Raw genomic sequence first — 48805 nt, forward strand, 5'->3', positions numbered from 1 at the left:
CATTTCCTTTAAGGCTTTTTAAGTAGTAGCAACGCATCCAAGTTTAGAATCCGTACTCATTCCAATTGGTGACGGAATGACGGTTTCTAAACTGAAGAAATAATTATTATCTTACAAAAGTGTAATGTTCATGTCATGTTTTTGAATTTCTTCTTTAAAGCTTAGGCTTTAAGATAACAATATAAGAAAAACACATGAGGTGAAGGAAATGAAAAGATATATTGCACTTTTTAGTATTTTAGTTGTATTTGCAAGCCTATTAGTGGGCTGTGATTTAAACCGTATGGGTAAAGATGAGTATTACGTTCAAATTACAGTAGATGGAAAAGAGTATAATGGTAAGTCGGATAATGGTCAGCCTTACAAAGATTACCAATATAAACTAACTGGTTTTGATAAAGACGGAAAAGAAAAAGAGTTAGAATTTACTGCACAAAAAAACTTACGTAAAGATGCATTCTTACGTGTATATCACTCAGATAAAAAAGGTGTATCAGCTTGGGAAGAAGTAAAGAAAGATGAGCTTCCTGCGAAAGTGAAAGAAAAACTAGGTGCAAAATAAGAAAGAAAAAAGGAATTGACGAACAGTGTCAATTCCTTTTTATATTCTCAAAATCCTCTTCTGAAATGACTTTCAATCCATGTCTTTTGAATAAAGCAGTTGTTACCCCGTAACCAGTTTGTTTATTCCCGTTAAATTCTCCAGTGTAAATCGTAGAACTACCACAAGATGGACTGCGTTCTTTTAAAATAATATATTCTGGATGTAAGTCTTTAATTTGTTCTAGAGCTTTATAAGCACCGCTCACGAAAGCTTCTGTGACATCTTCCCCGTCTTTTGTCATTACTTTTGCTTTTCCATCCAAAACGTCATCGCCATTCCCGCCAATAATTTCAGCTGATGGACGAGGCGTTGGCAATCCTCCTAATACTTCAGGACAAATGAGGACTGTATCTTCTTGTTGCAGTAGCTCCTCTATTTTTGAAACGAGATTGTCATTTCCATCATACCGGCAAGCGATACCACCTAAACAAGCACTTACTACGATCATATTGTCACCTCCAAAAAAAATTAAAATATCACGCCAATTTTGCTTCCTGACTCTTACCTATAAATGAGGTGATAAAAATGGGAAGCTTATATAATTTAATGAAACCACACAGTGAATTTCGAAGTAAAGAAGAGTTTAATACATATCAAAAGCAAGTTTTGAAGTACTATCGATTCCAATTAAATAAGACGGATACTACCATTGGCGAGTAAAGAGTGTTGTGAGAGCGTATAAATACGGGGAAATCCGTAAAAATGTTAAGGCGCTTTTATATAGTACAGTGCGGGATCTATTTTTAGAGGTTGGACTAGAATGGGGAGCAGCTGTGAGAAGAAGTAAGGGGATACCGTTATTTGATCCGTTTAAAAAAGAGCCATGCGTATAACACATGACTCCAAGTCGTTAATCAAACTTTCTTACAACTGGAACACGAATCGCTACAAATAGTACGAAGACGATAACGGCGATTGCACCGCTTTTCATAACGGTTACGATTGGAATTCCTATTGCAAGTGCGATTGATGTGAATGCATAAGAAAGCGGGATAAAGCCCATTGATGATAGCATAAGTAAACTCATTACGCGTCCCATCATTTCTTCTTTTACTGTCGATTGAATCATCGCCATAAGCGGAACGATAGCCATTGCGATTGTAATACCGTAAAACATACCAGCTAATAATGCTTGCCAAAGTACGGTGCTAAAGTTGATGGATAAGAAGAAGACACCAGACAGTAGCATCATGATAATGCAAAATATACCGCGTCTGCGATTAATATTTTTTAAACCGACAATGACAGCACCTATTGCCATTCCGCCACCTACAGATGCTTCTAAGTAACTAAACTGAAGCGAATCACCGTGCAGAACATTTTTAACGAAAAGCGGGAAACCGACTTGCATCGGACCAATTAAAAATAAGTTTAAAAAGGCGCTACAAAGAAGGAAAGTTGAAAGGAATGGTGATGCCTTTACATATAAGATTCCTTCTTTAATAGAAGTGAACATGCCTTTGTCTGTATTTTGCTGCTCTGGCATCGTAAATTGTATTTTTTGAACGAGTATGGCTGCGACGATCAGTAATAAAATCGTGATCGAAAAAATCGTTTCATAGTTCGTAAATTTGATAAGAATGCCGCCAAGTACAGGACCTAAGATGACCGATGCTTGGTTTGTCATTTGTGTAAGTGAGTTTGCTTGTGTTAAACGGCTTTTTTCTACAAGTTCAGGCAAGATAGATCCATCAGCTGACCAGAAAAAAGCATCAGCAAGCCCAAAGAATAAAGCGAATAAAGCAAATGTATATAGTGTTACATCACCTACGATGAACCATGTAAGGATGGTCGCGACAAGAATAGCACGAATAATATTAGAATAAAACATAATGTTTTTTTTCGGGAATTTATCAGCTACAGCGCCGCCGATAATCATAAAGATAAGCCTTGGAACACTAAGAGCTACGAAAACAACACCAAGTGAAGCCTCAAGGTTTAATGTTTTTGCTATGTACCACGTTTGTGAAAAAGTAAAAAAGGCTAAAGCAAAACTTGAAAAGAGTGTAGCTGCCCAAAGAAAAAGGAAATTCGTATTTTTTAATAACGGTTTTCCGCTTCCTTCTAAAGCAGATTTATTTTGTTGTAGTTCCTCCATATTGCTTCCTTTCTATGTGACAAATTTAAACTAAAAAACTTGTTAACAATCAATTTATCCCGCGTTAACGGGCAGTAAAACTCCCAGCTCAAAATTTGGCTCGAGCAAAGAAGTTAGGTGGGAGACCAACTGCCCGTAAACGTCCGATTGGTTCAACTAATACTCAGTAGTGGGGGGATGCCCCCCCACTACTGAGTATAGTTTCACTTTATACAGTTTCTAATATTTCTATACTGCACTTTCTCATTGTAGACAATAATGTGGAATTTGCACAGTGGCTATTTAACGACAAAAAAGAAGATACCAAATGGTATCTTCTTTTTTGTCGTTTAGGCTAATGCAATATAAATATCTAATTGTACGTTGGTTGGATCTAACGCTCTTTCATCATAAAGCTCAAAGTCTGTTGTAAAAGCACGTTTGTTTTCTTTTGACCATTTCCAAATATATTCCCAAGCCTCGCAAACGACTTCAGCAACTGGTCCTTTTCTCGTTGTAAATACCGCATATGTAGCGGCAGGTATTATTAAAGTTGTCATATTTTCAGGAACGTCTTCTAATGAAGAAACGGGCATGCCGATCGTAAATTGATATGTACCAGTTTCATCGGATTCGTAATTTGAGTAAAAAGCGAATGTTTCTTTCGTTTGTTGATTTGGGATGTGAGACATGATTTGTTCTTGGAAGTATTGGTTCCAAAGCCCGGGAATTTTTCCTTCAGTAGATGCCTCTATTTCATTTGTCGTTGTAATTGAAACGCCGATTGCTTGGAAAGCTTCTTTTCTTACGATAATAGGTTCTTTCATCTTAAAATATCCCCCTTATTAAATAGAACGTTTGTTCTTGTTTATTGTAACATATTTTGGAAGGATACGGTAGCACAATAAGAAAAGAACTCCTTCACGTAAAAGGAGTTCTTTTCATTTCTATATTAAAACATACTAGAGCTGTGCATTGGTTGAAGTTTTGCGTTTGGATCGAAGTAAGCTTTTGCATTATTTACTGCTGTTGGTGCTTCACCGAAGCCGCAAGCAATGAGTTTTACTTTTCCTTCATATGTACAAATGTCACCAGCGGCGTAAATGCCAGGAATATTTGTTTCCATTTTTGAGTTCACGAGAATGCTGTTTTTTTGTATATCTAAGCCCCAGTTTTTAATTGGGCCAAGAGAGGAAACGAAGCCGTAGTTTACGATTACATCATCAACATCGATGATAATTTTTTCTTCCGTTTTTACGTGTTGAAGAACGACTTGTTCAATTTTGTCATCACCAATGAGCTCAACTGGAACATACGGTGTGCTTACTTCTGCGCGAGAATTCATTAAACTTTCTACGCTATGTTCATGCGCACGGAATTTATCACGGCGATGAACGATTGTAACTTTGTCAGCGATTGGCTCTAACATCATTGTCCAATCAACAGCTGAGTCGCCGCCGCCAAATACTACGACGCGCTTACCAGCAAATTTATTCATATCATCAACAAAATAATGTAAGTTTTTCTTTTCGTACTTTGCTGTCCCTTCTAATTCTAAGCGGCGTGGTTGAAAAGCACCATTGCCAGCAGTAATAATAACTGATTTAGAATAGTGAGTTTGCTTATTCGTAACAAGTTTAAATATACCGTCAGCTTGTTTCTCAAGCGTATCAACAGCTTCTTCTAAACAAACAGTTGGGTCAAATTTCTTCATTTGCTCTTTTAAGTTATCAACTAATTCTTGTGCGCGCACTTTCGGGAATCCAGCTACATCATAAATGTATTTTTCAGGGTAGAGTGCGGATAATTGTCCTCCAAGTTGAGGTAAGCTTTCAATGATTTTTACACTTGCTTGTCTCATACCGCCATAAAATGCTGTGAATAGTCCTGTTGGACCACCACCAATGATTGTTATGTCGTAAACTTTTTGATTTTCTGCCACTTTCATTCCCCCTATAGATGGAATTTTGATATTGATTTCATATATTGTTCATATGTACACGAAAATCCTGCAAATGATGCCACTTTCAAATAAATGATAGCATATTTGAGTTCATAATACTTCTGAAAACGACTGAATTGTGTGTAAGTTTTCGCATAGATGCTTTTTAAATTGTATAAAATATGGTGAAAGGAAAATACATGAAAAAAAGGCTGAAAAACCCTTGAAAACGCTATGTTATTTTAAAATATTGATAATTCGCCAGACGCTTGAATTCTGGAATAAAACCGACTAATATAGGGAAGTATTATGTTAAATTTCTATGACAAAATTCGTACGATTTTTTGACTGCGTTTTGTTATGATATAGAATGTGATAAATTCCACATTCTTGACAAATAGAGTTTTTAGTACTTGGTATTATTTTTCATTACTATTATATAAAGAAAAGGGTTGTGATTTGGTGAAGACTCCAAAAATCGTAGTTTTAGGTGCAGGTTATGGCGGGATGATTACGACTGTTCGTCTGCAAAAAGCATTATCTGTAAATGAAGCTGAAATTACGTTAGTAAACAACAACAGCTATCACTACCAAGCGACTTGGTTACACGAGAGCGCAGCTGGTACATTACAAGATGAAAAAATCTGTCTAGATATTCAAGACGTTATTGATACAAATAAAGTGAACTTTGTACAAGACACAGTAGTAGAAATTAAAGCTGCTGAAAAACGCATTATCTTAAAAGACGGCGAGTTAGAGTATGACTACTTAGTAATCGGTCTTGGTTTCGAATCAGAAACATTCGGAATTACAGGATTAAAAGAGCATGCATTCTCAATCGCTAACATTAATGCAACTCGTGAAATTCGTGAGCATATGGAAGCTAGTTTCGCTAAATATGCAACTGAACAACGCGATGAGCTAGTAACAATCGTTGTTGGTGGTGCTGGATTTACTGGTATCGAATACGTAGGTGAGCTTGCGAACCGTGTTCCTGAACTTTGCAAAGAGTACAATGTACCACGTGAAAAAGCACGTATTATCTGTGTAGAAGCTGCTCCAACAGCACTTCCAGGTTTCGATCCAGCATTAGTAGAATACGCTGTAAAACAACTTGAGAAAAAAGGCGTAGAATTCCGCATCGGTACAGCAATTAAAGAAGCAACTGAAGAAGGTATTATCGTTGCAAATGGCGATGATACTGAATTAATTAAGTCTGAAACAGTAGTTTGGGCTGCAGGTGTTCGTGGTAATGGTATTGTAGAAGAGTCTGGCTTTGAAGCAATGCGCGGACGTGTAAAAGTTGATGAGTACATGCACGCTCCAGGATACGAAGAGGTATTCATGGTTGGTGACGCAGCGTTAATCATTAACGAAGAAATTAACCGCCCATACCCACCAACAGCACAAATCGCAATTCAACAAGGTTACAACATTGCACACAACTTAACTGTATTAGTTCGTGGCAAGGGCGAAATGAAGAAATTCGCATTTGATAATAAAGGATCTGTATGTTCTTTAGGTCATGACGATGCAATGGGCGTTGTTATGGGCAAAAAGTTAACAGGTTGGAAAGCTTCTTTCATGAAGAAAGTAATCGATAACCGTTACCTATTCTTATTAGGTGGACCTTTATTAGTTCTTAAAAAAGGTAAATTAAAGTTCTTTTAATATATAGTAGAAAAAGCAGAAACGGCTAAGAGCTGTTTCTGCTTTTTTCATTTTAAAAATATAGTATAATATATAAAAAAAGAAAGAATATTCTGTCCGTTCTGGTAGAGGAGGGTATTACATCATGGAGAAACGAGGGAAAGTGTGGTTAGCTGTCGGTGGCCTAGTAGCTACAAAAGATGGCAGGTGGCTCTTCGTTAAGAAGAAGTACAGTGGATTAAAGGGGAAATGGTCTTTGCCGGCTGGTTTTGTAAATGAAGGTGAGACGGTTGATGAAGCTGTGAAACGTGAAGTGTTAGAAGAGACAGGCATTGTCGCTCATGTGAAGGGAATCATTGGTGTTCGATCGGGCGTGATTCGAAATGAGATTAGTGATAATATGATTATTTTCCTTTTGGAGCCTGAAGGAGAAAACATTATTGTACAGGAGAAAGAATTGTCTGAAGTAGCATTTCTACATCCAGATACGATTGCGGACGATCCGAATACGTCTGTACTTATTAAATATTTGTTAGAAAGAAAATCAGAACTACATCTTGAAATGGACAAAACATTAAATCCAGGGGAGCAATTTGGTTATACCGCCTATCACGTATTTACGGCGCATACGAAGGAGAGGGAGAAAGAGTGAGTATACCGGTACTACTTATTTCAATGATGTTATTTTTTATTTTGTTTTTTGGAATTGGATTTTTACTCAACATGATTTTGCGAGCTACATGGGTAATGGTTATTGTGTATCCAATTGTTTGTATGCTTATTATTAATAAGGCGAGTGTGTGGGATTATTTTTCAAAGCCAAAAGAAACATTTTCTTCATTTGGGAAAAGTGTATCGCATTTAGGACAAGCAGATATGTTTATTTTATCTACTGGATTAGTAGGTGCTGTATTAGCAGGAATCGTAATTAAGAAACTCCGGAAAAGTGGATATCAAATGTTTTAATCTCCAATTCATTTGGAGATTATTTTTTTTGCATATTCCTTCATTGTATAGGGAATGATTAACGATGAAGGAGTGTGGAATATAAAAATGTTAAAACGATATTGTATTCGCATTATGATGACTTGTTTACTTGTATCCGCATTATGCGTAACATGGAATGCTTTCACAGGAGTTTCTTTATTAGAGATTGTAAAGAAGTATGAGGGAACGAGTGCAAAAGAAGTACATGCAGCAGAAATTAAGAGAAATGTTGCTCCGAGTAAAGAAGTGATAAATGCTTTAGAGCAGGCGAAAGACTGGTCTAAATATCGTTCAATTGAAATGACTGCAACAGGTTATACGTCAGGAATTGAGTCAACTGGTAAGAGGCCGGGACATCCGGAGTATGGTATTACATATTCAGGTGTTAAGGTGAAAAGGGATTTATATTCCACAATCGCAGCGGACTTACGCGTATTCCCAATTGGAACGATTTTATTCGTACCAGGTTATGGGTATGGTGTAGTAGCTGATAAGGGCGGTGCTATAAAAGGAAACCGTCTTGATTTGTACTATGATACGGTGAAAGATGTTTATAGCCAATGGGGTAAGAAAAAAGTAAATGTGTATGTAGTGAAAGTTGGAGATGGTAAGTTTTCAGAGGAAGAGTTAACGATGTTAAATCAAGACGAAACGATGCAAGTGTTTCGCGGTCAATATTTAAAACAAAGATAGTCTAGTGGTAATTGCGCTAGACTTTTTTTATTTCATAATAGAGGTAATAGTAGAAGTTAGAATTGTCGCATTTTATCGAAAATAAAGTTATAATAAAGGTAGAGTAGAGAAATTTAGGGGGTCTGAACATGTTTCAAGTACAAAAAGAATTAGCAAGCCATGAAGCGGTAATTGTTGCCTTATTTGAAGAAGAGAAAACGAATAGTTTTGTACAAGAACTGGACAAAGCGTTTGAAGGACAATTACAAGTTTTATTAGAAGAGAAAGAACTTTCTACGAAGAAGAAAGCTATTTCGAAAGTACATAGTTTAGGGAAAACAAATGTGAAACGTTATTATTTCGTTGGTTTAGGAAAGAAAGAATCGTATACGACAGAAACGTTACGTGCGGCTCTTGGTAAGGCGTTTAAAACGCTACAAGCAGCAAAAGTACAAGATGCAGCAATCTTGCTTGATTCTTTCGTAACAGAGAAATTAGATGCGATTGATGTAGCTCACATTACAGCAGAAGTACAAGGTCTTGGTACATATGAGTTACAAACGTATAAATCAGATCAAAAGGAACGTGTGGAGTTAGAGAAGTTCACGGCTATTACAGCAGAAGATGCACACGAAATTGAAGCTGCATTAACAGTTGGCTACGTACATGGACATGCAACAAATTCAGCTCGTACACTTGTAAATATGCCGCCAAACGTATTAACAGCAACAAAGCTTGCTGAGTATGCTGTTGAGTTAGCGGAAAAGTATGATATGGATTATAAAGTTCTTGAGAAAGAAGAGATGGAAGACCTTGGTATGGGTGCGTTACTTGCAGTAAACCAAGGATCTACTGAACCACCAAAAATGATCGCTCTTATTTATAAAGGAAAAGAAGAGTGGACAGATGTTATTGGATTCGTTGGAAAAGGAATCACATACGATACAGGTGGTTATTCATTAAAACCACGTGAAGGCATGGTCGGTATGAAAGGTGATATGGGCGGTGGCGCTGCTGTATTAGGTGCGATGGAAATTATCGGTGAACTTCGCCCGGAGCAAAATGTGATCGCTGTTATTCCATCAACTGATAACGTTGTAAGTGGTACAGCATTTAAGCCAGACGATGTAATCACGTCTATGAGCGGAAAAACAATTGAAGTATTAAATACAGATGCAGAAGGTCGTCTAGCGTTAGCTGATGGTATTACGTATGCGAAAAAACTAGGTGCAAACTATCTAATTGATGTTGCGACATTAACAGGTGGTGTAATTGTTGCGCTTGGAAATCATACGACGGGCGCAATGACAAACAATGAAGAGTTGTTTGAGCAAGTACTAGAGGCATCTATGGAAACAGATGAATCAATTTGGCAATTACCGATTTTTGATCGTGATAAAGAACGCGTGAGAAACAGTAAGTTTGCTGATTTAAATAACTCACCAGGACGTGAAGGACATGCGGTTATGGCAGGGACATTCCTAGGTGAATTTGCTGAAGATACACCATGGGTACACTTAGACATCGCTGGAACATCTGAAACATCAGGAGCGCATGATTTAGGGCCAGCTGGAGCAACAGGTGCAATGGTACGTACACTTGCAACGTTTGTTGAAAGGTTTAGTGGTGGAGAATAAGCAAAAAGATAAAGGTGAATGGTTGTTACAACTTATAAGCAATCATAAATGAAATAATAGCAAAGAAGATAATTGCATTGTTATTACTATGAGAAGTAAGTTTTTGATAACTGAATATTTTTATGAAGATTTTCCATATAAATTATTATTTTGTTTTAAACATTTATCCTGTAGTTTGATCCAAAGAAAATGACCTCCAAATGAATCGTAGATTCGTTCGAAGGTCATTTTTTAATAGTTTATTGATTATATCCGACAATTTTATTTGTATCGATATCGACGTACACTTCAACGTTTTTGGGATAGGACGTATCAGATGGGAAATGCACGAGGTAGACACTTCTCCCTTCATATTCTTCATTAAATTGACGGCTATTATGTTTATGCAATATTGTTTTGATCATTGTTGCATTTTCCCAATCACCGATAATATATTGCTTTTCTTGATTGGATAGTTGATTCCAAACTGCCTTTTTTATGCCTTTTTCTGTTTCTTGATTTTGATAGGAAATGTCTTTCGAATTATTTGTATCGATGCAACCTGTAAAAGTGAAGCATACGAAGAGTATTGTAATAAATTGCTGTAATATGTTCTTCATGGCTAGCATATCGCCTCCCTGTTCCCATACACTTCAATTAGCAGAAAGAAAATTCCTGCTATGCGAGGAAATATAAGTGTATTATATGTTTCATAATGAAAATGTATATAAGGTTCCATCTAAGGCAAATGACGTTATACCAGTTTCCTCAGATACAACAAAAATAAGTGCATCACTGACTTCAGAGAGTCCAATTGCTGCGCGGTGACGTGTTCCTAACTTTCGATTGGATGTCAAAGCTTGTTGCGATAAGGGTAGTATATTTGCTGCTGATATAATATGGTTATTATTTACAAGAACAGCACCGTCATGAAGTGAGTTTCCAGGGTAAAAAATAGATTCTAGTAATGGAACTGTTAAATGAGCCTGAATTTCTATACCAGATTGGATATATGCTTCTAATGATTTTTCTCTTTCTATAATAATAAGAGCTCCATGGCGTTTTTGAGATAATTGTCTGATTGCAGTTAATAGTTGGATATAGCAATCTGTATATGGTGATAAATATGTTTTGAGATAGTAAGAAGCGGTTGTTGATTGAATTTGTAATAGTAATTTGTGTATATCTTCGACTTTACATAAAAGGCATTTATCATTGTTCTCTAATGTGTTTTGCATATCTTGAAGTGCAAGGGAAATATCTTTGATAATCTCTTGGATATGTTGTTGTATTTCTGGTTTAAGCGCCCATTCTTGCATTGTACCTCACCTTATTCGAGAATATATTTATTTATGTATAGCTTTTCAATTTATACAAAAAGTATTCATAAGGGGTGCTGTTTTATACATTTAATGTAAAAGTTTTTGTGAGTATTAAATATAGTATTGAGGAAAATATCATTTTCACCATATAATTAAATTGTGTTTGATTGAGAGGAGAGAATTTAAAATGGAATGGAAAAAAGAATATGAACGCTGGAATACATTTGCTAGTTTGGATATAGAGTTAAAACAAGAGTTAGAGAAAATGAAACAAGATGTAAAGAAAATTGAAGACAGTTTCTACAAAAATTTAGAATTTGGTACAGGCGGTATGCGTGGTGAACTTGGTGCTGGAACAAACCGTTTGAACGTATATACAGTACGTAAGGCGACAGAAGGTTTAGCTCAATTTATTGAGAAACAAGGAGAGGAAGCAAAAGCACGTGGTGTTGTTGTTGCGTATGATTCTCGTCATAAATCTCCAGAGTTTGCAATGGAAGTAGCTGCAACACTTGGTGCACATGGTATTAAAACATACGTGTTTGAAAGCTTACGCCCAACACCGGAGCTTTCATTTGCAGTGCGTTATTTACATACATATAGTGGAATCGTTCTTACTGCGAGTCATAACCCGCCAGAATATAATGGATATAAAGTATATGGAGAAGATGGAGGACAATTACCGCCAAAAGAAGCAGATGAATTAATTTCTTATGTGGATGGTGTAAGTGATGAATTATTAGTAGAAGTTGCTAATGTTGAACAGCTGAAGCAAAATGGTTTGTTACAAATTATTGGACAAGATGTAGATGATGCATACTTGGAACAATTAAAAACAATTATTATTAATAAAGGCTTGGTAGAAAGCCAAGGGGAAGAATTAAAGATTGTTTTCACACCACTTCATGGTACTGCAAATCTCCCTGTTCGTCGTGGATTAGAAGCAGTAGGTTTTAAAAATGTAACGATTGTAAAAGAACAAGAACAACCAGATCCTAATTTTTCTACAGTAAAATCACCAAACCCAGAAGAACATGCAGCTTTTGAGTTAGCAATTCGTTATGGTACAGAGATTAAAGCAGATGTTCTAATTGCAACAGATCCAGACGCTGATCGTCTTGGTGTGGCTGTTTGTAATCATGATGGAGAATATCAAGTGTTAACAGGAAATCAAACAGGTGCTTTAATGCTAGATTACATGTTATCTCAAAAGAAAGAAAAAGGAATCTTGCCAGAGAATGGAGTTGTCTTAAAGACTATCGTTACCTCAGAATTAGGACGTACGGTGGCAAATTCTTATGGACTTGATACGATTGATACATTAACTGGATTTAAATTTATTGGAGAAAAAATTAAGCAATATGAAGAAAGTGGACAGTATAATTTCCAATTTGGTTATGAGGAAAGTTATGGTTATTTAATTAAGCCATTCTGTCGTGATAAAGATGCTGTTCAATCTGTTTTATTCGCATGTGAGGTTGCTGCATATTATAAGGCGCAAGGAAAGACATTGTATGATGGATTGCTTGAAGTGTTTGAAAAACATGGTTATTTCCGTGAGGGGCTTGTGTCATTGACCTTAAAAGGAAAAGATGGCGCAGAACAAATTCAAAACTTGATGACAACATTCCGTGAAAATTGTCCTGTAGAAGTAGCTGGTTTAAAAGTTACAATTGCTGAAGATTATAAAGCAAGCTTGAGAACGAAAATTATAGGGGATGGAACAGAGGAAATACATTTGCCACAATCAAATGTGTTAAAGTATTACCTTGAGGATGGTTCTTGGTTCTGCTTACGTCCGTCTGGGACAGAACCTAAAATTAAATTTTATTTTGGGGTGCAGGGAAGTACACTACAACATAGTGAAGAAAAGCTTGAAAGTATAAAGAATGATATTATGAATCGAGTTCAATAATATATAAAAAGCATGAGCATTAGGTGCTCATGCTTTTTTTGGGGAAACTTGGAATAAATGTTTCTTGATCGAATTTTTATCAAAATTTGTTTTTTTCGTTGTCACAAATTGGACACAAACGGTAAATGCATTTAATTAAGTTCAGAATGAAATTTTGGATCAATTATGTTAAAATTTGTTTCGTGTGTATATAAATTTAAAATGGCAATTTGTGAAAAAGTGATGATATAACTATTAATTTAAAAAAAAGAGAGTTGAGTGTATGAAAGCAACAATGAAGCATTATATATTTTTACATGTTGCCTTTTTTTTATACTCTATCATAATGGTGTATATGAAATGGGCGGCAAACTTTTCAGTTGGATCAATTTCTTTTTTTATTGCCTACATGATTCTTGTAATTCTTTTATTTGGATACGCAATAATTTGGCAGCAAGTTATTAAACCATTTGAAATATCTAAAGCGTACTCGCATCGGGGAGTCATTATTTTATGGGGACTATTATGGTCAGTTGTTTTCTTCGGTGACACAATAAAATGGAATAACTTGGTAGGTGCAGTCATTATTATTATAGGGATTGTCGTGGTGGTAAAAGATGAATAAATTTGTGTTGCTTTACATTTTTGGAGTTGTTTTAGCAAACTATTCGCAAATTTTATTAAAGAAGGCAACATTATCGAATTATGATACAAAGTGGAAAGAATATGTAAATCGCTACGTAATTGTAGGATATTCTTTATTTGTAATTAACGCCGGATTAAACGTAATTGCCTTGAAAGGTGTTCCATTAAAACAAGCGCCTGTTATTGAATCACTTAGTTATATTTTTATTTTAATATTCAGTTGGTATTTCCTTGGAGAGAAAATTACCAAAAGAAAAGTAATAGGGAATGCTATAATTATTGTAGGGATTACAATTTTTTGCATTCAATAAATATAGGGAGTTTTAAAGATGTCCATGAAAAAAGGAACAAAATGGTTAATTAGCTTTTTAATCATATTTGCAGTATTGTTATTGTATGCTAGTTCTAAATCTAGCCTCTTGAGGTCTGAAGGTGGCAATTTCAAAAATACTAAAGAAGGATTCCAGCTAAAGCAACAAGATAAGATTACACAACAGTTATCTAATAGTCATAAAAATATAGCAGCTATATCGTTACATTTTAATTCTGAAGTAAAGCAAGCTCATTTCTCTGGAGAATTGAAGTTAATTACTAAAGGTGAAACTGAGAACATTAATCTTACTTCAGATATGTTTAAAGAAGATGGGGAACTATATATACCGCTTTCGAAAAACATTCAAAAAAAATCAACAGATTTAAAAATAGTAATAGAAAACATTAAATTTGATGAAAATAAAGGGATTTATATTACTACAGCTTTTCCTATAGAAGATAAAATGATAGATGTCAATGGTGAGATGAAAGAAAATAAAGTAGTTGCTGTTGATTATCATTTATCATCTTTACCTTATTGGAAGTTGGGAGTGCTCTTAGTATTATCAGGACTAGTGGCACTATTATTAGTTTGGGCAGGGAAAAAAATTGTTGTTGAGTATGTTTTAATTGCAACGATTTTTGGAAGCTTTTTTGCTGTCTATACACCTATTCATCAAACTTCGGATGAGTGGGTTCACTTCTTAAAAAGCCAAGATGTTGCCCAAGGGAACTTTATTACACCAAAGCATGAGGGAAATGTAGGATATTTTGTTTCACAAAAAATCTTAGATACTTATTTACATCCTGTGCCAAGAAATGAAAAAATAAATCCGGATGTAGTTGATTATGTAAAACAATTTAGTATTCGACCTGACATGAAAAATCAACAATTATTTGAATCCCAAGCTACGACCGCGGTATATACAGTCATTCCGTACATACCACAAGCGATAGGAATTAAACTTGCCATGATAGCTGATACAAATATTTGGACGGCAAATATATTGGGACGTTTAGTAAATCTATTAGCATTTGTTATGATGTCTGCATATGCGCTTTATAAAATGCCTATAATGAGACGGACATTTATGTTCTTTATGTTAGCACCAATTATTATGTTCCATGCAGCAAGTTTATCTGCTGATGCAGTATTAATGGGTTCTAGCTTTATATTCATTGCATTGGTAATGCGTTTGTGGTTCAATGAAGATTTTAAAAAGTCAGAGTTTGTTGCAATGGCAGTATCGGGGATTGTAATGACGCTTTGTAAATTTACGTATTGGCCACTTTTATTACTAATGTTGTGTACAAGGGTATCAAAATACGGAATGAAAAAGAACTATTGGTTATTTAATATTGGTATAACAGGGGCCGCAGGATTACTTGTTGCGGGCTGGAACATATTTGTGATGAAATATGTAGGCGATGGTTTAAACAGTGGAAATGTATCCGCGACAGGTCAAATTTCTTATATGTTGAATCATCCTCTTGAAGCACTTAAAGTATTTATTCGTTCTTTTGATCATGGATTAGATGAGTGGTTTGAGATGTATAATACTTTTGGTTTCTTATCTACACCACTAAAAGGTATTCTATATTTATATCCGATTGTATTTGTTCTAATTGCAATAATGGATCAAAAAGAAGGAATCCCTAAGTTAGATTGGATGAAGAAATGGGGATTAAGATTTTGCAGTATTAGTGTAATTCTACTTGTTATGTTAAGTATATATATGACGTGGACAACAGTAGGTTTTCCATATGTTGTTGGAATTCAAGGGCGATACTTTATTCCGATTATTCCACTTATATTATTATTAATTCAGCAGCATTTTAAAATTAAGGTTGAGAAACCAAATATAGATATATTTGCAAGTAAGGCGGCAACCTTATTTTTGACATATGCGTTTGTATTTTGGTTTGTGAAGATATTTTAATTCAAAACACAAGGAGAGGAATTTCATTTGTCTAAAAAAAAGCTCATCATTATTCCTGCTTACAATGAATCAACAAATTTAATACATGTTGTAGAGGATATAGAAAAAAATGCTCCGGATTTTGACTATGTTATCATTAATGACTGTTCAAAAGATGATACAGAGCAAATATGTAAAGATAATAATTTTAATTATGTAAGCTTACCAATCAACTTAGGAATTGGCGGAGGAATGCAAACTGGTTATAAATATGCTCAGCGTCAGGGATATGATGTTGCGGTGCAATTTGATGGTGATGGACAACATGACGCGGCATACTTAGGTGCTCTTCTTCAGGAAATGGAGGAGACAGGAGCGGATATGGTTATTGGTTCACGTTTCATTAACAAAGAAGGATTCCAATCTTCATTTACAAGAAGACTTGGAATTCGTTTCTTTGAAAAATTAATAAGAATTGTATCGGGAAAAAGAATTACTGATGCAACTTCTGGATTTAGGATGGTAAATAACAAAATTATTAATGAGTTTTGTGAGTACTACCCGAAAGATTATCCAGAACCTGAAAGTATTGTGGCTGTACTCAGAAATAATTATCAAGTAAAAGAAGTGCCTGTGCTTATGCGAGAAAGAATGGGTGGCACATCATCTATTGTAAATTATAAAGCAATTTATTACATGATTAAGGTAACACTTGCGATTTCGATTGATCGATTGAAACCTAAAAGAAAGGAGAATGTTTCGTGACAATTCGCCTTCAAATATTAATTATATTAGGTGTGATAGTGGGGTTGGTTATTTTTACGAACTTGGTTCGTAAAGAAAAACTAGAGTTGAAATATGTGTTAACATGGTATGGCGTATTGATTGGTATTTTGATTATCGGTATTTTCCCTAAGGCCATTGATGGTATTTCAAGTGCTTTAGGTGTTGCTACACCAATTAACGCATTGTTCTTCGTAGGATTTATATTTGTTACATGTGTATTATTCTTTTTGACTGTAGTTGTATCAAGGTCTTCTATTCGGATTAAAGAATTGACACAAATTGTTGCAATTTACCAGCATGAAAATGAAAATATGAAAAAAAAGCTTGAAACAATGAACTATAAAAAACAAAAAGTAACTATTGAATAATAAATAAATAAATGAAAAAAGCCGTTAGTATGATAAATATCAATGGCTTTTTTTATTAATAGTGGAAGTTAGTTTTATAATTGTTTGTCAAATGGTGACTAATAATAACAGGTATAAAGTATCAAATGTAAAATAGATGTTATGAAGTAGCCTTGACGAATAAAGAGACAATCATGTAGAATTTGTACGGAGTGTTTTTTACAACTAAGGGGAAATTAACATGTAAAAGTCTTAGTGTAAAAAAGAGATTAATAGACATATATATTGCGGAAAACTTTTTATATAAGATAAGGGTAAAATAAATGTAGCCAATAAATATGGTTTAGCAGGGAAAAATAACAAAATAAGTCCTGTTTAAATGAATGCAAATATAAGCCAAGAAAGAGGTTATAAGCATGAAAAAAGTAAGAAAAGCTATTATTCCAGCAGCTGGTCTTGGAACACGTTTTTTACCAGCTACAAAGGCACAGCCTAAAGAAATGTTACCAATTGTTGATAAACCAACAATCCAATATATCGTTGAAGAAGCTGTAGCGGCTGGTATTGAAGATATCATTATCGTTACAGGAAAAGGAAAACGTGCGATTGAAGATCATTTCGATAATGCATTTGAATTAGAGCAAAACTTACTAGAGAAGAAAAAATATGAGTTACTTGAAAAAGTACAAGCATCTTCGAAAATGGTAGATATTCACTATATTCGTCAAAAAGAACCACAAGGTTTAGGACATGCAGTATGGTGTGCTCGTAAGTTCATTGGCGATGAGCCATTTGCTGTTCTTCTTGGTGATGATATTGTACAAGCTGAAAAACCTTGTTTAAAACAGCTTATCGATGAGTATGAGCATACACTTTCATCTGTAATTGGTGTGCAAACTGTTCAAGAAAATGAAACGCATCGCTATGGTATTATTGACCCATTAGAAAAAGAGGGACGCCGTTATCAAGTGAAGCAATTTGTTGAAAAACCAGCTCCAGGTGAAGCACCTTCAAACTTAGCAATTATGGGACGCTATGTGTTAACACCAGAAATATTCCGCTTCTTAGAAGAACAGCATATTGGTGCTGGCGGCGAAATTCAATTAACAGATGCAATCCAAAAGCTAAACGAAATTCAGCGTGTGTTTGCATACGATTTTGAAGGAAAGCGTTATGATGTTGGAGAGAAGCTAGGCTTTATTCAAACAACAATCGAAATGGCTTTACAACATGAAGAGTTAAAAGATGATTTATTAGCGATCATGGAAGAAATTGTAAATGAACAAAAAAATACTGTGAAAAATTAACTTATTTATAAATATGTGAGGTTAGACATAGTGAATTGGAGAAAGAGGTATTCTAAGATAAACATCCAGTTTACTATGTCTAATCTGTGCTTATAAGATGTTCTTTATGAGCAGGCTTGAAAAAGAAAGGAGCGCCTTTTTTGAAGACTATTACTATATTGGTACCGGCGTATAATGAAGAAGAGGTATTAGATCAATTATATAGTCGTTTAACGGGGGTATTTCAAGGCATTCCAAATTATAACTTTGAAATTTTGTTTGTTAACGACGGAAGTAAAGATCGTACATTAGATATTATTAAGGAATTTAGAGCGAATGATAAGCGAATTTCGTATGTAGACTTATCGCGAAATTTTGGCAAAGAAACAGCCATGATTGCAGGTCTTGATCATGCAATTGGAGATGCAGTAATTATCATTGATGCCGATTTACAAGATCCACCAGAATTAATCCCTGAAATGATTAAGTACTGGGAACAAGGGTATGATGATATTTATGCAAAACGACGCTCTCGTTCTGGTGAATCATGGGCGAAGAAATGGACGGCTGGTAAATTTTACAGCTTGCTAAAGAAAACAACAAGAATTCCGATCCAAGAAAATACAGGTGATTTTCGTTTACTAGACCGTCGTTGTGTTGAGGCATTAAAGAAAATTCGTGAAACGCAGCGTTATACAAAAGGGATGTTTAGCTGGATTGGTTATAATAAGAAAGAAATTTTATTCGATCGTGATCCTCGTGCTGCAGGTGAAACAAAGTGGAACTATTTCAAACTAATGGATCTTGCTATTGAAGGAATTACATCCTTTACAACAGCGCCATTGCGCCTTGCATCTTTCATGGGATTTACTGTTTCATTCTTAGCTTTTATCTATATGATTTGGATTATTATTAAGACGCTAATGTATGGTGAGTCAGTAAGTGGATATCCATCCATGATGACAGCTATTCTATTCATCGGTGGTGTACAGTTAATTTCTATCGGTATTATTGGGGAATATTTAGGACGTATCTTCAATGAAACAAAACAACGTCCGCTATATTTTGTAGATGAATATAATGATGATAAAGTAATGAATATCGATGGCGATCAAAAAATGGCGAAATTATACAGCGTAGAAGATCGTAAAGTAAAATCAAATCACTAGGGGATTAGAAGCGTGAATAATAAAGCGAAAGAATTCTTTAACTATTTACTTTTCGGTGGTTTAACGACGTTAATCAACATTGTGACGTATTTTATTTGTGCAACGTTAGTTGGAATGGATTACAAAATAGCAACAACAATTGCTTGGATTGTATCGGTACTGTTTGCGTATATTACAAATAAGAAGTATGTATTTAACAGTCAACAAACAAGTTTTGCTCACGTAGTAAAAGAGTTTGTCTACTTTATGGGATTCCGTATTGTATCTTATTTCATTGATATCGCATCTATGATTGTTTTAATTGAATGGCTAGGTATGAATGATTTAGTAGCAAAAATTATTGCAAACGTTATTGTTGTGGTCGTAAATTATTTTGCGAGTAAATATATTATTTTTAAAAAGAAGACCGATATAGAAAACGGTCAAAACGCATAAAAACAATGGCTTGGCTATATGCCGGCTATTGTTTTTTATACATAAAATTTGGTAATAAATGATTAATGAAGAATGATATGGAGGAGTATAATGCAAGCTCTGTTAGATTTATTTAAGAAAAAGAAGTTTTTATATACTTTTGCTTTTTTACTTCCTTTTTCTATTTATGGTGTAGTTTTTATTTTACTGGGTGTTGCACCGTTTGGAGCAAAATCAATCCTTGTAACTGACTTACACACACAATATGTGCAGTTTTACACGTATTTATATGATGTGTTTAAAAATGGGAAAAGTATATTTTATAGCTGGGAAGGTGGAATGGGATTAAACTTCATTGGAGTATTTGCTTATTATTTAGCTAGCCCTTTTTCACTACTCATTCTCCTGTTTGATCGTTCGCATATTCCAGAAGCGATTATGTTAATGACTTTATTAAAAACAGGATTAGCTGGTTTTACAATGACATATTATTTAAGCAATATGATGAAGCGTCGTGAAATTGCTATTACGCTATTCTCAACTTTTTATGCCTTAATGTCATTTGTAACAGTATATTCTTTCTGTGTAATGTGGTTAGATGCCATTTATTTACTACCCCTTATTATGTTAGGTATTGAAAAGCTAGTTACAGAAAAAAAATGGGTGTTATTCACATTTAGTTTAGCACTTACATTTATTACGAATTTTTATATTTCCTTTATGGTAGGGATTTTTACATTTATCTACTTTGTAGCACGTTATTGTGTGCTTTACGATATTCGAAATATAAAATTATTAATGCAAAGGTTCGTATGGTTCTGTCTTGGAACAGGGTTGGCAGGTGGAATGTCTGCATTTATTACGCTACCAACATACATGGATTTAAAGAGCAACTTTGTTGAGCGTACTAAGATTCCATTCTCTACAGCATTTAATTTTGATCCGTTTGATTTTTATGCACGATTCTTTAATGGCGTAATTGATACGACAGTAAATGGAATGCCAAACGTTTATGCAGGTGTTTTAACTGTATTACTCATTCCATTATTCTTTATTACAAAAAGAATTTCATTGAAAGAAAAGATTGTATATGGAAGCGTACTGTTATTCCTAATCCTTTCTTTTGAAATTCCGTTTTTAAATATCGCTTGGCATGGTTTTGAGCCACCAACGAATTTCCCGTATCGTTATTCATTTACATTCTCCTTTGTACTCATTTATGTAGCAGTTCGAACGTTTATGGTATTCGAAGAAGAATTAATACCAGCTTTAAAAAAGGTTGTATTGTTTAATATATTTATGCTGCTATTATTAGGAAAAGTTGCACCAAGTTATATGCAGTCAAATAAGATTGTAATTAATGCCTTTTTAATCATTATGTATGCATTATTGTTATTTGGAAAAGTTCGCTTGCGAAAAAATAAAGCGATTATCTCTTTGGCTTTATTCGCTATAGTGGGGCTAGATGTAGCAGCTAATACAGTATACATGGTTAAGTTAATGGGGTATGAATACGGATATATTAATCGTCAAGAATATGCTTCGCCGTATCCAAAATATGAAGAGACCATTCAGAAAGTAGCCGAACAGGACAAGGGGCTTTATCGCATGGAAACGACAAGAAGTGTTACATGGAATGATGCGCTACGTTTTGGATATAAGGGCTTAACACACTTTAATTCTGTGGCAAATGGTCACTTGAATTTATACATGCAAGATTTAGGTTATGGGTATCTAGAGGCATTAATTTTACAAAATGGTAAAGGGATTCTCTCGACAGATGCTTTGTTTGGTGTAAAATATATGGTTTCTGATCAACCTTTAAATAAATACGGCTGGTCTGAAATCGATCATGTTGGAAGCAATTATGTATATGAGAATAAAAATGCGCTTTCGTTCGGATACATGGTAAATAAAGATGAATTTGATGTTAAAGGAAAAGATAAGTTGAAAGTACAAAGAATCAACTATATAAATTCCTTTGAGAAGCAAAATGAATTTATCGGAACTCTAAATGGGAAACAAACAAATTATTATGCATCGTTGGAACCGTCTTCTGTAGAATATAATAATTTATCAGTTGTAGAGAGTGAAAAAACAAAAGAAGAATTTGCTATTGAAAAGAAAAAAATTGCCCAGACAAAGCAAAAGCCTATTACATTGATGAAAAATCAAGAAGGGCAAAAGGCGAGCATTAAATATACATTTGACGTAAAAGGTAAGCAACAATTATATACAAAATTACGTGTAGAACCAACGGATGTTACGAAAGTATATGTGAATGGAAAATCACTTGGTAAAAAATTCACAGAATATCCTCGTTACTATTGGAACAATGGTATTCTAGATTTAGGTTATTTTGAAAATGAAAAGGTAGAAGTTGAAGTTCAGGTAAATCGTTATTCTATAGAGATTGAACAACAACTATTTTATGGACTTGATGTAGAAGCATTTGATAAGCGAATAAATGTACTGAAACAACAGTCATTTGATGTAAAGAATTACACAAGTCGCACGGTATCAGGAAAAATTGATGTGAAGGAAGATAACTATTTATTCCTATCTATTCCATATGATAAAGGCTGGAAGGCAACAGTTGATGGTAAAGAAGCTAAGTTACTTAAATTAAATGATGCATTCCTTGGATTAGATTTAGAAAAAGGAACGCATACAATCGAATTAAAGTATACTTCCCCAGGATTTGTAATGGGAGCAGTTGTTTCGTTTATTACTTTTGTTATCACATTACTAGGCGCTTTTATTGTATCAAGGAAACAGAAAAAAATATAATAAAAAGGACTACTGATTATTTCAGTAGTCCTTTTTATTATATATACATCCCGTAATGAGGAAGAAATACATCATGAAGACGGCATTCTCTAATATGTTATAAAAGGCACTTCCTATAATAGCACCAGCAACTAAACATAAGAGAATGGGACTAAATATTGAATTTCTTCTTAGTTTCCAGAAAGTACTTAAAATTCCATATGCAAATATCGAACATAAAATGACTCCAATAAGTCCTGTTTCTGCTAGAATTTGGATGTATTGGTTGTCAGAATAAAAATTCCATGTAATATTGTACGATTTATAAATTGGTGACGAGTATGTTTGAGTAGCTGCGTCACCAAATGTACCGAAACCATAGCCGGTAATTGGTTTATCACGGAAGATTTCTAATGCTTTCTGTACATAATATATTCGACCATCTTGCTTACTTAATTCTAATGTGTCCTCTGAGAGTGCTTCTGAAAAGCGTTTTGCACCTAGAGAATCTCCTTCTAAATAGTTTGTCATGAGAGAGATTCCAGTAGCGCATATAAATGAGATGGTTAGTATAGGGATTAATGCTTTCCAATACGGTATATTAAGATGGATAATGATATAAAGTACTCCAAAGGTTATTAACGTTAAAAATGCTCCGCGTGAATAGGTTAACCATAAAGTTGTCGCGATAATTGTTAGTCCTACATAGAGTGTGTACTTCATTCGTATGGAAGCATTTTTTAATAAATATAAAGAAGTAAGAAATGCAATCGTTAAATAAAGTGCAAGTTCATTTGGGCCACCAGCCATACCATATATACGAATTTTATTAGTAGGAGCTAGATCAAGATTTTTCCATACCTCTGGTAGTAACATACTACGAAGAGAAATTTTTTCAATTAAACCTTGAATAGAAATGATAATTGCAGCCACAAAAGTTACTTTTGCAAAAAATATGAAATCATCTCGGGTGAACGACAATCGAGAGACGATATAGAATACAAAATAGTATAGTAAAAGGGTATGTAACTGCATGATTATTGCTACTAAAGATACATTGTTAATTAATCCTACAATCGCTCCGAATAAGCAAAATAGGAAATATGCGATTTCAAAGTAATGAAATGTAAAAAGTTTTGAAACTGTATTTCGATATTGAAAAATGATTTTGCATAATAGAGCGAGAATAATGAAAATCCCAATAAATTTAAACCCTGCATTGTAAGCAGATAAAAAGGGGCGCATTGGAATAAATAATAGTAAATAAGCTAAACCGAGTTTTTCATCTCGAAAAGCAGTTATTGCTAACAGTGCGGAAATGAATAGCCCGGTATAAGTTGCTGAAAATATTAATCCTACTATAATAAGGAAAATACTTAAAGTAATATAGTGAAATCGATTTAGCTGAATCATAATATATTAAGCCCCTTTAACATGATGATGGTATGCGGTAAATATGTTTCACCTCTTCTATCATTTTAGAGAAGGTGAAATGTTGTAAATAATATTCGCGTCCGCACTCTGCTAAAGAATAGTAGAGCTTTTCATCTTGTAATAATGTCGCTAGTGCAGTTGCCAATTGTTCGACATCTCCATATGGTATAGAAATACCAGATTGATTTGGAACAATAACTTCTGGTAATCCGCCAATATTTGTCGCAATCACAGGCTTTTTCATAGCAATCGCTTCAATTGCTACGTAGGATAGCCCCTCATTTTTAGAAGGAATTACGATGATATCGTGTGCACTATATTCTTTAATAATGTCATCTCGAAAACCTAATAAAGAAACGGAATCATTTAATTGTAAAGAAGTCACTAAGTCTTCTAATTGAGTTTTTAATGGACCATCTCCAATAATGTTACAGTGCCATTGTAAAGAAGGGAATTTTGTTTTTAGTTTTTGTAAGCCGTGTACTAAAAATGGTTGTCCTTTTTCTTCGCTTAACCTTCCAATTACAGCGATTTTCATCGGTTTATGAACAGAGGGTAAATTGTTTAAATAAGGATCCTCTAAGCCATTATAAATTATTTTTAATTTATCTTTTCGAACTCCTTTTTGAAGGAGTTGCTGTTTCATAAACTGTGAAATACAAATGATGGTGTCATTATAACGAGTGAATATATTATTGCACCATTTTAAAGGAAGTGACATGGGGACATCCACATGGTATGTCCAAATGACACGGATGGATGCCCCTAATAACTTTGCTAAAATTGCAATATAATTTTCACGTAAAAATTGTGCGTGAACAATATCTACTTGCTCTTTTGCAATTATTTCTTTTAGTTTCCATGCAGTTTTTATATCAAAAGGGTGTTTCATTTCTATTTGATATATGGGTATATTTAATGCTTCAAACCTATGTAAGAAAGGACCAGGAGTAGAATATACAAGAATACAACATTCTGGATCCATAGATTGAATTAAATCTAGGACGTATTTTTCTGATCCACCATCCCCAACATAATTCAAAAGGTACATAATTTTATTCATTTATATCATTCCTTTTACCTAAAAATAGCGATAGCAATTGTTGTAGTTCTTTAATCTTTAACATGTAAGTGACTAATAAGTAAACGATGGCGCCAATCGCTATTGCTAATAAAATAAGCAACTTTGTATCATGTGTAAAATGAAGCATCAGCTTGGAAGTAAACAAGCTGATAAAGGATGCCACAATGCATTTGAATAAAAAGCCACCGTAGTACAAGTTTACTGCTTCTTTCTCTTTCATGAATTTTTGGAACATCCACAATAGTATGATTACTGTACTAGCCGATGCTATTGACGTAGATAGAGCTGCACCAGCTAAGCCCATTTTGTTAACGAGTATAATACATAATATAACATTTATAATCATGGAAAAAATTGATGCGTACATAATATATCGATTCAATTTTAAAGAAAATAGTAAACGATCAAGTAAATCTTTTAAAGGTTGCATGAGAGCGGCTAGCGCATAAAATTGCAATGCAGTTGCTGTCATCATAATAGAATCTTTCCCGAATTCACCATAGTTATAAACAACTTTGACAATTTGTTCTGTAAAAAAGGTAAAATAAATAAAAACGGGAATAAATAAATATAATAATACTTTTATATTCGTTTCCATTAAATTTACGAAATCTTTCCATTTTGAGTCAGTTACATAACCGACAAATTTAGGATACATAACTGTTAAGACTGGAGCAGCGATTAATCCAAGAGGAATGAAGTATAATTTTTGGGAATAATTAAGGGCTGCAATAGATCCTTCTTCTAATCCAGATACTAGTGTACGATCCACAAGTAGATTAATTTGAATAGACATACTTGTAATGAAAGCAGGAATACTCAACTTAATCATCGTTTTTAAAGAAGGGTCTTTCCAATCGATTACAAATCGATAGCGATACCCCTCGCGCTTAGAAGCAAAATAAACAAGTGTATTTTGTACAATGTTTCCGATAATAACGCCTAATGCGAGTGCGTAAATTCCAATCCAATTAACAAGGGAAACAAATATAATAAGGGTAATACCATTTAATACAACCCATTGCATGCTTGTAATGCGAAATTTATGTAAACTGTTCAAATAAGCATTAAAAATATCAATCATGAATGTACAGAATACAGTTGGGAAAATGATTTGTAATAGGTAAGCTGATAATAAAGCTGTTTGCTCTGGGAGCCCATTTGCAAATATTGAAATAAATAAGTTCGGCTGTAGTTCAATGAGCAAAAGCGGAATGAAAAAAATAAGTAGAACAATGTTTAAAAAGTTATTCATAAATCGATATGCTTTAAGGGAATCTTTTCCCTTTAACTCCATAAAGATAGGAATGAAAGAAAAGGCGAAGGCCCCTGTGATACCAGTAAAAACAATAGTTGGTATATTTAAAGCTACAACGTATGCATCAACGGCATGGTTTGTACCGAAATAAGCTCCAAGTGTGATTTCTTTTGCAAAGCCAAGTAGCTTTCCTAAAGCTGTCCCAAGCGTAAAAAATAGTGTTACTATGAGAAATCTTTTTGTATGTTCTTGAGAGGATTCTCTCCCCATCTATAATCAAATCCTTACTTTAGTTTAATTCTTTTTCAAGCATAATTTATTTGTATCTAAAAATCAAATATATATGGAGAATAGAAAGTGCTAACCATATGAAAAAAGAGGCTATCTTCCAATAGAAGGATAGCCTCTTTAGTACGTAATAAAAACCCGATTAGGGAAGGGGAATAATAATCAAGGGAAACGGTATCTCATGCAAATATCAAAAAAACAACTTATGAAACGAAGTGACTGTTTCGATAAGCAGAACGGCGTACAGCATAGTATATGCGAGGTGCGATAATAGCACCGATAATTGTAAATGCAATATCTTTTACTGCAAACCACATCATAATCATCCAAGCAGCTTTATAACTCATATTACCACCCATAAAGAAATTGACTGCCCCGTACATATAAGTAGTACCGATAATATAAGTTAAAATGATTCCTGTGAAAGAGGCAATTGCAAATGTACTGAATGTTGGTCGTTCTTTTTGTTCTACTAGTTTTCCGGATACGTAAGCAACGATAATAAATGCAATAATAAAACCACCAGTAGGATCTAAAAGTGCTCCAAATCCAGCTTTGAAGTTAGCGAAGATTGGTGCACCAGCTAAGCCAACGAGCATATACACAGTCATTGATAATGCGCCAAGTCTACTTCCAAGAAGAAGCCCTGCTAAAATTGCGAAAAATGGTTGCATAGATAATGGGATGCCCGCTACTTGCAGGAATGGTGCCCAAGATACAATATTTGCACCAATGGCCATAAGAGCAACGAACATGGCAGCTAATGCTAAATCTAAAACATGAAATCTTCTCATAATGTTAACCTCCTGTTGTTTTTAGGTTAACATTATCGTAGCGAAAATATTTACTTGTTGTCAATCAAAATATTTTGATAAGAAGGCTTCAAATAATCTCTTAGCAACGTATACGGAATACGAAATTGCGGAATTCCGCTTGAATAAGGAGCAATCTCATATAAAGGGAAATAAATGACGAGATTGTCTGGTTCTAAAAAGAAGTGGAACTTTTTCGTGCTCATGACCTTTTCAGTTGCATCAGGAAAATAAATGCTTTCATTTTGTTTAATTTGCCTTACAATTTCAGCACGGATGACTTCTTTATATGTATCTGCTTTTTGAAATAAATCGTCTAAGTGTAGTAGCCTTTTTTCGTTTAAATCAAATGTGTTTGCCTTCCACGTATAAAGACCGTGTGCTCCACCTGTATATTGATAGTAATTCACATATAGACTAAGAAAAGGTGGTTTATTTAAGGAGACTTTATAATCAACATTCGCCACATACGGGTGAAATGGTGTACTAGATCCTTCTGTTTCTTTATAATATTTTTTTGCGTCTTTTTCTAATTGGGCTTTAAATTTGTCAGTAGATTTCTTGTAATAGAAATTGAGCTTATTTTGAAATTTAGAATCGGAAAAATTGTGAAAAGAAGGTCTGTTAATTTGATATTCTATATAAGGTTTCTTACCTTTTTGCGTCACAGTCTGAACATCGATTGTCAGGTTGGATGCTTTGGCTGCTAGTGCACAATTTGGTACAATAGTCAGCAAGGAGAACATAAGCAGTAATATACAAAATTTCTGTTTCATTTAGGTGAAACCTCCTTATATAAGTGTTATAAGTAGTTTGAAAATAAACAGGTAAAATTATACATTTAATTAAAGTAAGAGAAGGGGGAAACGAGATGGCAAAAACTTTAATGGATTCACTTGGAATCGAGTTGTTAGAGATGACAGAGGATAAGGTAGTTGCTACGATGCCTGTAGATGAGCGTACGCATCAGCCGTTTGGATTTTTACATGGTGGTGCTTCTGTTGCATTAGCAGAAACAGTAGCAAGCGTTGGTTCATACAATTTAATTGATCAAGAGAAATGTATTTGTTTCGGTCTAGAAATTAATGCAAATCACATTCGCTCAAAGAAAGATGGAATTGTAACAGCGATTGGGACACCGATACATAGAGGACATTCAACGATGGTTTGGGATGTGCGTATCATCGATGAAAATGATGATTTACTATGTATATCACGATGTACAGTAGCAATTAAAGAAAAACGTGAAAAGTAAAAAAGAGGCGCTCTCATGAGCTGCCTCTTTTTCTTATCATTAGAACTGGATTTTCTTCTCTAAGAAACCTTTTAGTTCGCTAATTGGCATACGAACTTGTTCCATTGTGTCACGGTCACGTACTGTAACAGCTTTGTCTTCAACTGAGTCGAAGTCATAAGTGATACAGAATGGTGTACCGATTTCGTCTTGACGACGGTAACGTTTACCGATAGAACCAGTTTCGTCGAAGTCTACCATGAAGTCTTTAGCTAATTCTGCGAATACTTCAGTAGCACCTTCAGATAGCTTTTTAGATAATGGTAAGATAGCTGCTTTGTATGGTGCTAAAGCAGGGTGGAAACGAAGAACTGTACGAGAATCGTTTTCTAATTGCTCTTCTTCATATGCATCACATAAGAATGCTAATGTTACGCGGTCAGCACCTAAAGATGGCTCGATGCAGTACGGTACGTAACGCTCATTCGTTTGTGGATCGATATAGTTAAAGTCTTCGTTAGAGTGTTCCATGTGACGTTTTAAATCGAAGTCTGTACGAGATGCTACGCCCCATAGTTCGCCCCAACCGAATGGGAATCGGAATTCAATATCAGTTGTTGCGTTACTGTAGTGAGATAACTCTTCTTCACCGTGGTCACGAAGACGCATGCTTTCTTCAGTCATACCAAGTGAAAGTAACCAGTTCTTACAAGTTTCACGCCAGAATGCGAACCACTCTAAATCTTCACCAGGTTTACAGAAGAATTCAAGTTCCATTTGTTCGAATTCACGTGTACGGAATGTGAAGTTACCAGGCGTGATTTCGTTACGGAAGCTCTTACCGATTTGGCCAATACCAAATGGAAGTTTTTTACGCATAGAGCGTTGTACGTTTTTGAAGTTTACGAAAATACCTTGTGCTGTTTCAGGACGAAGGAAGATTTCGTTTGTGCTAGACTCTGTAACACCTTGGAAAGTTTTGAACATTAAGTTGAACTGACGGATTTCAGTGAATTCTTCACTACCACAATCAGGACATTTTACTTCATGCTCTTTCATTAAGTCAGCCATTTGGTCGAAAGTAAGACCATCAACAACCATTTCGATGCCTTTTGCATCTAATGCATCTTCAATTAATTTGTCAGCACGGTGACGCGCTTTACATTTTTTACAATCGATCATTGGATCGTTGAAGTTACCAACGTGACCAGAAGCGATCCAAGTTTTTGGGTTCATTAAAATAGCTGCGTCTAAACCAACGTTGTATGGAGATTCTTGAATGAATTTTTTCCACCAAGCTTTTTTAACGTTATTTTTTAATTCGATTCCAAGTGGACCGTAATCCCAAGTGTTTGCAAGACCACCGTAAATTTCAGAACCAGGGAAAACAAAACCGCGATGTTTCGCTAAGTTTACAACTTGTTCCATTGAATACATAATAAAATCCTCCTTTTGAAAGTTAACGTATTGGCGATGACGTGCTCTCGTACTGGTGAAACGAGCAGTATATGCTTTGAAAACATAAAAAAACGCTCATCCCAAGGCTTAATTGCCTAGGGACGAGCGTTTGCCCGCGGTTCCACCCTAGTTGATACACAACAGGTGCATCCACTTTATCACGTATTGCTCGGGACTGCCGTTTCCTTGCGGCTTCAGGCTTTCACTATCCCTGAATCGCTTTTTGTGCAAGTACTTATAAGTCCGTCATCGCTACTTATATTAATAATAATGAACATATTCTAACACGTTCTTTTTTAAATCTCAATAGAGGAACGTGTCTATCTATGATAGAGTCTCGCCTATTTCTTCGTGATTTATTCCGTAATTTTGTTTAATGTGCTTAATTGCTTCACGTTTACTAAGCGGAGCAAGCTCGTTATTTTGCACGTATTCCCAAACGACATCAGGCTTCGTTTTTGCATATTCGCGAAGGACCCAGCCAATCGCTTTTTGAATGAAAAATTCTTTTGAAGAATGTAGTTGTCCAATAATCCAGAAAAGAAGTTCTTCATCCATCTTTTGTTTATATTTTAGCTGGAATAAAATAGCGGCGCGTTGTAACCATATGTTATCTGATGCAATCCATTTTGGAATATAGGCAGAAATTAATTCCGGATGTTTTAAAAAGATACCACCTAAAAATGTAGGGACGATACTATCAACAGAATCCCACCAGGATTTTGTTACAATGAGTTCTTCTAAAAACGGAATATGCGTTTCGTTTATATGCTTTTTATATTTTTGCATAATATCGAGTGCGGCCGCTTGAAATTCACGTTCGGGTAAATCCCAAAGCTCACGTACGATAACTTGGAAATCTTTTTGATCTGGGAGAGTATGTATTTGGATGACGTCTTTCAATAGTTGTCTTCTTTCAGGTGTTTGAATACCGAGAAATGGGAAGTGATTTTTCATATAACGTGCCATCGGTTCCGCTTTTTCAAGGTTTTTATGAGCTGTGAAATGCTCTTGTAATGCTTGTACAAATGGATGCATAAGTCCGTTCTGCTACTAAAAATATAGACAAATGTATATTCTTAGAGTATTCCTGTTTCTACGTGTCCTGTCTCGCTAATCACTCGCTACTACAGTTTGCTATAACACTCCACAGGCGTAAATTCCGATGTAGCCCACCGTACATATATACAATCTATTTACGTTAGTATTGTATATTTTTTTGCTTGTAAAAGGTTGATAGATGCATTTAAATCTCTATCCATTACATTTCCACAATCACATGTATATACTCGGTCAGACAGCTTTAAATCCGACTTTTTTTGACCGCAACATGAACATATTTTAGAAGATGGATAGAATCTGTCCGCTTGCCGTAGTTCAATTCCATATTCCCTACATTTCGTTGATAACCATGTTTTAAAAGCATAAAAACATTGTTGCGCTACAGCTTTAGATAGATGTTTATTCTTCATCATACCTTTCACATTCAAATCTTCCACTGTAATAAACGTTGGATTGGTTTTCACCACATTCGTTACAATAGACTTTACATACTCTATTCGAATATTCGCTAATCGAGCATGCAACTTTTGCACTCTAAGAACATTTTTATCTATATTCACTCTTTTATTAGTAACAGATTTTTCACCTCTCTTTTTTAGATTTTCAAATTTACGTGCTAAAGAGCGTTGTTCACGTTTTCACCGTTTTTCTATCTTTTTTACTTTTATTGTTTTGTTGATGTTTTCATGAACGATACCATCGCTACGTGTAGCAAAATCCTTCACTCCTAAATCAATCCCTAGTGAGTACTAACTTTGTTGCCATTTCTTCCAATTCGCAAAGTACAGATACAAAATATCTTCCTGCTCTTTGATATACTGTGCCACTCTTTACAGTTGCATTTTTAGGGATATACCCATATTCTTTTAACCTTGTCCAACCAATTGTGGGGATTTTTACTCTATGTCTTTCTACTGTCCAATCTGTTTTGTTGTTTTTCGGAAAGTAGCACTTCACATCTTGCTTCCTCTTTTTTTTATATCGTGGAAACTGAGATAAACCTTTAAAAAATCGCTTAAAAGCTTTATCTCCATTCATAATCGCTTGTTTTACCGCTTTGCTCGACACTTCTTTAATCCACTGATCACACTCTTTTGTATGAATTTTGTTTAGCCATTTGGAAAAGTCATAGCCACTAAGAAATTTCCCCTCCGACTCATATGCCTCTTTATTTTTAGAAATATACAGGTTATATACATATCGACACACCCCAATAGTTTGACGGATTTTACTAACTTGTTCAGTTGTCGGTTTGATTTCTATTAAATATGCTCTTTTCATAAGTCTCCATCCTCCGACATTTTCTTTTTGTATTTTCTCAACCCATATATTCTACAGCTAAATACATGAATGATAGATATTAAATCCTGAACAAGTTCTTCTTGAGGAGATAGTTTTTCATTGTTAACAATCATAATTTTCACTCCCATTTTACGAAGAAACTTTTCAAACCAATCATATCCAAAACGTACAAATCTATCTTTGTGTGCAATGATGATAGTCGAAATATTGCTTTCCATACAACTGTCAATCAGGTTAATCCACTGTTTTCTTTTGTAGTTTAATCCGCTACCAATATCTTTGATAACTTCATCTACAATCATCCCTCGTGCATTTGCGAATGTTTTTAAAAACTCAACCTGATTTTCTAAATCATCTTTCTGACCTGGATTTGATACTCTTGTGTAAATAACTACTTTGCCTACTTTATTTTCTTCTTGAATACCCATATATTCCTTATACTGTTCTTCTGTACAGTATAATCTTCCTTTTGGGTTTCGGTAAGCAGTTAAAACACCTTGATTGTCCCACTTTTGCAATGTTAAGCATTTCTGAAAATTCTTTTGGTTTATATTGTTTCATAATTACTTTTTACTATATATGTCTATGTTTTTGTTTACTGTTTCTTTCTCCTTTCTTATTACCTTTCTCATACCATTATACAGAGAGTTTGGTTAAATTTTAAAACATAACTTGCTATGTAATGAAATATGTTGAGAGTAGAGAGGAGAGGATAAGATGGAAGATCAAGGCGTACTAGCAGGTTTCTTTGCTCTTAGTTTTGCGTTTATTCTTGTTATATTGATTTGGGCAATTATTGCGTATTTGTTAACGGCTTTTGCACTTTATACGATGGCGAAAAATGATGGTGCAACTGATGGTGTTCTTGCGTTTATTCCTTTTATAAATAGTAAGATCTGGGGTGATTTAGCGAAAGATAAATTACCAGATTTCTTGAAAGAAGAAGCAGGATGGAAAGTATTCGGCATATATGTCGCATGTTTCATCTTTAACTTCGTACCAATTCTATATTTAATAGCAACAGCTGTATCCATTGTTCTATCTATTTATCTCATCTACGCAATTTTAGACAGGTACGGAACGAATTCTATATTGTTTACAATTATTCATACAATCACGTTTTCAGTTTTCTTACCGATTCACTTATTTATTATTCGGAATGAGCCGGTAAGATATAACGAGTAGATATATGCGGGGAGCTGTTTCGAAGATATTTTGGAACAGCTTTTTGTTGGTTAATTGATATTTCGTTGACTAAGAAAAAAGGCTGTGGAGAAATTCTTCTCCACAGCTTGTTTTTTTAGCTTTCGGCAAGCCGAACATAGAAAAAATATGGTTAAGTTGCTCGACTTGAATCAGGAATTACACCCGCCGAAGCGCAAAATCTCCACCATACGATGAGTTAACATTAAGAACCAAAAATAAGGTTTTTTGTTAAAAATATAAAAAAGTAACGTTTTAATATTTAATTTATCAAATTAAATATATTAAAATATATTTATAATATTTTCTTGTAATAAAGTAAAATTATGTAAAATAAATGGATCTGAAAAGTATAGCGCAGCTGTTGTATATTCTAATACTTACCCAAGGGGTACGATTTATTACAGTGGTGGCTCTTTCACTATTAATCCTTAAATGAACTAGGAGTGATAAAAATGGTGTATGGACAAGTTAATCATACAGTCATTAATCCTATATGGGTTGTTGGTTCTATAGTTCTGGTTATAGCGTTATTTTTTGCTATTAGAAGTTTGATTCGATTTTTAAAGAAATAAAGAACTGTTCTGAGCGTTAAAAGAGTCCGATTGAAGGACTCTTTTTTATTTTACAGCTTGTCAATTTAAGTACGACAGTTCCTCCTGAAACGCTTCATGGGCAGTTTTCTAAACTAATAAGAAGTAGTGCTTGATTCAATTGTTGGTGTGAACCAAGGTTCAAATTTGTTTTTTTGGATAAAATCCACGCAATAGAGAATTGGCGTTTTTGGTACTTCTACGTTGCCAGGCAGAATAGGAATCGGCAAAGAACACTTCTATTTTTAGCTTGTTTTCTACTCATTGATAACACGAAAATTCTTTTCCTCTATCAACAGTGGTTATCTTGAATAGACAACTTGGGCAAGTGATATGGATAAGTATAAACAACGTTCATTAAAAAAAGGGCTGCCACATAGGACAGCCCTTTTTCTACTACATAAGGTAGCGTAAATAAATATAAATATGAGAAATGATTAATGAAACGATCATAATTGGGAAACCAACTTTTAGGAAGTCCATGTAGCTAAACTTATGTCCTTCGCGGCTTGCGATACCTGCAACGATTACGTTAGCAGAAGCACCGATTAATGTTCCGTTTCCACCTAGACAAGCACCTAATGCTAATGCCCACCATAATACGTCGACTTGTGCGTCAGAAGGTGATAAACCTAGCCCAACTGCCATATCGTTAATAAGCGGGATCATTGTTGCAACGAATGGAATGTTATCAATCGTTGCAGAGGCGATACCAGATACCCATAAAATAAGGATAGACGCGTAAGAAATATCTCCGCCCGTTATTCCAATTACTTTTTGAGCTAACATTTTGATAAGACCGATATCGATAAGTCCTCCAACTAGTACGAATAGTCCTGCGAAGAAGAAGATTGTTACCCACTCTACACTTGCGAATACCTCTTCAATTTCATGTTCTTTCACACCAATTAGCATAAGTACAGTAGCGCCAGTTAAAGCGATGATAGCTGCATCAACATGGAAGATCGAATGAGTCATGAAACCTACGATTGTAAGTCCAAGTACTGTTAAAGATTTTTTCATTAATACGGGATCTTTAATGTATTGTTTTTCATCTAAACTCATTAATTTCTTAACTTGTACAGGATCAGCAATTAATTGTTTACGGTACATGAAGTAAAGGATTGTCGCTGTAACAGCAATAATAATGATTACGATAGGTGCTAAGTTGAACAAGAAAGCATTGAAATCTAAATGCTTATTTGCAGAACCAATCATAATGTTAGGTGGATCACCAATTAATGTTGCTGTGCCCCCAATGTTTGAAAAAATAATTTCAGAAAGTAAATAAGGAACAGGATTTACTTGCAGTATGCGCGTAATAGATAAAGTAACTGGAACAACAAGAAGTACAGTTGTAACGTTATCTAAAAATGCGGAACCAAGCGCAGTAAGTAAGGAAAGTGAAATTAAAATTTTAATTGGATTTCCTTGTGCTCCTTTTGCTGCTTTAATGGCAACGTATTGGAAGACACCCGATTTACTCGTAATGTTCACCAGAATCATCATACCGATGAGTAGCGTAATCGTCCCCCATTCAATATGTTTCGTAAAGGCGTTGTGTAAATCAACGACCCCCATAATTACCATGAGTGCTGCGCCAAGAAGTGCGATGACAGCGCGATTAATTTTTTCAGAAATAATAATGGCATATGTAATTAAAAAGACTGCGATAGCAAAATAATACTGCCAGTTTGCGAGCTCTTGCGTTGTTTCGTGCAAAACTCTCATCTCCTTTCATTCACTTTTCTTAGTGTGTCAAAAAATTAACTAGATGAAACACACATAACGTCATTATAAAGTAGAAAAAAGGGGGATGTAAATGAAAGGGCTTATTTTGTCATATTTTCTGCATCGTTCATTTTTTCTTATTTTTAAAAATATTTGTGGGCATTTGACATATATATAAGATACATCCAATCTGAATATTTAAAATGGAATTAGCATTCGAGCTTGTTCGTGTAGGAGTGTCAAATAGGAAGGAATGACAAAGATGATAAGGAAGGGATCGTATGGATGAACAACGATTTTTATTTTTGGATTTTGAGTTTACGATGCCCCAGCACAGAAAAAAACCAAAAGGATTTTTCCCGGAGATTATTGAGGTAGGACTCGTCTCGGTTGTTGGCTGTAAGGTAGAAGACACGTATTCAGCTCATGTTAGGCCGAAAACTTTTCCTTCTTTAACGGATCGATGTAAGAAATTTTTAGGAATTAAACAAGAAGTCGTAGATAAAGGAATTTCGTTTCCGGAACTCGTTGAAAAACTTGCAGAATATGAAAAGAGATGTAAACCAACCATTGTTACGTGGGGAAATATGGATATGAAAGTGTTGAAACATAATTGTGAAATGGCGGGAGTAGACTTTCCATTCTTAGGACAGTGTCGTGATCTATCACTTGAGTATAAGAAGTTTTTTGGGGAGAGAAATCAAACAGGATTGTGGAAAGCAATTGAGGCGTATGGAAAGGCAGGGACGGGTAAGCATCATTGTGCGCTAGATGATGCGATGACGACGTATAATATTTTTAAATTAGTAGAAAAAGATAAAGAGTATTTAGTGAAACCAGCACCTCCAACATTAGGGGAACTTGTTGATTTTTCAAAAGTGTTAAAGAAAGTGAGTACACAGTAACGACCAAATTGCACAGTATGTAATTTGGTCGTTTTGTTTTTTTAAAGTTTGTAGTCTTTTTTTAACTGTTCTAATGTTTCTAGACTACGAACCGCAAAAGGTGAATCATCTTCAGAAAATGAATTCATTTGAGTTTCTAATGCTAATTTGAGTGACTCTGTATACTCTGGAATTTCCCCTTCATATTTCTTCACCATTTGCTCCGGAATGTTCGTTTGTTCACGGAAAGCTAAAGCGCGTCTTTCATGGAAAAATGGTACGTCAGCTTGTTTTACATTATGTAAGTCACCTTGCACCGGATGTTTTAAAACAGCTAATACTTTTACGACGTAACTGCCAGGACGGCTATTTGTAACTTCGCCGATGTATTTACCAGTTTTATAAATACCAGTAACGATTTCGCCAATTTCAAATGTTTCTCTCATATTTTTCACCTCAAGTTTATAGTAAGGAAAGTCCGCGAAGTAGTCAAAGAAATCCTTCTCTTTCGGAACGCCCCCTTGAGAATATGAATCGGTTCAACTATAATCTAAAGGTATATAACAGAAAATTCTGATGTTTTTTAATCCAATCATAAGGAGTGTTCAATATGATGCCTTTATATTTTCCGGAAGATAAAACAGAATATATTATTCCAGGGATTGTTTGCGTTCTATTTATCATTGGTGCCGTTGCTACGTGGCGTATGTTCATTCGTGTATCAAAGCGAGAAGCGGAGCGGTTACAGAAAGTTGAAGAAAAACTGTTAGCGGAAAAGAAACAGTAACTCATTTTTGTATGTTTCCCTCTATGCTCGGACAATCTAAGGGCAGAATATATTTTGGAGGGAATAGAATGAAGAAACGGCTTCTTTTCAGTTGTTGTTTATTATTTCTGATGGCAGGTTGTGACCAAGGAAAGCCGAAAGAAATTGACGTGAAATTACATAATGCTTCAGGCGATGAAGTGGGGACTGCAAAAGTAGTGCAGCAAACAAGCGGAGTGAAAATTACGGTTAAAGGGGAAGGTTTCGCACCTGGCCCGCACGGCATACATGTACACGAAATTGGTGAGTGTAAAGCACCACGATTTGAATCATCTGGGAATCATTTTAATCCTGATAATAAAAAACATGGGCTTCTTAATCCGAAAGGTGCAGAAAACGGTGATTTACCGAACGTAATTGCAGACAGTTCTGGAAAGATTAAAGCAGAAATCGATGCACCACATATAACGCTTGAAGAAGGAAAAACGACGATTCATAGAAAAGATGGAGCGTCTATTATTATTACAGAAAACGCTGATGATGGTATGACACAACCAGCAGGTAAATCTGGTGATAGAATTGCTTGTGGTGTCATTGTAAAAAAAGCGTCGGATATGAAGAAAAAGTAAAAGCTACCGTGCATGGTAGCTTTTTTTGTGAAACGTAAGTGAAAATATATTAATTTACCTACAAAAGAGTTTAGGATGAAAACGTATGGCGCAGTCTATTTAAAATTTCTTCTAAAACAGATCTTGGACAGCCGATGTTAATTCGAATATGTTCTTCTCCGCCTAATCCGTATTTTTCACCAGGCTCAACGATGATTTTCCCTTTTTCCTCAAGCAGTGTAGTGCGTTCGTTTTGAGAAAGCTGTAGGCGAGAGCAATCAATCCACAATAAAAAACTACCTTCTGGTTTCGTTACAGAAAGAGCAGGTATGTGATCTTTAATATATTTACAAGCGAATTGAGCGTTATCTTCTATATATAATCGGATTTCATTTAGCCAATCGTTGCATTCTGTATAGGCGCTTTGCATCGCTGTATAGGCGAATATATTTAATCCGTGGAAGCCTTGTCTATATTGGATAGATGTAAAGGCTTGACGGAGTTTTTCGTTTGGAATGATAATAATTGATGCCTGTAATCCAGCGATATTAAATGTTTTACTCGGAGCCATACAAGTAATGGTGCGCGCTGCTAATTCTTCAGATAAAGAAGCGAACGGTGTATGTGTATGGTCTGCGTAAATAATATCAGAATGAATTTCATCCGCGACAACAATTACGTTATATTTTGTACATAACGCGCCAAGTTGTGTGAGTTCCTCTTTTGACCAAACACGCCCGATTGGATTGTGAGGGCTACAAAGAAGCATGAGTTTGACGCCTTGTTGGAATTGTTTTTCTAAATGCTCGAAGTCTATCGCATATGTATCATTTTGTTTCTGTAATGGACTTACGCATAATTGTCTATTGTTTGTTGTGACCATTTCGAAAAATGGTGGATAAATAGGTGGTTGTACGAGAACAGATTCATTTTCCTTTGTGAAGGCCTGTATGCTCGTACTAAGAGCTGGAACGATTCCGGCGCTAAAGACAATCCATTCTTTTTGAATATCCCAGTTGTACTGTTTTTTTGTCCAGTTACAAATAATATCTCCCATATTTTCGGGAGGAAGTGTGTAGCCGAAAATAGGATGCTCGATACGTGTCTTTAAAGCAGTTTGAATTGGTTGTGGTACTTCAAAATCCATATCAGCAATCCAAGCATGGATAAGTTCTTCGTTTTTATATGTATCCCATTTTGTACTATGAGTTCCACGACGATTGACTGTTTTATGAAATAGTTGCATAAGTTTGCCCCCTTCTTCTGTAAAACCGATAAGTTATGAAAGTTCTCTCTCTTCTTATAGAATAGCTGATGTGATAGGATAAAGAAAAGTATTAAAAAGTGAAAAGGCGGGAAGCGAATGGGTACATATGAAAAGATGATAGAGGTTGTGAAGAATTGGGATCCGTTTCAAATGGGACCGGAGTTTTATGAAACAGAAGCGAGCGATGTTGTGAACGTCGTAAGTGTGTTTGATGATTCGAAATACATCGCAAAGAAGATTCAACATATATACTTTATGTCTTTTGAGGAAGTACCTGCGCTTGAAAAATGTGAGAAGTTAGCTGTGGAATTACTTGTAATAAAAGAAGGTGGAAGTTGTTCATTGTAGGCTGTCGGAATTTCCGACAGCCTTTTACATTATTGCGCAGAAAAAGCGATGATTTCTTCATAAACGTTTTCAGGTTTTTCTTCAGGGAGTAAATGCCCTGTGTTTTCGTAAGAAATAAATTTTGAATTCGGTAAATCTTTGTGTAGTCGATGACCTACATGTACAGGGACGACGCGATCTTTTTCACCCCAAATGAGTAGTGTAGGTGTTTCGATTTTTTGTAATTCAGTTGAAGATAAGTCACCTTCACGATCTCGTATCATACGAGTTAAAGCAGGGAATATACGATTGTCATAAAAAGGAGCAGAGTAGCCTTCCTTCATTTCATCGTCAATTAATGAGTGATCATGAACGACATTCATTAAGTTATGAACGATGCCGCGCCGAATAATCCAGTTCTTTACGTACAAATGAAAGAACGGTAAATAAGAAGAGTACAGTAAAGGTAAGGTTGCGCGTGCTAAATAGCTAGAGCTACATAGTAAAATTGTCTTTGAGATTAATTCAGGACGTATACGGTTTACATAAAGAGAAATTTGCCCACCCATAGAATGCCCAACTAACACAATATTTGAGAGAGATAAATGTTCAATTAAATCGATAATAATCGTTGCTAAATTGTGATAAGAATACTTAAACAGATGAGACTTATCACTTTTTCCGAATGGTGGTAAATCAAGAGCCAGTACTGTTCCTGCTTTCGATAGTAAAGGAATAAGCCGGCGGTAACTGAATGAGGAAGATAAAAAGCCGTGAATGAGCACGAAAGTAGGACGTTCCGTTTTGTTATCATGTTCATACAATTCGTAATGAATAGTAGTGCCGCGAGTGGAAAAAGTGAAATAAGGACAAGTATATTCGTGATTCATTTTTTGTCACTCCATTGATTTTTGTTCATATCATTTCCAAGGAAGAAGAAAATATGTTAACAAAAAAAGGCAAGATGACGATGTCATCTTGCCTTTCGCTTATTCAGTATTATCCGCGAACAATATTAGGCGGTGTTTTTCCTTGTAACCCTGCAACTAAATTTTCAGCCGCTGTCATAGCCATTTGCTGCCTCGTTTTTAATGTTGCAGATCCGATGTGCGGTAAAGTCACAACGTTTTGTAAGGATAAGAGCGGATTATCTTTTTGAATCGGCTCTTGTGTAAACGTATCGATGCCTGCTGCAAAGATTTTCTTTTCGGTTAATGCATGGATTAACGCTTCTTCATCTACTGTTTTCCCGCGAGAAGCATTAATGAAGATTGCTGTTTCTTTCATTAATGAGAATTCCTTTTCTCCAATAAGATGATACGTTTCATCTGTTAGTGGAGTAAGAAGGACAATAAAGTCAGACTGCTTTAGTAGCGTCTGTAAATCACAATATGTAGCATCGAATTTTTGCTCTGCTTCTTCTTTACGGCGACGATTATAATAAAGAACATTCATATCAAATCCGAATTTCGCTCGTTTTGCAACGGCTTCACCAATTCGTCCCATCCCGATAATACCGATTGTACTATGGTGTACATCCAGCCCGAAGTGCTCTTTTCCAATTTCGGCATTCCATTCGCCATTTTTTACGTAAGAGTCGAGTTCGCAGACGCGGCGACCAGCAGATAGCATAAGAGCGAAAACGAGATCAGCTACTGTATCATCTAGTACGTATGGTGTATTCGTTCCGATGACATTATGCTTTTCCATCGCTTCTAAATCAAAATTATCGTAACCGACAGAAATGTTGCTTACTACTTTTAAGTTAGGAGCTACATCTAATAATTCTTCATTAATAGCAGATCCAAAATTTAATAAACCATCTTTATCTTGTATTTTCTCCAATAGAACATCGCGAGGTACTTTCTCATTTTGCTCCCATTTTTCATAATCACAGTGTTCTGATAAATATTTTTCTACAAATGTTGGAACTGGTTCGGCAATATAAACTTTTGGTTTCACGGTTCCATCCCCTTTCGCTTTATCACGCATTTTTCCGCTGATTAAAGTTTCACTTTACCCCGCTTTAACGAGCAGTAAGACTCTCACCTTAAAAGACGGTTGAGGCAAAGAAGTGAGGTGGGAGATCAACTGCTCGTAAAATCCCGATTGGTGCGGGCTAATAATCCATGGGGTGAACCTTTCCATGGATTAAAGTTTCACTTTATTTTGACATAATTCACTAAAAAAATCTTCTTTTCAAACCGGAAAGGGTATTTGTATAATTTAGACACAAAGGAAAAGGAAGGATGATTTATATGGTGACAGAAAAGGAATTAGAATTATTAGCTTGTCTTGAAAAAAGTAGTCGATTAACTGTAGATACATTAGCGAAGCTGTTAAATATAGAAGTAGAAGAAGTAAAGAAAATGGTGGAGAAATTAGAAGCGGAAAAGATTATCGTGGATTATGTAACACATATCGATTGGACGAAGGTGAAAGAACATACAGGTTTAACGGCGATGATCGATGTGAAAGTTACGCCAAAGCGCGGCGTTGGGTTCGATGCGGTTGCTGAACAAATTTATCGTTATTCAGAAGTGAAGTCTGTGTATTTAATGTCAGGGACATATGATCTGTCTATTACATTAGAAGGAAAGACAATGGGAGAAGTAGCGATGTTTGTTTCTGAGAAATTAGCAACAATTGAATCTGTCGTTTCTACGACAACTCATTTCATTTTGAAGAAGTATAAACATGAGGGAATTATTTATGAAAAAAACGATGATGATAAGCGGATTGTGGTGACACCATGAAGCAATTTGAACTATCTAGAGCAGCAGAATCTTTACAACCATCAGGTATTCGAAAGTTTTTCGATTTAGCAGCGAATATGAAAGGTGTTATTTCTCTTGGAGTAGGAGAGCCTGACTTTGTTACACCTTGGAATGTAAGGCAAGCATGTATCCGTTCTTTAGAACAAGGATATACGTCCTATACAGCAAATGCAGGATTATTGGAGCTCCGTCAAGAAATAGCAAAGTATCTAAAAAAACAATTTGCAGTATCTTATGATCCAAACGATGAAATCATTGTTACAGTTGGAGCGAGTCAGGCGTTAGATGTAGCGATGCGTGCCATTATAAATCCTGATGATGAAGTACTCATTATTGAACCGAGTTTCGTTTCTTATGCACCGCTTGTGACATTGGCTGGAGGAGTTCCAGTTCCCGTGGCGACTACTTTAGAAAATGAGTTTAAAGTACAACCAGAACAAATTGAAGCAGCTATTACGGCGAAAACAAAGGCAATTTTACTTTGTTCACCAAATAACCCAACAGGTGCGATGTTAAATAAATCCGAGCTTGAAGAAATAGCAGTAATCGTTGAAAAGTACAATTTAATCGTATTATCTGATGAAATTTATGCAGAGCTTGTATACGACGAAGTATATACAAGTTTCGCGAGTATTAAAAATATGCGCGAGCATACGGTTTTAATTTCAGGATTTTCAAAAGGATTTGCGATGACAGGATGGCGCCTCGGTATGATTGCAGCTCCTGTTCATTTTTCAGAATTAATGCTCAAAATCCACCAATATTCCATGATGTGTGCACCGACGATGTCTCAGTTCGCAGCACTCGAAGCGTTACGCGCGGGGAATGATGAAGTAATTCGAATGAGAGATAGTTATAAGAAACGACGTAATTTTATGACGACATCTTTCAATGAAATGGGATTAACATGCCATGTACCGGGCGGAGCGTTTTATGTCTTTCCTTCCATTTCTTCAACTGGATTATCTTCAGCGGAATTTGCAGAACAGTTATTACTAGAAGAAAAAGTGGCTGTTGTACCTGGAAGTGTATTTGGCGAAAGTGGTGAAGGCTTTATTCGTTGCTCATATGCAACATCGCTTGAACAACTAATGGAAGCAATGAAGAGAATGGAACGGTTTATAGAAAATAAAAAAAGGACAAAACGTAATACGTTTTGTCCATAAAAGGGGGGGAATACTAGAAAGCCATGTGTTAGTATTCTATCCCAATATTGGAGAATTATACGTACTACAGGAAATTTTTCGTTAATTTTGAATGAGTTCTGTCATAGTGGTATAATTTACTAATATAAGGTATGCGTATCCTGAGTAGCTTTATTTAGGATACGTACTAACTAATCGGATATTTAACAATAAATCATCTGCTTGCTATCTACAATTGTAGAGAAAATGGTAAACGTATGGGAGTGTTTCATATGTCAGAACAATATACAACAGGAGTGGTTGTAACAGGGAAAGTGACTGGGATTCAAGATTACGGTGCATTTGTAGCGTTAGATGCAGAAACACAAGGACTTGTGCATATATCTGAAATTACAAATGGATATGTAAAGGATATTCATGACTTTTTAAAAGTCGGCGATACAGTAGAAGTAAAAGTACTTTCAATTGATGAAGAACACAGAAAGATGAGTTTATCGTTAAAAGCGGCGAAAAGAAAACAAGGACGGATTCTTATACCGAATCCATCTGAGAACGGATTTAATACGCTGCGAGAAAAGCTAACAGAATGGATTGAGGAGTCCGAGTTAACAAAGTAAAAGAGGAGCGCATATGAGCGTTCCTCTTTTACTTTGTCTTATGATATATATTTGCAAATATGATTGCATGCAATCATATTCGTATGTCGGAGGTGAAATAAAGACATACTGACTAGTGGATTTCGTTCGTTTCTGGGTGAGTACCAAGATTTTCTGATGGTTTAAAGAGTAAACCAAGATTGATAAGCCCAGAAATACCGACGATGCCGTATATAATACGTGCGAGAGCTGAGTTTTGTCCACCGAAAATGGCTGCCACTAGGTCAAACTGGAAGAATCCGATCAGTCCCCAGTTCACAGCGCCAATTACAGTAAAGACTAATGCGATACGTTGCAGAGTACTCATGAAAAAGCCCCCCTTAATTGTGAAGCATGAGCAAGCGATGAGTTAATTAACTCCTTTATAGAATGGGGCAGTTATGTTGTTTTTATACATAAAAAATATAAGAAAAAGGATGTATATACATCTATACCGAAAAATGCGAATTTTTATGCAAAAAGTGAACTTTTTCTAAAAAATATATATTGGTTACGTTTACAATTGTTGAATCGCTTGATTTACAACTTCAGTTTCGCTAAAGTGAATACAGAAATACATATACATTATTGGAGGGAAAAAGATGAGTACACATGTAACGTTCGACTATTCTAAAGCGTTATCCTTCATCGGTGAACATGAAATCACTTATTTACGTGATGCAGTGAAAGTAACACATCACGCAATCCACGAAAAAACTGGAGCTGGGAACGATTTCCTTGGGTGGGTAGACCTTCCGCTTCAATATGACAAAGAAGAATTTGCTCGCATTCAAAAATGCGCAGAAAAAATTAAAAATGACTCTGACATTTTACTTGTTGTAGGTATCGGTGGTTCTTACCTAGGAGCACGTGCAGCAATCGAGATGTTAAATCATTCTTTCTACAACACGCTATCTAAAGAACAACGTAAAACTCCACAAGTGCTATTTGTTGGACAAAACATTAGCTCCACTTACATGAAAGATTTAATGGACGTATTAGAAGGTAAAGACTTCTCTATTAACGTTATTTCCAAATCAGGTACAACAACAGAGCCGGCACTAGCATTCCGTATTTTCCGTAAGTTATTAGAAGAAAAGTATGGACAAGAAGAGGCTCGCAAACGTATTTATGCAACGACAGATAAAGCACGTGGTGCATTAAAAACATTAGCTGATAACGAAGGTTACGAAACATTCGTTATTCCAGATGATGTTGGAGGACGTTTCTCTGTATTAACGCCAGTTGGTTTATTACCAATCGCAGTAAGTGGCTTAAATATTGAAGAGATGATGAAAGGTGCAGCTGCTGGTCATGGTGACTTCGGTGCATCAGAGCTAGAAGAAAACCCAGCTTACCAATATGCAGCAGTTCGTAATGCTTTATACAATAAAGGGAAAACAATTGAAATGCTTGTTAACTATGAGCCAGCACTTCAATACTTCTCTGAGTGGTGGAAACAGTTATTTGGTGAAAGTGAAGGAAAAGATCAAAAAGGTATTTTCCCATCTTCAGCAAACTTCTCAACTGACTTACACTCATTAGGTCAATACGTTCAAGAAGGTCGTCGTGACTTATTCGAAACAGTTCTGAAAGTAGGTAAATCTACGCATGAACTAACAATCGAATCAGAAGAAAACGATTTAGATGGATTAAACTACCTTGCTGGTGAAACTGTAGACTTCGTAAACACAAAAGCATACGAAGGTACATTACTTGCACATAGCGATGGTGGCGTACCAAACTTAATCGTAAATATCCCTGAATTAAATGAGTACACATTCGGTTACCTTGTATACTTCTTCGAAAAAGCATGTGCGATGAGCGGCTACTTATTAGGCGTAAATCCATTTGATCAACCAGGAGTAGAAGCATACAAGAAAAACATGTTTGCTTTACTTGGTAAACCAGGATTTGAAGAGTTAAAAGCAGAATTAGAAGAGCGTTTAAAATAATAAAAAGCGACCGGATTCCGGTCGCTTTTTATTATTTAATCGAAAAGTCCATCGGTATATTCAAACTAGAGTGGGTATGCTAAAGAAAAAGTCTAGGAGGGATGGGCTTGATTCCGATTCAATCCAATTTAGAAGGACGTACATATGCGTTATATAAGTTAGAAGAGATAATGAAGCCGCTTGGGTATAACATTGGTGGCAATTGGGATTACGATAAAGGGTGCTTCGATTATAAAATCGATGAAGAAGATGGCTATCAATTTTTACGAGTGCCATTTACAGCAGTGAATGGCGAATTAGATGTGCCGGGCGTAATCGTCCGTCTTGAAACACCGTATATTCTTTCTCACGTATATCAAGACGAACTAGATGATCATGTAAATACTTTAGCAGCCGGAACGAGTGGAATGGATCAATTTGCTGAGCCGAAAGATCCAGATGGAGATGTGAAAAGAAAATATATCAATATTGGGAAAGTGCTCATACAAGAACTAGAGCGTCATTTTATTAATGGTGAATAACAATGAGTATGTCGCTTTCAATGAGAATAAAGGAATGGACTGGATTAATCATATATTGTTCGTCGCGCTTTATACCTAGTAATAGAATGTTTTGCTTTAAAAGAGTATAGCTGCAATTTGCGAAAGTTTGTCCTGTGCAGGAAGGAGAAAGCTCCATCAGTTGTAATTTATTATCAGAGATTTCATCGTAAAGTGAGAATAGGACACCTGAAATAGAAGGGAATAAAAGAGAAGCGGTAAATACATAGCTCGTTAATTTATTTCCTTCTATAATTTCTGATACACCAGCTCTCGTTGCATTTTGTATTTGTTCAGAAGTAAGAAGTTCAGCGATGCAATGAATGTTTGGATTGAGTCCTTTTGCAGTTAAAATATTTAAAATGGACTGTGTATCTGCTAAGCTTTCATTTTTTTCTTTATCAGCTGTTATTAATATAGTGTGTGCTGTTGTAATATTAGCTTTTAATAAAGTTTGATCGTGATGGGGGCACCCCTTTATAAATTCTAAATGATGAAATGGTTTTGGAAGTAAAGAAAGTGTTTCATCAATTAAAACGATATCAAGATTCGGTTGTAAAACATGCATTTGTTTGACAACATGCTTTGCCCGTTCGTTCCATCCTACAATAATCATATGTCCGTTAGAAGTCGCAGCTTCTTCTCCTTTAATCTTCATATATTGTTTACTAATCATTTCAGTAGCGAACAAAACCATATAATAAGAACAAAATCCGGTTCCTAATAAAATAATACCCATACCGATAAGTTTGCCTATTAGTGTATGCGGGGCAAAGTCACCATAGCCAACGGTGAAGATAGTAACGATTGACCACCAAATTCCATCAAACCATGTGGTGAAGTGCGATGGTTCTAATCTATGTATAAGAAATCCGGAAAAAGCAGTAAGTACAACAATAAAGCAAATTAAACGAAAAATAATGGAATCACGAAATGTATCTACTAAATTTGGACGGGATTTCAAACTCTTATTCCTCCTTACTTTGCAGGACTACATTCATTGTTACCATTATAGAAAAAAGAAAAACTCTCTAATTTAAAAGAGAGTTTTTTACATTACATACTTTCCACTTCAGTTTGTTGAACACTTTCAAGATGCTGGAGGGCGTAGTAAACATCAGCAGTATGTCTTTTTTGATCGATACATAATTTCAAATGCAAATAGTGCGAGCCATTCTCTAATGTTTTGAGCTTCATATTCTTAACTTTTATATCCATTTCTTTTATTTCTTCAATTACAATTGGGATATTGTCCATATTTCGCACAACAAGTTTTACTGCGATATCACGTTGACGAAATGATCTTGGTCCTACAAATTTCATTGTTAATGGTATAAGTTCGACACTAATCATAAGGAAACACATTCCGAAAATCGCTTCGATATAGAATCCGGCTCCAACAGCAATACCAATACCGGAAGCACCCCAGATCATAGCAGCAGTCGTTAGCCCTGCAATACTATCGTTTCCTCTTCGTAAAATAACACCGGCACCTAAAAAACCAATCCCTGATACAATTTGAGCGGCAAGTCGAAGTGGATCCATATTCATATGATCAGTATGTGGTAAATTGTAAGCCGCTTTAATAGAAACAATCGTTAGGAGGCAACTAATAATAGAAATAACTAAACAAGTTTTTAAACCAAGTGGTTTCCGTTTTAATTCGCGCTCTAAACCGATGGCGAATCCTAAAATAGCCGAGAGACCTAGTTTGATTAATAAATCGGCATAGTCCATATGTATTCCTCCTTGTATGATATGGTATATGAATAAAACATTTATTATAGAAAGAAATGTTTTAGGGTAGAGTGACTTTATATAGAATATATGTAGGAATCCCTTAGAAATGAAAGAGATATTTCGTTTAAGTATATGATATTAAAAAAGAAATGTAGTTAATTTAAAAAAAGTTTATAAAAGGTGTTGCATTTCATTTTTCACCATGATATATTAATAACCGTCGCTGATGCGGAAACGCAGAAAACGACAAAAAAGAAATTGAAAAACTTAGTTGACATCGAAAAACGAAGAT

The 48805-nt window shown here is 35.2% G+C and carries 49 protein-coding genes and 5 pseudogenes; 30 read left to right on the forward strand and 24 right to left on the reverse strand.

What is annotated here, in order from left to right; translation table 11 throughout:
• Positions 1–22: 22 nt before the first annotated feature.
• Together MR115_RS23370 and MR115_RS23375 are read left to right on the forward strand one after the other, a co-directional pair.
• Positions 23–103: pseudogene (locus tag MR115_RS23370) on the forward strand (O-methyltransferase); the annotation flags it as partial.
• 105 nt (positions 104–208) lie between these two features.
• Positions 209–562: a YxeA family protein gene (locus MR115_RS23375; protein ID WP_242242940.1), complete on the forward strand. Its 354-nt coding sequence runs from the start codon at positions 209–211 to the stop codon at positions 560–562.
• Positions 563–590: 28 nt separating this feature from the next.
• On the opposite strand, the gene MR115_RS23380 is transcribed toward MR115_RS23375, so the two are convergent.
• Positions 591–1052 (reverse strand): 2-thiouracil desulfurase family protein, encoded by a 462-nt coding sequence (locus MR115_RS23380; RefSeq protein WP_242242941.1) that lies wholly within the window; start codon positions 1050–1052, stop codon positions 591–593.
• 77 nt (positions 1053–1129) lie between these two features.
• Here MR115_RS23380 and MR115_RS29885 point away from each other — a divergent pair, with 77 nt between their 5' ends.
• On the forward strand, positions 1130–1264 hold the full coding sequence (locus MR115_RS29885; RefSeq protein ID WP_255864071.1) for a hypothetical protein: 135 nt from the start codon (positions 1130–1132) through the stop codon (positions 1262–1264).
• Positions 1255–1437 (forward strand): annotated as a pseudogene (locus MR115_RS23385) (helix-turn-helix domain-containing protein); the annotation flags it as partial. The gene MR115_RS29885 and the pseudogene MR115_RS23385, both read left to right, overlap by 10 nt.
• Before the next feature lie 17 nt (positions 1438–1454).
• On the opposite strand, the gene MR115_RS23390 reads toward MR115_RS23385, so the two are convergent.
• The 3 genes from MR115_RS23390 to MR115_RS23400 all read right to left on the reverse strand — a co-directional run bounded on the left by MR115_RS23390 (position 1455) and on the right by MR115_RS23400 (position 4623).
• A complete protein-coding gene (locus MR115_RS23390; protein WP_242242942.1) occupies positions 1455–2702 on the reverse strand; it encodes an MFS transporter in 1248 nt (415 codons plus the stop codon).
• Positions 2703–3031: 329 nt separating this feature from the next.
• Positions 3032–3508 (reverse strand): GyrI-like domain-containing protein, encoded by a 477-nt coding sequence (locus tag MR115_RS23395; RefSeq protein ID WP_242242943.1) that lies wholly within the window; start codon positions 3506–3508, stop codon positions 3032–3034.
• A gap of 125 nt (positions 3509–3633) precedes the next feature.
• Entirely contained in the window at positions 3634–4623 is a 990-nt protein-coding gene (locus tag MR115_RS23400; protein WP_000829779.1) for an NAD(P)/FAD-dependent oxidoreductase, read from the reverse strand.
• A 462-nt stretch (positions 4624–5085) separates the two neighbouring features.
• On the opposite strand from MR115_RS23400, the gene MR115_RS23405 reads away from it, so the two are divergent.
• From MR115_RS23405 to pepA, 5 genes are all read left to right on the forward strand, one after another.
• Positions 5086–6294, forward strand: a complete 1209-nt coding sequence (locus tag MR115_RS23405) for an NAD(P)/FAD-dependent oxidoreductase (RefSeq protein ID WP_000856609.1) — start codon at positions 5086–5088, stop codon at positions 6292–6294.
• 124 nt (positions 6295–6418) lie between these two features.
• Positions 6419–6925, forward strand: a complete 507-nt coding sequence (locus MR115_RS23410; protein ID WP_063260535.1) for an NUDIX hydrolase — start codon at positions 6419–6421, stop codon at positions 6923–6925.
• Positions 6922–7239, forward strand: coding sequence for a YuiB family protein (locus MR115_RS23415; RefSeq protein WP_242242944.1), 318 nt, complete (start codon positions 6922–6924; stop codon positions 7237–7239). Before MR115_RS23410 ends, MR115_RS23415 begins: the two co-directional genes overlap by 4 nt.
• 87 nt (positions 7240–7326) lie before the next feature.
• Positions 7327–7953, forward strand: coding sequence for a 3D domain-containing protein (locus MR115_RS23420; RefSeq protein WP_033656415.1), 627 nt, complete (start codon positions 7327–7329; stop codon positions 7951–7953).
• Positions 7954–8081: 128 nt separating this feature from the next.
• Positions 8082–9569 (forward strand): cytosol aminopeptidase, encoded by a 1488-nt coding sequence (gene pepA, locus MR115_RS23425; protein ID WP_242242945.1) that lies wholly within the window; start codon positions 8082–8084, stop codon positions 9567–9569.
• Between the two features lie 239 nt (positions 9570–9808).
• On the opposite strand, the gene MR115_RS23430 is transcribed toward pepA, so the two are convergent.
• Together MR115_RS23430 and cdaS are read right to left on the reverse strand one after the other, a co-directional pair.
• Complete coding sequence (locus tag MR115_RS23430; protein WP_003295594.1) at positions 9809–10168, reverse strand: hypothetical protein; 360 nt, start codon at positions 10166–10168, stop codon at positions 9809–9811.
• Between the two features lie 90 nt (positions 10169–10258).
• Positions 10259–10867, reverse strand: a complete 609-nt coding sequence (cdaS, locus tag MR115_RS23435) for a sporulation-specific diadenylate cyclase CdaS (RefSeq protein ID WP_064460051.1) — start codon at positions 10865–10867, stop codon at positions 10259–10261.
• Between the two features lie 190 nt (positions 10868–11057).
• Between cdaS and MR115_RS23440 the strand changes: the two genes are divergently transcribed.
• From MR115_RS23440 to MR115_RS23485, 10 genes are all read left to right on the forward strand, one after another.
• Complete coding sequence (locus MR115_RS23440; protein WP_242242946.1) at positions 11058–12785, forward strand: phospho-sugar mutase; 1728 nt, start codon at positions 11058–11060, stop codon at positions 12783–12785.
• 262 nt (positions 12786–13047) lie between these two features.
• The gene (locus tag MR115_RS23445) at positions 13048–13389 is read left to right on the forward strand and encodes a hypothetical protein (protein ID WP_000648431.1); all 342 of its coding nucleotides are present in this window, start codon (positions 13048–13050) and stop codon (positions 13387–13389) included.
• Positions 13382–13720, forward strand: coding sequence for an EamA family transporter (locus MR115_RS23450; RefSeq protein WP_001032266.1), 339 nt, complete (start codon positions 13382–13384; stop codon positions 13718–13720). Before MR115_RS23445 ends, MR115_RS23450 begins: the two co-directional genes overlap by 8 nt.
• Positions 13721–13738: 18 nt before the next feature.
• On the forward strand, positions 13739–15661 hold the full coding sequence (locus MR115_RS23455; protein WP_242242947.1) for a DUF2142 domain-containing protein: 1923 nt from the start codon (positions 13739–13741) through the stop codon (positions 15659–15661).
• Between the two features lie 27 nt (positions 15662–15688).
• On the forward strand, positions 15689–16405 hold the full coding sequence (locus tag MR115_RS23460) for a glycosyltransferase family 2 protein (protein ID WP_000038287.1): 717 nt from the start codon (positions 15689–15691) through the stop codon (positions 16403–16405).
• On the forward strand, positions 16402–16794 hold the full coding sequence (locus MR115_RS23465) for a DUF2304 domain-containing protein (protein WP_000155508.1): 393 nt from the start codon (positions 16402–16404) through the stop codon (positions 16792–16794). The genes MR115_RS23460 and MR115_RS23465 overlap by 4 nt, the downstream gene beginning before the upstream one ends.
• A gap of 395 nt (positions 16795–17189) precedes the next feature.
• On the forward strand, positions 17190–18080 hold the full coding sequence (gene galU, locus MR115_RS23470) for a UTP--glucose-1-phosphate uridylyltransferase GalU (RefSeq protein WP_088123645.1): 891 nt from the start codon (positions 17190–17192) through the stop codon (positions 18078–18080).
• A gap of 140 nt (positions 18081–18220) precedes the next feature.
• Entirely contained in the window at positions 18221–19228 is a 1008-nt protein-coding gene (locus MR115_RS23475; RefSeq protein WP_242242948.1) for a glycosyltransferase family 2 protein, read from the forward strand.
• Positions 19229–19240: 12 nt separating this feature from the next.
• On the forward strand, positions 19241–19663 hold the full coding sequence (locus MR115_RS23480; RefSeq protein WP_001060120.1) for a GtrA family protein: 423 nt from the start codon (positions 19241–19243) through the stop codon (positions 19661–19663).
• A gap of 90 nt (positions 19664–19753) precedes the next feature.
• Positions 19754–22432 (forward strand): YfhO family protein, encoded by a 2679-nt coding sequence (locus tag MR115_RS23485; protein ID WP_242242949.1) that lies wholly within the window; start codon positions 19754–19756, stop codon positions 22430–22432.
• 21 nt (positions 22433–22453) lie between these two features.
• On the opposite strand, the gene MR115_RS23490 is transcribed toward MR115_RS23485, so the two are convergent.
• The 5 genes from MR115_RS23490 to MR115_RS23510 form a co-directional block, all read right to left on the reverse strand.
• Positions 22454–23824 (reverse strand): O-antigen ligase family protein, encoded by a 1371-nt coding sequence (locus MR115_RS23490; protein WP_242242950.1) that lies wholly within the window; start codon positions 23822–23824, stop codon positions 22454–22456.
• Positions 23825–23840: 16 nt separating this feature from the next.
• Positions 23841–24908 carry a glycosyltransferase gene (locus tag MR115_RS23495; protein WP_242242951.1) on the reverse strand — a complete coding sequence of 356 codons (1068 nt, stop codon included), beginning with the start codon at positions 24906–24908 and terminating at the stop codon, positions 23841–23843.
• Positions 24901–26457, reverse strand: a complete 1557-nt coding sequence (gene murJ, locus MR115_RS23500; protein ID WP_000532294.1) for a murein biosynthesis integral membrane protein MurJ — start codon at positions 26455–26457, stop codon at positions 24901–24903. The genes MR115_RS23495 and murJ overlap by 8 nt, the downstream gene beginning before the upstream one ends.
• Before the next feature lie 221 nt (positions 26458–26678).
• Positions 26679–27269, reverse strand: a complete 591-nt coding sequence (locus MR115_RS23505) for a biotin transporter BioY (protein ID WP_001252152.1) — start codon at positions 27267–27269, stop codon at positions 26679–26681.
• Between the two features lie 50 nt (positions 27270–27319).
• Positions 27320–28063 (reverse strand): DUF3298 and DUF4163 domain-containing protein, encoded by a 744-nt coding sequence (locus MR115_RS23510; RefSeq protein WP_242242952.1) that lies wholly within the window; start codon positions 28061–28063, stop codon positions 27320–27322.
• Positions 28064–28158: 95 nt separating this feature from the next.
• Between MR115_RS23510 and MR115_RS23515 the strand changes: the two genes are divergently transcribed.
• Complete coding sequence (locus tag MR115_RS23515; protein WP_001140610.1) at positions 28159–28542, forward strand: hotdog fold thioesterase; 384 nt, start codon at positions 28159–28161, stop codon at positions 28540–28542.
• 39 nt (positions 28543–28581) lie between these two features.
• On the opposite strand, the gene MR115_RS23520 is transcribed toward MR115_RS23515, so the two are convergent.
• The 4 genes and pseudogenes from MR115_RS23520 to MR115_RS23535 form a co-directional block, all read right to left on the reverse strand.
• On the reverse strand, positions 28582–29958 hold the full coding sequence (locus tag MR115_RS23520) for a glycine--tRNA ligase (RefSeq protein ID WP_000287155.1): 1377 nt from the start codon (positions 29956–29958) through the stop codon (positions 28582–28584).
• A 345-nt stretch (positions 29959–30303) separates the two neighbouring features.
• Positions 30304–31017: a DNA alkylation repair protein gene (locus MR115_RS23525; protein WP_242242953.1), complete on the reverse strand. Its 714-nt coding sequence runs from the start codon at positions 31015–31017 to the stop codon at positions 30304–30306.
• A gap of 158 nt (positions 31018–31175) precedes the next feature.
• Positions 31176–32322, reverse strand: a pseudogene (locus MR115_RS23530) (RNA-guided endonuclease InsQ/TnpB family protein).
• Positions 32319–32904, reverse strand: a pseudogene (locus MR115_RS23535) (IS607 family transposase). The pseudogenes MR115_RS23530 and MR115_RS23535 overlap by 4 nt, the downstream one beginning before the upstream one ends.
• 156 nt (positions 32905–33060) lie before the next feature.
• On the opposite strand from MR115_RS23535, the gene MR115_RS23540 reads away from it, so the two are divergent.
• Entirely contained in the window at positions 33061–33528 is a 468-nt protein-coding gene (locus tag MR115_RS23540) for a hypothetical protein (protein ID WP_242242954.1), read from the forward strand.
• 761 nt (positions 33529–34289) lie between these two features.
• On the opposite strand, the pseudogene MR115_RS23545 reads toward MR115_RS23540, so the two are convergent.
• A pseudogene (locus MR115_RS23545) lies at positions 34290–34463 on the reverse strand (IS30 family transposase); the annotation flags it as partial.
• Positions 34464–34535: 72 nt separating this feature from the next.
• Positions 34536–35861, reverse strand: a complete 1326-nt coding sequence (locus MR115_RS23550; RefSeq protein WP_071725008.1) for an ArsB/NhaD family transporter — start codon at positions 35859–35861, stop codon at positions 34536–34538.
• 290 nt (positions 35862–36151) lie between these two features.
• Between MR115_RS23550 and kapD the strand changes: the two genes are divergently transcribed.
• Positions 36152–36775 carry a 3'-5' exonuclease KapD gene (gene kapD / locus MR115_RS23555; protein WP_061680142.1) on the forward strand — a complete coding sequence of 208 codons (624 nt, stop codon included), beginning with the start codon at positions 36152–36154 and terminating at the stop codon, positions 36773–36775.
• A 41-nt stretch (positions 36776–36816) separates the two neighbouring features.
• Here kapD and kapB read toward each other — a convergent pair whose 3' ends face one another.
• Positions 36817–37200, reverse strand: coding sequence for a kinase-associated lipoprotein KapB (kapB, locus tag MR115_RS23560; protein WP_001209345.1), 384 nt, complete (start codon positions 37198–37200; stop codon positions 36817–36819).
• 164 nt (positions 37201–37364) lie between these two features.
• Here kapB and MR115_RS23565 point away from each other — a divergent pair, with 164 nt between their 5' ends.
• Both MR115_RS23565 and sodC read left to right on the forward strand, forming a co-directional pair.
• Complete coding sequence (locus tag MR115_RS23565; RefSeq protein ID WP_000982763.1) at positions 37365–37541, forward strand: hypothetical protein; 177 nt, start codon at positions 37365–37367, stop codon at positions 37539–37541.
• A 68-nt stretch (positions 37542–37609) separates the two neighbouring features.
• Positions 37610–38149 (forward strand): superoxide dismutase [Cu-Zn], encoded by a 540-nt coding sequence (sodC, locus tag MR115_RS23570; RefSeq protein ID WP_242242955.1) that lies wholly within the window; start codon positions 37610–37612, stop codon positions 38147–38149.
• A 70-nt stretch (positions 38150–38219) separates the two neighbouring features.
• On the opposite strand, the gene MR115_RS23575 is transcribed toward sodC, so the two are convergent.
• Positions 38220–39374, reverse strand: a complete 1155-nt coding sequence (locus tag MR115_RS23575) for a MalY/PatB family protein (protein ID WP_132133676.1) — start codon at positions 39372–39374, stop codon at positions 38220–38222.
• Positions 39375–39491: 117 nt separating this feature from the next.
• Between MR115_RS23575 and MR115_RS23580 the strand changes: the two genes are divergently transcribed.
• Positions 39492–39743, forward strand: coding sequence for a YugE family protein (locus MR115_RS23580; protein ID WP_000537644.1), 252 nt, complete (start codon positions 39492–39494; stop codon positions 39741–39743).
• Between the two features lie 29 nt (positions 39744–39772).
• On the opposite strand, the gene MR115_RS23585 is transcribed toward MR115_RS23580, so the two are convergent.
• On the reverse strand, positions 39773–40612 hold the full coding sequence (locus MR115_RS23585) for an alpha/beta fold hydrolase (RefSeq protein WP_063260546.1): 840 nt from the start codon (positions 40610–40612) through the stop codon (positions 39773–39775).
• Between the two features lie 109 nt (positions 40613–40721).
• Positions 40722–41714, reverse strand: coding sequence for a 2-hydroxyacid dehydrogenase (locus MR115_RS23590; protein WP_061680263.1), 993 nt, complete (start codon positions 41712–41714; stop codon positions 40722–40724).
• A 266-nt stretch (positions 41715–41980) separates the two neighbouring features.
• Here MR115_RS23590 and MR115_RS23595 point away from each other — a divergent pair, with 266 nt between their 5' ends.
• From MR115_RS23595 to yugI, 3 genes are all read left to right on the forward strand, one after another.
• Positions 41981–42478 (forward strand): Lrp/AsnC family transcriptional regulator, encoded by a 498-nt coding sequence (locus tag MR115_RS23595; RefSeq protein ID WP_061680264.1) that lies wholly within the window; start codon positions 41981–41983, stop codon positions 42476–42478.
• On the forward strand, positions 42475–43665 hold the full coding sequence (locus MR115_RS23600; protein ID WP_242242956.1) for an aminotransferase: 1191 nt from the start codon (positions 42475–42477) through the stop codon (positions 43663–43665). Before MR115_RS23595 ends, MR115_RS23600 begins: the two co-directional genes overlap by 4 nt.
• A gap of 251 nt (positions 43666–43916) precedes the next feature.
• Positions 43917–44261, forward strand: coding sequence for a S1 domain-containing post-transcriptional regulator GSP13 (gene yugI, locus MR115_RS23605; protein ID WP_000003765.1), 345 nt, complete (start codon positions 43917–43919; stop codon positions 44259–44261).
• A gap of 112 nt (positions 44262–44373) precedes the next feature.
• Here yugI and MR115_RS23610 read toward each other — a convergent pair whose 3' ends face one another.
• The gene (locus MR115_RS23610; protein WP_000105787.1) at positions 44374–44607 is read right to left on the reverse strand and encodes a DUF378 domain-containing protein; all 234 of its coding nucleotides are present in this window, start codon (positions 44605–44607) and stop codon (positions 44374–44376) included.
• A gap of 274 nt (positions 44608–44881) precedes the next feature.
• Between MR115_RS23610 and MR115_RS23615 the strand changes: the two genes are divergently transcribed.
• A complete protein-coding gene (locus MR115_RS23615) occupies positions 44882–46234 on the forward strand; it encodes a glucose-6-phosphate isomerase (RefSeq protein ID WP_061680266.1) in 1353 nt (450 codons plus the stop codon).
• Between the two features lie 107 nt (positions 46235–46341).
• Positions 46342–46755, forward strand: coding sequence for a YugN-like family protein (locus tag MR115_RS23620; RefSeq protein ID WP_061680267.1), 414 nt, complete (start codon positions 46342–46344; stop codon positions 46753–46755).
• Here the strand turns inward: MR115_RS23620 and MR115_RS23625 are convergent.
• Positions 46742–47737 (reverse strand): potassium channel family protein, encoded by a 996-nt coding sequence (locus MR115_RS23625; protein WP_061680268.1) that lies wholly within the window; start codon positions 47735–47737, stop codon positions 46742–46744. The two genes, MR115_RS23620 and MR115_RS23625, sit on opposite strands and share 14 nt — an antisense overlap.
• 92 nt (positions 47738–47829) lie before the next feature.
• Positions 47830–48510: an MgtC/SapB family protein gene (locus tag MR115_RS23630; RefSeq protein ID WP_132133682.1), complete on the reverse strand. Its 681-nt coding sequence runs from the start codon at positions 48508–48510 to the stop codon at positions 47830–47832.
• Positions 48511–48805 lie beyond the last annotated feature (295 nt).

The sequence above is a fragment of the Bacillus cereus group sp. BfR-BA-01309 genome (assembly GCF_022664315.1).
Classification (GTDB): domain Bacteria; phylum Bacillota; class Bacilli; order Bacillales; family Bacillaceae_G; genus Bacillus_A; species Bacillus_A mobilis.

Excerpts from the sequence above, each read along its gene's own strand:
- MR115_RS23485 (WP_242242949.1), top strand. The coding sequence starts at position 19,754 with ATGCAAGCTCTGTTAGATTTATTTAAGAAAAAGAAGTTTTTATATACT.
- MR115_RS23495 (WP_242242951.1), bottom strand. The coding sequence starts at position 24,908 with ATGAATAAAATTATGTACCTTTTGAATTATGTTGGGGATGGTGGATCA.
- sodC (WP_242242955.1), top strand. The coding sequence starts at position 37,610 with ATGAAGAAACGGCTTCTTTTCAGTTGTTGTTTATTATTTCTGATGGCA.
- MR115_RS23630 (WP_132133682.1), bottom strand. The coding sequence starts at position 48,510 with ATGGACTATGCCGATTTATTAATCAAACTAGGTCTCTCGGCTATTTTA.
- MR115_RS23565 (WP_000982763.1), top strand. The coding sequence starts at position 37,365 with ATGATGCCTTTATATTTTCCGGAAGATAAAACAGAATATATTATTCCA.
- MR115_RS23450 (WP_001032266.1), top strand. The coding sequence starts at position 13,382 with ATGAATAAATTTGTGTTGCTTTACATTTTTGGAGTTGTTTTAGCAAAC.
- MR115_RS23395 (WP_242242943.1), bottom strand. The coding sequence starts at position 3,508 with ATGAAAGAACCTATTATCGTAAGAAAAGAAGCTTTCCAAGCAATCGGC.
- MR115_RS23580 (WP_000537644.1), top strand. The coding sequence starts at position 39,492 with ATGGGTACATATGAAAAGATGATAGAGGTTGTGAAGAATTGGGATCCG.
- MR115_RS29885 (WP_255864071.1), top strand. The coding sequence starts at position 1,130 with ATGGGAAGCTTATATAATTTAATGAAACCACACAGTGAATTTCGAAGT.
- MR115_RS23440 (WP_242242946.1), top strand. The coding sequence starts at position 11,058 with ATGGAATGGAAAAAAGAATATGAACGCTGGAATACATTTGCTAGTTTG.
- MR115_RS23515 (WP_001140610.1), top strand. The coding sequence starts at position 28,159 with ATGGCAAAAACTTTAATGGATTCACTTGGAATCGAGTTGTTAGAGATG.
- MR115_RS23430 (WP_003295594.1), bottom strand. The coding sequence starts at position 10,168 with ATGAAGAACATATTACAGCAATTTATTACAATACTCTTCGTATGCTTC.
- MR115_RS23615 (WP_061680266.1), top strand. The coding sequence starts at position 44,882 with ATGAGTACACATGTAACGTTCGACTATTCTAAAGCGTTATCCTTCATC.
- kapD (WP_061680142.1), top strand. The coding sequence starts at position 36,152 with ATGGATGAACAACGATTTTTATTTTTGGATTTTGAGTTTACGATGCCC.
- MR115_RS23420 (WP_033656415.1), top strand. The coding sequence starts at position 7,327 with ATGTTAAAACGATATTGTATTCGCATTATGATGACTTGTTTACTTGTA.
- MR115_RS23600 (WP_242242956.1), top strand. The coding sequence starts at position 42,475 with ATGAAGCAATTTGAACTATCTAGAGCAGCAGAATCTTTACAACCATCA.
- MR115_RS23520 (WP_000287155.1), bottom strand. The coding sequence starts at position 29,958 with ATGTATTCAATGGAACAAGTTGTAAACTTAGCGAAACATCGCGGTTTT.
- yugI (WP_000003765.1), top strand. The coding sequence starts at position 43,917 with ATGTCAGAACAATATACAACAGGAGTGGTTGTAACAGGGAAAGTGACT.
- MR115_RS23490 (WP_242242950.1), bottom strand. The coding sequence starts at position 23,824 with ATGATTCAGCTAAATCGATTTCACTATATTACTTTAAGTATTTTCCTT.
- galU (WP_088123645.1), top strand. The coding sequence starts at position 17,190 with ATGAAAAAAGTAAGAAAAGCTATTATTCCAGCAGCTGGTCTTGGAACA.
- MR115_RS23590 (WP_061680263.1), bottom strand. The coding sequence starts at position 41,714 with ATGCGTGATAAAGCGAAAGGGGATGGAACCGTGAAACCAAAAGTTTAT.
- MR115_RS23540 (WP_242242954.1), top strand. The coding sequence starts at position 33,061 with ATGGAAGATCAAGGCGTACTAGCAGGTTTCTTTGCTCTTAGTTTTGCG.
- pepA (WP_242242945.1), top strand. The coding sequence starts at position 8,082 with ATGTTTCAAGTACAAAAAGAATTAGCAAGCCATGAAGCGGTAATTGTT.
- MR115_RS23575 (WP_132133676.1), bottom strand. The coding sequence starts at position 39,374 with ATGCAACTATTTCATAAAACAGTCAATCGTCGTGGAACTCATAGTACA.
- MR115_RS23445 (WP_000648431.1), top strand. The coding sequence starts at position 13,048 with ATGAAAGCAACAATGAAGCATTATATATTTTTACATGTTGCCTTTTTT.
- MR115_RS23510 (WP_242242952.1), bottom strand. The coding sequence starts at position 28,063 with ATGAAACAGAAATTTTGTATATTACTGCTTATGTTCTCCTTGCTGACT.
- MR115_RS23390 (WP_242242942.1), bottom strand. The coding sequence starts at position 2,702 with ATGGAGGAACTACAACAAAATAAATCTGCTTTAGAAGGAAGCGGAAAA.
- MR115_RS23375 (WP_242242940.1), top strand. The coding sequence starts at position 209 with ATGAAAAGATATATTGCACTTTTTAGTATTTTAGTTGTATTTGCAAGC.
- MR115_RS23585 (WP_063260546.1), bottom strand. The coding sequence starts at position 40,612 with ATGAATCACGAATATACTTGTCCTTATTTCACTTTTTCCACTCGCGGC.
- MR115_RS23505 (WP_001252152.1), bottom strand. The coding sequence starts at position 27,269 with ATGAGAAGATTTCATGTTTTAGATTTAGCATTAGCTGCCATGTTCGTT.
- MR115_RS23380 (WP_242242941.1), bottom strand. The coding sequence starts at position 1,052 with ATGATCGTAGTAAGTGCTTGTTTAGGTGGTATCGCTTGCCGGTATGAT.
- MR115_RS23410 (WP_063260535.1), top strand. The coding sequence starts at position 6,419 with ATGGAGAAACGAGGGAAAGTGTGGTTAGCTGTCGGTGGCCTAGTAGCT.
- murJ (WP_000532294.1), bottom strand. The coding sequence starts at position 26,457 with ATGGGGAGAGAATCCTCTCAAGAACATACAAAAAGATTTCTCATAGTA.
- MR115_RS23525 (WP_242242953.1), bottom strand. The coding sequence starts at position 31,017 with ATGCATCCATTTGTACAAGCATTACAAGAGCATTTCACAGCTCATAAA.
- cdaS (WP_064460051.1), bottom strand. The coding sequence starts at position 10,867 with ATGCAAGAATGGGCGCTTAAACCAGAAATACAACAACATATCCAAGAG.
- kapB (WP_001209345.1), bottom strand. The coding sequence starts at position 37,200 with ATGAGAGAAACATTTGAAATTGGCGAAATCGTTACTGGTATTTATAAA.
- MR115_RS23610 (WP_000105787.1), bottom strand. The coding sequence starts at position 44,607 with ATGAGTACTCTGCAACGTATCGCATTAGTCTTTACTGTAATTGGCGCT.
- MR115_RS23595 (WP_061680264.1), top strand. The coding sequence starts at position 41,981 with ATGGTGACAGAAAAGGAATTAGAATTATTAGCTTGTCTTGAAAAAAGT.
- MR115_RS23455 (WP_242242947.1), top strand. The coding sequence starts at position 13,739 with ATGTCCATGAAAAAAGGAACAAAATGGTTAATTAGCTTTTTAATCATA.